51 protein-coding genes, 1 pseudogene and 1 riboswitch (1 of these 53 cut by a window edge) are annotated in these 57,671 nt (G+C 50.5%); of the genes and pseudogenes, 41 read left to right on the plus strand and 11 right to left on the minus strand.

All coding sequences use genetic code 11. The annotated features are described in order from the left end of the window. The 6 genes from ACX1DY_RS10435 to ACX1DY_RS10460 form a co-directional block, all read left to right on the plus strand. On the plus strand, window positions 1-151 hold the 3' portion of the coding sequence (locus ACX1DY_RS10435) for a DUF4227 family protein (protein ID WP_458964129.1). It extends 83 nt beyond the left edge of the window; only the last 151 of its 234 coding nucleotides appear in the window; its start codon lies off the left edge, out of view; it ends in the stop codon at window positions 149-151. Window positions 152-307: 156 nt separating this feature from the next. Next, the gene (gene xerD / locus ACX1DY_RS10440; RefSeq protein ID WP_458964130.1) at window positions 308-1,198 is read left to right on the plus strand and encodes a site-specific tyrosine recombinase XerD; all 891 of its coding nucleotides are present in this window, start codon (window positions 308-310) and stop codon (window positions 1,196-1,198) included. Between the two features lie 138 nt (window positions 1,199-1,336). Continuing rightward, window positions 1,337-2,515, plus strand: a complete 1,179-nt coding sequence (gene deoB, locus ACX1DY_RS10445; RefSeq protein WP_458964131.1) for a phosphopentomutase — start codon at window positions 1,337-1,339, stop codon at window positions 2,513-2,515. A gap of 26 nt (window positions 2,516-2,541) precedes the next feature. Beyond that, window positions 2,542-3,366 (plus strand): purine-nucleoside phosphorylase, encoded by an 825-nt coding sequence (locus ACX1DY_RS10450; protein WP_458964132.1) that lies wholly within the window; start codon window positions 2,542-2,544, stop codon window positions 3,364-3,366. Between the two features lie 159 nt (window positions 3,367-3,525). Next, a complete protein-coding gene (locus tag ACX1DY_RS10455; RefSeq protein ID WP_458964133.1) occupies window positions 3,526-4,389 on the plus strand; it encodes a purine-nucleoside phosphorylase in 864 nt (287 codons plus the stop codon). Next, the gene (locus ACX1DY_RS10460) at window positions 4,389-5,720 is read left to right on the plus strand and encodes a pyrimidine-nucleoside phosphorylase (RefSeq protein WP_458964134.1); all 1,332 of its coding nucleotides are present in this window, start codon (window positions 4,389-4,391) and stop codon (window positions 5,718-5,720) included. The genes ACX1DY_RS10455 and ACX1DY_RS10460 overlap by 1 nt, the downstream gene beginning before the upstream one ends. Before the next feature lie 465 nt (window positions 5,721-6,185). On the opposite strand, the gene ACX1DY_RS10465 is transcribed toward ACX1DY_RS10460, so the two are convergent. Further along, the gene (locus ACX1DY_RS10465) at window positions 6,186-7,214 is read right to left on the minus strand and encodes a serine hydrolase domain-containing protein (protein ID WP_458964135.1); all 1,029 of its coding nucleotides are present in this window, start codon (window positions 7,212-7,214) and stop codon (window positions 6,186-6,188) included. 286 nt (window positions 7,215-7,500) lie between these two features. Between ACX1DY_RS10465 and ACX1DY_RS10470 the strand changes: the two genes are divergently transcribed. The 15 genes from ACX1DY_RS10470 (at window position 7,501) to sigF (ending at window position 23,393) form a co-directional block, all read left to right on the plus strand. Then, complete coding sequence (locus ACX1DY_RS10470; protein ID WP_458964136.1) at window positions 7,501-8,451, plus strand: DUF1177 domain-containing protein; 951 nt, start codon at window positions 7,501-7,503, stop codon at window positions 8,449-8,451. 56 nt (window positions 8,452-8,507) lie between these two features. Next, window positions 8,508-9,212 (plus strand): AroM family protein, encoded by a 705-nt coding sequence (locus ACX1DY_RS10475; RefSeq protein WP_458964137.1) that lies wholly within the window; start codon window positions 8,508-8,510, stop codon window positions 9,210-9,212. A 15-nt stretch (window positions 9,213-9,227) separates the two neighbouring features. Then, window positions 9,228-10,172 (plus strand): aminopeptidase, encoded by a 945-nt coding sequence (locus tag ACX1DY_RS10480; protein WP_458964138.1) that lies wholly within the window; start codon window positions 9,228-9,230, stop codon window positions 10,170-10,172. Window positions 10,173-10,217: 45 nt separating this feature from the next. Then, window positions 10,218-10,874 carry an aspartate/glutamate racemase family protein gene (locus tag ACX1DY_RS10485; protein WP_458964139.1) on the plus strand — a complete coding sequence of 219 codons (657 nt, stop codon included), beginning with the start codon at window positions 10,218-10,220 and terminating at the stop codon, window positions 10,872-10,874. Window positions 10,875-11,159: 285 nt separating this feature from the next. Further along, window positions 11,160-12,686 carry a PucR family transcriptional regulator gene (locus ACX1DY_RS10490; protein ID WP_458964140.1) on the plus strand — a complete coding sequence of 509 codons (1,527 nt, stop codon included), beginning with the start codon at window positions 11,160-11,162 and terminating at the stop codon, window positions 12,684-12,686. A 244-nt stretch (window positions 12,687-12,930) separates the two neighbouring features. Beyond that, on the plus strand, window positions 12,931-13,941 hold the full coding sequence (locus tag ACX1DY_RS10495; RefSeq protein WP_458964141.1) for an ABC transporter permease: 1,011 nt from the start codon (window positions 12,931-12,933) through the stop codon (window positions 13,939-13,941). 10 nt (window positions 13,942-13,951) lie between these two features. After that, window positions 13,952-14,878, plus strand: coding sequence for an ABC transporter permease (locus ACX1DY_RS10500; RefSeq protein WP_458964142.1), 927 nt, complete (start codon window positions 13,952-13,954; stop codon window positions 14,876-14,878). 105 nt (window positions 14,879-14,983) lie between these two features. Continuing rightward, on the plus strand, window positions 14,984-16,585 hold the full coding sequence (locus ACX1DY_RS10505; RefSeq protein ID WP_458964143.1) for an ABC transporter substrate-binding protein: 1,602 nt from the start codon (window positions 14,984-14,986) through the stop codon (window positions 16,583-16,585). 87 nt (window positions 16,586-16,672) lie between these two features. Further along, complete coding sequence (locus ACX1DY_RS10510; RefSeq protein WP_458964144.1) at window positions 16,673-17,959, plus strand: M20 family metallopeptidase; 1,287 nt, start codon at window positions 16,673-16,675, stop codon at window positions 17,957-17,959. 370 nt (window positions 17,960-18,329) lie between these two features. Next, the gene (locus tag ACX1DY_RS10515; RefSeq protein ID WP_458964145.1) at window positions 18,330-19,307 is read left to right on the plus strand and encodes an ABC transporter ATP-binding protein; all 978 of its coding nucleotides are present in this window, start codon (window positions 18,330-18,332) and stop codon (window positions 19,305-19,307) included. Next, window positions 19,304-20,266: an ABC transporter ATP-binding protein gene (locus ACX1DY_RS10520; RefSeq protein ID WP_458964146.1), complete on the plus strand. Its 963-nt coding sequence runs from the start codon at window positions 19,304-19,306 to the stop codon at window positions 20,264-20,266. The genes ACX1DY_RS10515 and ACX1DY_RS10520 overlap by 4 nt, the downstream gene beginning before the upstream one ends. Window positions 20,267-20,456: 190 nt before the next feature. After that, window positions 20,457-21,647 carry a D-alanyl-D-alanine carboxypeptidase family protein gene (locus ACX1DY_RS10525; protein WP_458964309.1) on the plus strand — a complete coding sequence of 397 codons (1,191 nt, stop codon included), beginning with the start codon at window positions 20,457-20,459 and terminating at the stop codon, window positions 21,645-21,647. A gap of 173 nt (window positions 21,648-21,820) precedes the next feature. Further along, complete coding sequence (gene spoIIAA, locus ACX1DY_RS10530; RefSeq protein WP_458964147.1) at window positions 21,821-22,174, plus strand: anti-sigma F factor antagonist; 354 nt, start codon at window positions 21,821-21,823, stop codon at window positions 22,172-22,174. Further along, a complete protein-coding gene (spoIIAB, locus tag ACX1DY_RS10535) occupies window positions 22,171-22,626 on the plus strand; it encodes an anti-sigma F factor (protein ID WP_458964148.1) in 456 nt (151 codons plus the stop codon). The genes spoIIAA and spoIIAB overlap by 4 nt, the downstream gene beginning before the upstream one ends. Before the next feature lie 11 nt (window positions 22,627-22,637). Continuing rightward, on the plus strand, window positions 22,638-23,393 hold the full coding sequence (sigF, locus tag ACX1DY_RS10540) for an RNA polymerase sporulation sigma factor SigF (protein WP_019909754.1): 756 nt from the start codon (window positions 22,638-22,640) through the stop codon (window positions 23,391-23,393). A gap of 213 nt (window positions 23,394-23,606) precedes the next feature. On the opposite strand, the gene ACX1DY_RS10545 is transcribed toward sigF, so the two are convergent. From ACX1DY_RS10545 to ACX1DY_RS10555, 3 genes are read right to left on the minus strand one after another with little or no spacing between them, the layout of a single operon-like run. Beyond that, window positions 23,607-24,020: a DUF3788 domain-containing protein gene (locus ACX1DY_RS10545; protein ID WP_458964149.1), complete on the minus strand. Its 414-nt coding sequence runs from the start codon at window positions 24,018-24,020 to the stop codon at window positions 23,607-23,609. Window positions 24,021-24,039: 19 nt separating this feature from the next. Then, window positions 24,040-24,513, minus strand: a complete 474-nt coding sequence (locus tag ACX1DY_RS10550) for a GyrI-like domain-containing protein (protein WP_458964150.1) — start codon at window positions 24,511-24,513, stop codon at window positions 24,040-24,042. Between the two features lie 47 nt (window positions 24,514-24,560). After that, on the minus strand, window positions 24,561-27,203 hold the full coding sequence (locus tag ACX1DY_RS10555; RefSeq protein WP_458964151.1) for a MerR family transcriptional regulator: 2,643 nt from the start codon (window positions 27,201-27,203) through the stop codon (window positions 24,561-24,563). Between the two features lie 219 nt (window positions 27,204-27,422). Further along, a riboswitch (cyclic di-GMP riboswitch) is annotated at window positions 27,423-27,515 on the plus strand. A gap of 51 nt (window positions 27,516-27,566) precedes the next feature. Between ACX1DY_RS10555 and ACX1DY_RS10560 the strand changes: the two genes are divergently transcribed. From ACX1DY_RS10560 to ACX1DY_RS10610, 11 genes are all read left to right on the plus strand, one after another. Beyond that, window positions 27,567-29,642, plus strand: a complete 2,076-nt coding sequence (locus tag ACX1DY_RS10560) for an S-layer homology domain-containing protein (RefSeq protein WP_458964152.1) — start codon at window positions 27,567-27,569, stop codon at window positions 29,640-29,642. Between the two features lie 25 nt (window positions 29,643-29,667). Beyond that, entirely contained in the window at window positions 29,668-36,549 is a 6,882-nt protein-coding gene (locus tag ACX1DY_RS10565; RefSeq protein ID WP_458964153.1) for a DUF6531 domain-containing protein, read from the plus strand. Further along, a complete protein-coding gene (locus ACX1DY_RS10570; RefSeq protein WP_458964154.1) occupies window positions 36,546-36,848 on the plus strand; it encodes a hypothetical protein in 303 nt (100 codons plus the stop codon). The genes ACX1DY_RS10565 and ACX1DY_RS10570 overlap by 4 nt, the downstream gene beginning before the upstream one ends. Window positions 36,849-37,297: 449 nt before the next feature. Next, window positions 37,298-37,642, plus strand: coding sequence for a hypothetical protein (locus ACX1DY_RS10575; protein ID WP_458964155.1), 345 nt, complete (start codon window positions 37,298-37,300; stop codon window positions 37,640-37,642). 218 nt (window positions 37,643-37,860) lie between these two features. Continuing rightward, entirely contained in the window at window positions 37,861-39,108 is a 1,248-nt protein-coding gene (locus ACX1DY_RS10580; RefSeq protein WP_458964156.1) for a polymorphic toxin-type HINT domain-containing protein, read from the plus strand. After that, the gene (locus ACX1DY_RS10585) at window positions 39,098-39,469 is read left to right on the plus strand and encodes a hypothetical protein (RefSeq protein WP_458964157.1); all 372 of its coding nucleotides are present in this window, start codon (window positions 39,098-39,100) and stop codon (window positions 39,467-39,469) included. The genes ACX1DY_RS10580 and ACX1DY_RS10585 overlap by 11 nt, the downstream gene beginning before the upstream one ends. Window positions 39,470-39,543: 74 nt before the next feature. Then, the gene (locus ACX1DY_RS10590; protein ID WP_458964158.1) at window positions 39,544-39,960 is read left to right on the plus strand and encodes a hypothetical protein; all 417 of its coding nucleotides are present in this window, start codon (window positions 39,544-39,546) and stop codon (window positions 39,958-39,960) included. 14 nt (window positions 39,961-39,974) lie between these two features. Then, window positions 39,975-40,319, plus strand: a complete 345-nt coding sequence (locus ACX1DY_RS10595; RefSeq protein ID WP_458964159.1) for a hypothetical protein — start codon at window positions 39,975-39,977, stop codon at window positions 40,317-40,319. A 130-nt stretch (window positions 40,320-40,449) separates the two neighbouring features. Beyond that, window positions 40,450-40,830 carry a 1,4-dihydroxy-6-naphthoate synthase gene (locus ACX1DY_RS10600; RefSeq protein WP_458964160.1) on the plus strand — a complete coding sequence of 127 codons (381 nt, stop codon included), beginning with the start codon at window positions 40,450-40,452 and terminating at the stop codon, window positions 40,828-40,830. Between the two features lie 212 nt (window positions 40,831-41,042). Then, complete coding sequence (locus tag ACX1DY_RS10605; protein WP_458964161.1) at window positions 41,043-41,297, plus strand: hypothetical protein; 255 nt, start codon at window positions 41,043-41,045, stop codon at window positions 41,295-41,297. Between the two features lie 315 nt (window positions 41,298-41,612). After that, window positions 41,613-42,242, plus strand: coding sequence for a hypothetical protein (locus ACX1DY_RS10610; protein ID WP_458964162.1), 630 nt, complete (start codon window positions 41,613-41,615; stop codon window positions 42,240-42,242). A gap of 28 nt (window positions 42,243-42,270) precedes the next feature. Here ACX1DY_RS10610 and ACX1DY_RS10615 read toward each other — a convergent pair whose 3' ends face one another. The 6 genes from ACX1DY_RS10615 to ACX1DY_RS10640 form a co-directional block, all read right to left on the minus strand. Further along, entirely contained in the window at window positions 42,271-42,999 is a 729-nt protein-coding gene (locus ACX1DY_RS10615; protein WP_458964163.1) for a nucleotidyltransferase domain-containing protein, read from the minus strand. A 142-nt stretch (window positions 43,000-43,141) separates the two neighbouring features. After that, the gene (locus tag ACX1DY_RS10620; RefSeq protein WP_458964164.1) at window positions 43,142-43,885 is read right to left on the minus strand and encodes a hypothetical protein; all 744 of its coding nucleotides are present in this window, start codon (window positions 43,883-43,885) and stop codon (window positions 43,142-43,144) included. After that, window positions 43,878-46,094 carry a M1 aminopeptidase family protein gene (locus tag ACX1DY_RS10625; RefSeq protein WP_458964165.1) on the minus strand — a complete coding sequence of 739 codons (2,217 nt, stop codon included), beginning with the start codon at window positions 46,092-46,094 and terminating at the stop codon, window positions 43,878-43,880. Before ACX1DY_RS10625 ends, ACX1DY_RS10620 begins: the two co-directional genes overlap by 8 nt. After that, window positions 46,091-46,957: an ATP-binding cassette domain-containing protein gene (locus tag ACX1DY_RS10630; protein WP_458964166.1), complete on the minus strand. Its 867-nt coding sequence runs from the start codon at window positions 46,955-46,957 to the stop codon at window positions 46,091-46,093. The genes ACX1DY_RS10625 and ACX1DY_RS10630 overlap by 4 nt, the downstream gene beginning before the upstream one ends. A gap of 124 nt (window positions 46,958-47,081) precedes the next feature. After that, window positions 47,082-48,596, minus strand: a complete 1,515-nt coding sequence (locus ACX1DY_RS10635) for a sensor histidine kinase (RefSeq protein WP_458964167.1) — start codon at window positions 48,594-48,596, stop codon at window positions 47,082-47,084. Next, window positions 48,577-49,245 carry a response regulator transcription factor gene (locus ACX1DY_RS10640; protein ID WP_458964168.1) on the minus strand — a complete coding sequence of 223 codons (669 nt, stop codon included), beginning with the start codon at window positions 49,243-49,245 and terminating at the stop codon, window positions 48,577-48,579. The genes ACX1DY_RS10635 and ACX1DY_RS10640 overlap by 20 nt, the downstream gene beginning before the upstream one ends. A 154-nt stretch (window positions 49,246-49,399) precedes the next feature. Here ACX1DY_RS10640 and ACX1DY_RS10645 point away from each other — a divergent pair, with 154 nt between their 5' ends. Continuing rightward, window positions 49,400-50,980 (plus strand): sigma-70 family RNA polymerase sigma factor, encoded by a 1,581-nt coding sequence (locus tag ACX1DY_RS10645; RefSeq protein WP_458964169.1) that lies wholly within the window; start codon window positions 49,400-49,402, stop codon window positions 50,978-50,980. Window positions 50,981-51,279: 299 nt separating this feature from the next. Beyond that, window positions 51,280-51,489, plus strand: coding sequence for a zinc ribbon domain-containing protein (locus ACX1DY_RS10650; protein WP_458964170.1), 210 nt, complete (start codon window positions 51,280-51,282; stop codon window positions 51,487-51,489). A gap of 14 nt (window positions 51,490-51,503) precedes the next feature. On the opposite strand, the gene ACX1DY_RS10655 is transcribed toward ACX1DY_RS10650, so the two are convergent. Continuing rightward, the gene (locus tag ACX1DY_RS10655; RefSeq protein ID WP_458964171.1) at window positions 51,504-52,058 is read right to left on the minus strand and encodes a YdcF family protein; all 555 of its coding nucleotides are present in this window, start codon (window positions 52,056-52,058) and stop codon (window positions 51,504-51,506) included. A gap of 190 nt (window positions 52,059-52,248) precedes the next feature. On the opposite strand from ACX1DY_RS10655, the gene ACX1DY_RS10660 reads away from it, so the two are divergent. The 7 genes and pseudogenes from ACX1DY_RS10660 (at window position 52,249) to ACX1DY_RS10690 (ending at window position 57,572) form a co-directional block, all read left to right on the plus strand. Further along, window positions 52,249-52,827, plus strand: coding sequence for a TetR/AcrR family transcriptional regulator C-terminal domain-containing protein (locus ACX1DY_RS10660; RefSeq protein WP_458964172.1), 579 nt, complete (start codon window positions 52,249-52,251; stop codon window positions 52,825-52,827). Between the two features lie 131 nt (window positions 52,828-52,958). Continuing rightward, on the plus strand, window positions 52,959-54,653 hold the full coding sequence (locus ACX1DY_RS10665) for an oleate hydratase (protein WP_458964173.1): 1,695 nt from the start codon (window positions 52,959-52,961) through the stop codon (window positions 54,651-54,653). Between the two features lie 172 nt (window positions 54,654-54,825). Continuing rightward, entirely contained in the window at window positions 54,826-55,239 is a 414-nt protein-coding gene (locus ACX1DY_RS10670; protein ID WP_458964174.1) for a DUF4279 domain-containing protein, read from the plus strand. An 82-nt stretch (window positions 55,240-55,321) separates the two neighbouring features. Beyond that, window positions 55,322-55,543 carry a hypothetical protein gene (locus tag ACX1DY_RS10675; RefSeq protein ID WP_458964175.1) on the plus strand — a complete coding sequence of 74 codons (222 nt, stop codon included), beginning with the start codon at window positions 55,322-55,324 and terminating at the stop codon, window positions 55,541-55,543. A gap of 202 nt (window positions 55,544-55,745) precedes the next feature. Continuing rightward, window positions 55,746-56,091 (plus strand): annotated as a pseudogene (locus tag ACX1DY_RS10680) (iron chelate uptake ABC transporter family permease subunit); the annotation flags it as partial. Next, window positions 56,065-56,223 (plus strand): iron chelate uptake ABC transporter family permease subunit, encoded by a 159-nt coding sequence (locus tag ACX1DY_RS10685; protein ID WP_458964310.1) that lies wholly within the window; start codon window positions 56,065-56,067, stop codon window positions 56,221-56,223. The pseudogene ACX1DY_RS10680 and the gene ACX1DY_RS10685, both read left to right, overlap by 27 nt. A gap of 308 nt (window positions 56,224-56,531) precedes the next feature. Further along, entirely contained in the window at window positions 56,532-57,572 is a 1,041-nt protein-coding gene (locus ACX1DY_RS10690) for an NAD(P)/FAD-dependent oxidoreductase (protein ID WP_458964176.1), read from the plus strand. Window positions 57,573-57,671 lie beyond the last annotated feature (99 nt).

Below are 57,671 nucleotides of genomic sequence, written 5' to 3' on the forward strand. Positions count from 1 at the left end.
CATGAGCTGGATCAGCGGCTGGATTAGCCCAATTGAGAATTATGAAATACCGGAAGGAACTGCCGTTAAGGCCTTTCAGGAGGCTCCACGCAGCGGTGAGGGATTGAACACAGGCGAGAGACTGCGGTTCTATTACTGGTATGGGGAGTGAATACTCCTCCACAAGCAGGAAAAAGCTAAAAGTCTGTCGAATGAAGCTAAGGCGGGGCCAGGCCTGGCTTAATCATACGGAGCCTGCCGCCGGACCCCATGCCTAAATGTTGCAGAACCGTGAAGTGCAGCCTGAGTAAGACAGGAGCGTGGATTGATGAAGTCACATTTGCAGCCGTTTATGCAGTATCTGTCCGAAGATAAGGGCTTGTCGCCAAGCACCTTGGAATCCTATGGGCGGGATATTTCGCAGTTTCTGGATTTTGCCGAGGAGCGGGGGCTGGCGTCGCCGGAAGAGATCAGAAGGTCGCATATCATGCTGTATCTTGCGGCACAACGAGGGGCAGGGCGGGCAGCCGCAACAGTGAACCGGAATACGGTGTCACTCCGTGCCTTTTTTCATTATTTGCTGAAGGAACGTCTGACCATGCAAGACCCGACGCTGGATATGGACAAAATAAAACCAAGCAACAAGCCGCCAATGGTGCTGAGTGTCGGGGAGATCGAGCGGCTGCTGGGTGCTCCGGGCGGGGATACTCCCCAGGGTATGCGCGATAAAGCGATGCTGGAGCTGCTCTATGCAACCGGCATCCGTGTGTCGGAGCTGATCTCGCTGAATGTGGACGATGTGCACACCGAAATGAAGTATGTCCGCTGCACCGGAGCTTCCGGCAAGGAGCGGATTGTTCCGATTGGCACTATCGCTGCGGAGTGCGTTGCGGCGTACGCCGCCGGGCTGCGGGACAAGCTGCTGCGGGGCAATGCGGAGGAGCCGGCCCTGTTCCTGAACAGTCTGGGCGGACGGCTGACCCGGCAGGGCTTCTGGAAAATCATAAAGAAATACGCCCGGGAAGCGGGCATAGAACAGGATATTACACCGCATACGTTAAGGCATTCCTTTGCCGCGCATTTGCTTGAGGGTGGAGCCGACCTGCGTTCAGTGCAGCAGATGCTTGGCCATGCCGACATCTCGACCACCCAGATTTACAGCGGCATTGCCCGCAAGAATATGAAGGAAGTCTATGAGAGCCACCATCCACGGGCTTGATGACCCAAAGTATTCTGGATGCGCACCATAGCGTAGTGAAAGATGCCCGGTACCGGGCTCTAAAAGATGCTTTTTGTGAGTAAGACCGTTATGATGGAAATATATTGAGTGATGCATACAACGAAGGAGTGAGACAGCATGTCCTCATTTAAAAGAGTCGGATTTATTGTGCTGGATAGCGTAGGTATCGGTGAAGCGCCGGATGCCGAAGGTTTTGGAGATAAAGGGTCCCACACGCTGGGACATATTCTGGAGCGGGTTCCGGGGCTGAAGCTCCCTAATCTGCAGCAGCTTGGACTTGCGAATATTGCGCCATTGCCGCCGCTTGAGCCTGTAGCTGCCCCAACCGGATACTACGGTAAAATGCAGGAGGTTTCGGTAGGCAAGGATACGATGACCGGACACTGGGAGCTGATGGGACTGAAGATTGAGATCCCGTTCAACACCTACCCGGACGGCTTCCCGGCCGAGCTGATCGAGAAGTTCGAAGCGGCGACCGGCCGCAAGGTGATCGGCAACAAACCGGCCTCCGGTACGGAGATTCTGGTGGAGTACGGCGAAGAGCAAATGAAGACCGGCGCATGGATCGTGTATACGTCCGCAGACAGCGTATTTCAGCTTGCCGCACATGAAGATATTATTCCGCTGGACGAGCTGTACAGCGCCTGCAAAATCGCCCGCGAGCTGACGATGGCTCCTGAATTCTCGGTAGGCCGCGTTATCGCCCGCCCATATGTCGGCGAGCCGGGGCATTTCGTGCGCACACCTAACCGTCATGACTATGCGGTGAAGCCGCCGGAGCCAACAGTTATGAATGCGCTGAAGGATATCGGCAAGGACGTGATTGCCGTCGGCAAGATAAATGATATTTTCACCGGTGAAGGGGTTACGGCAGCCTACCCGACAAAAAGCAACGAGCACGGGATTGAGCTTACTATTGCAGAGCTGCGCAAGCCGTTTGACGGCTTCCTGTTCACCAACCTGGTAGATTTCGACTCCCTGTACGGCCACCGCCGTGATCCTGAAGGATATGGACGTGCGCTGGAGGTATTTGATCGGGCGCTTCCTGAGCTGCTGTCCACCTTAACCGAAGATGATCTGCTGATCATCTCGGCAGACCACGGGAATGACCCGATCCACAGCGGAACGGATCATACGCGTGAGTATGTGCCGCTGCTAATCTACAGCCCAAGATTCACGGCTCCGGCCAGCCTGGGCATCCGCCAGACCTTCTCGGATGTGGCGGCGACGATTGCCGACAACTTCGGGGCGAAGGCGCCAAAGTATGGGACAAGCTTTTTGGCAGAATTGAAGTAAGACATAACTTTCAGGAGGCAATAACCATGAGCGTAGTGACCCAGAGCAACATTCAAGAAGCAGCAGTTTATATTAAGGATAAATGTACGGTTGCCCCGGAAATCGGCCTTATTCTCGGCTCCGGCCTTGGCGTTCTGGCGGATCTGATCACGGATGAGGTAGTGATTCCGTATAACGAAATTCCACATTTCCCGGTGTCCACGGTGGAAGGACATGAAGGTGAGCTGCTGATCGGCATGATCGAAGGCCGCCGTGTGGTCATGATGAAAGGCCGCTTTCACATGTATGAGGGCTATGGACCGGAGACGACGGCTTTTCCGGTACGCGTAATGAAGGAGCTTGGTGTAACGAGCCTGCTGGTGACCAATGCTGCCGGCGGCGTCAACACGGATTTCACACCCGGCGATCTAATGCTGATTACCGATCATCTGAACCTGACCGGACGCAATCCGCTGATCGGACCCAACGACAATGCGCTGGGCGTGCGTTTCCCGGATATGTCCACCCCTTACAGCCCGCGCTTGATTGCAGCGGCTAAGGAGGCTGCGGCTGCACAGGGTTTTGAATTTAAGGAAGGCGTGTATGCCGGACTTCTTGGGCCTTGCTATGAAACGCCTGCCGAAATCGTGATGCTGCGCCGTCAGGGCGCAGACGCGGTGGGAATGTCTACGGTTTCGGAGACGATTGTTGCCCGCCATGCCGGTATTGAGGTGCTGGGCATCTCCTGCATCACCAACATGGCAGCCGGTATTCTGGATCAGCCGCTGAACCATGCGGAGGTTATGGAGACGGCAGAACGGGTGCGCGAGCACTTTTTGAAGCTGGTTCTGGCGTTTATTCCGAAGATGTAGGCCTGGACGCGCGCTGGTTTATTTTTGAAAATATAAGAATTTATATGTTTCACTCTATAAACTATCCTTATATTTCTCGCTGAAACGGATACCGTCCTTTTAAGGACGGCGTAGCCGTTTCGCTTGCATTTCACAATTAATATCCGGGAGGATCAACATATGACACAACAAGCTAACGCCCCTTATGGTGTGCAGGTCAAAGAAGCGGCTGAATATATCAAATCCAAATTGGGAGCCTACTCCCCAACCATCGGGCTTATTCTGGGTTCGGGCCTGGGCGATCTGGGCGACCAAATTGAGGATGCAGTGTACTTGCCGTACGAAGAAATTCCTCATTTTCCCCGCTCGACGGTTGAAGGCCATGCCGGACGGTTCGTGATCGGGAAGCTGGAAGGCAAGGACGTTATTATTATGCAGGGCCGTTTCCACTATTATGAAGGCTACGCTATGCGCAAGGTTGTGCTGCCGGTATATGTGCTGGCGAAGCTGGGCGTTGGCACACTGGTGATTACCAATGCGGGCGGCGGCATGAACCGTGCATTCAAAGCCGGTGATCTCATGCTGATTACAGACCATTTGAACATGACCGGCGACAACCCGCTGATCGGACCGAATGATCCGGAGCTGGGTGTGCGTTTCCCGGATATGTCCCGTGCGTACGATCCTGAATATATTGCTTTGGCTAAAAAGCTCGCAGGTGAGGTAAAAGGTGTGGACGGCGAAACGCTTGTGCTGCAGGAAGGCGTCTATGCCGGAATCAGCGGCCCGACCTACGAAACCCCTGCGGAGTTGAAAATGCTCGCCTACCTCGGCGGGGATGCCGTCGGCATGTCCACTGTGCCTGAAGTGATCGTTGCCAGCCACAGCAGACTGCGTGTGCTCGGCATTACCTGCATCACCGATATGGCGATTGGCGATGAGCTTGAGCCGCTGACGCATGAGCAGGTGGTGAAGGTGGCGAACCTGACGAAGCCGAAATTTATCGGCCTGGTGCGCGCTTTTGTCCGTGAGGTGCAGGCATAATGCGGGCTGTTGACCTGATTCAGAAGAAGAAGGACGGCGGCGAGCTGAGCCGCGAGGAAATCGCCTATCTGATCCAAGGCTACAGCAAAGGTGAAATTCCCGATTACCAGATTTCGGCCTGGGCGATGGCGGTGTATTTCCAAGGGATGAACGCGCGGGAAACCGGCGATCTGACTCTGGAGATGGCCATGTCCGGCGATCAGGTTGATCTTAGTCCAATTGCCGGCATCAAGGTGGACAAGCATTCCACTGGCGGGGTGGGCGATAAAACAACGGTCGTGCTTGCACCGCTGGTCGCATCCGCCGGAGTGCCGGTCGCCAAAATGTCCGGCCGCGGGCTGGGACATACCGGGGGCACGCTCGACAAGCTGGAATCCATCAGCGGGTTCTCTGTGGAGATGGAACGCGAGCGCTTCTTCACGCAGGTTGGCGAGATCGGCGCGGCCGTCATCGGCCAGTCCGGCAACATTACGCCAGCGGACAAGAAGCTGTATGCGCTGCGTGATGTGACCGCAACCGTGGAATCCATTCCGCTGATCGCCAGCTCCGTCATGAGCAAGAAGATTGCCGCCGGCGCAGATGCCATCGTGCTCGATGTCAAAACCGGCAGCGGCGCGTTCATGAAGACGCTGGACGATTCCATCGCCCTGGCCCAGGCCATGGTCGATATCGGCACGCATCTTGGCCGCAACACAGTTGCGGTCATCAGCGACATGGACCAGCCGCTCGGATACGGCATCGGCAACGCCCTGGAAATCAAGGAAGGCATCGAAACCTTGAAGGGCCACGGGCCGAAGGATCTGGAGGAGGTCTGCCTGATTCTCGGCAGCCAAATGCTGGTGCTCGGCGGCAAAGCGAAGGACGAGGCGGAAGCGCGTTCGATTCTGAAGTCCCATATCGAGGACGGCAGCGCATTCGCCAAGTTCAAGCAGATCGTTGCAGCGCAGGGTGGAGATGTTACGCAGGTCGAATCACCTGAGACACTGCCGTCTGCGCGGACCTTCATCGAAGTGAAGGCAGTGACGGCAGGGTATGTGGAGAGCATTCAGGCCGAGGAGATCGGCATCGCTGCCATGCTGCTTGGAGCCGGACGTGAAACGAAGGAATCGGAGATTGATCTGGCGGTCGGCATCCAGTTGTCCAAGAAGGTCGGCGATGCGGTAGCCGCAGGCGAAACTCTTGCCGTGCTGCATGTGAACGACGCCGGAGCGAACAAGGTGCAGGAAGCGGAAGCCAAGGTGCTGGAAGCTTACCTCATCTCCTCCGAACCCGTTCCGCCGCAGCCGCTTGTGTTCGCATTGGTTACCAAGGATGGGGTAACGCGGTACTAGAATTGGCGGGGCTGCAAGGCCCAACATATACAAGCCGTACAGAGCGATTTTTGTTCTGTACGGCTTTTTGTCGTAGCAATCTTTCGCTGGCTATTGCTTAAGGACAATCGCTTACGGATTTTTTTTGGATCACTTCATTGGAGTTTCATAAATAATTACTCCCGCTTGAACAACGGCAATTCTGCCGTTACTTCAGATCGAATCCTCCGAGACCGCTTGAACAACGGCAATTCTGCCGTTACTACAGATCGAATCCTTCGAGACTGCTTCAACAACGGCAATTCTGCCGTTACTACAGAGCGAATCCCTCGAGACCGCTTGAACAACGGCAATTCTGCCGTTACTGCAGATCGAATCCCCCGAGACCACTTGAACAACGGCAATTCTGCCGTTATTTCAGATCGCCCACCCAAACTCACGGTTCTCCTATTTTTATTTTAAATTTCGTAGGCGATTGCCCTGTGGCTAACCCAAACAATCCTCGACAGTCCTGAGCATCTGGTAAGCGCCGCGGCTTTGATTGCAGAGCACGGCTGCTGTTGCTCCACTGGCGGGATAGTAGGCGGAGTGGAAGGATACCCCGGGATCGTAGCCCATTACATGGTATTTGTACACCTCGCCATTCCGCTTGGTGATCCACACCCCGTATCCATAATACTCATCTTTTTCCTCATGAATATGTGCGGTAAGCATCAGGTTGGTCAGCTCTGGACCCAGCAGCTTATGCTCGAGCAAGCCCTCCCACAGCAGCAGCATATCGGGAGCAGTGACGAATGCGCTGCCGTCCGCGCCTCCTTTTACGGGAATAGAGTAGATATTGGTGGTCCAGGTTCCGTCGTCCTCCACTATGTATCCAAGGGCCGTATTGCCCGGGAGAGCATCCAGCGAGAAATACCCTGAGTTTGCCATCCCGCAAGGCGTAAAAATATGCCGCTCCACATAATTCGTAAACGCTACCTCGCTAAGCTTCTCGACGAGCAGACCGAGCAGGATATAACCGGCATTATTGTAATGGAATCTGGCTCCCGGGGCAAACTTCATTGGCAATTCGCGGAACATCGGTAGGAAATCCTCAAGCTGCCTAAGCAGATACATCGGGCGGGTTGTCCAGAGTCCGGCGAAATCTTCCATCGTCATCGTCTCTTCATCAAAATAATCCGAAATTCCCGAGCTATGGGTCAGCAGATGATGAACGGTGATGTCACGGCTGTAGTGGGGGAACTCCGCCTGCTCCAGAATATCCATGATTTTGCTGTCCAGCGCAAGCTTGCCCTGCTCCACCAATTGGCAGACGGCTATCGCTGTAAACAGCTTAGAGCCGGAAGCATTGCCAAAACGCGTATCTGGACGATTCGGCCATTGTTCCGCTTTATTGGCGTACCCGTATGCGCCGGAGGCTATAGTATGGGCGTTTTTTTTAACCAGTAAGGCTCCCGAAAAGCCCGCTCTTTCCGCCTCTGCATCAATTCTCCTGCTCAACTGTTCATGCTGCATGATGTGTCCTCCTTGAATAGCTCTGATTTTTCAAACCTACGATAGCATGGGTTCACCTGAAAGGGTATGTAAACTTCATGTATGTACCGTTTATGGAACAATTGGCTCTACCTGGAATTGCGAAATGCAGAGTGAACGCTGCGCGTAAGGTTTATCTGCTAAGGACAAGAAAAGCAGTTTAGTTTTGGCAGGGCGGTACATTGTGGACCATTTGGAATTTGAGATAGTATAACTCTAACATTAGAAACTCTTAAATTAGAGACAGTACATCCGGGGAGGAATTATAATGGCACTTCATCAGACGATAACGGTTTTGAATACTTTGGACAGTGCTTATGCTAACGGTGAGCAGGTGAGGCAGCTTTTCGCGGCTTATCCGGGAGTTAAGGTCGAGGTTGAAAAGGTGCAAGGCGATAAAGGGAGCACTGAATTTGTAAAAATCACCATTCCGGGCAGCAACGGCAAAGCCGGGGGCGGATCTGCACCTACGTTTGGCATTGTGGGCAGACTGGGCGGCATCGGTGCCCGTCCCGGGCGGATCGGGATTGTCTCCGATGCCGACGGTGCGGTAGCAGCCGTTGCTTCAGCACTGAAGCTGGCAGACATGCAGTCTAAGGGAGATGTGCTCAAAGGCGACGTGCTGATCACCACGCATATTTGCCCGGATGCGCCGACGCTGCCGCATGAGCCGGTTGATTTCATGGATTCTCCTGTCGATATTCTGCAAATGAATGAGCATGAGGTGCTTCCTGAGATGGAGGCGATTCTATCCATAGATACCACTAAAGGCAACCGGGTAATTAATCACAAAGGCATCGCGATCTCCCCTACCGTCAAGGAGGGCTACATCCTGCGGGTGAGCGAGGATCTTTTGCGGATTCTGGAAATGACGACAGGCCAGCTTCCGGTTACGTTTCCGGTTACGACTCAGGACATCACTCCATACGGCAACGACCTTTACCATATTAATTCGATTCTGCAGCCGGCAGTAGCGACGGATGCTCCAGTTGTCGGTCTGGCGATTACAGCCCAATCCATGGTGCCAGGCTGCGGAACCGGTGCAAGCCACGAGGTCGATATTGCTTCAGCGGTACGGTTTGCTATTGAGACGGCAAAGGAATTCAGCCAAGGTCAGTGCTCGTTCTATAACCAAGCCGAATTCGCACGCATTACGGAGCTGTATGGCTCCATGAAGGTGCTGCAGACTCCGGGCAAACCGGCAGTACCTACGGCCTGAGTCGGCTGGCGGAGATGTGGCGTTAGCTGCGGTATAGATGTAGAGGAGGGAACAGGTTGAAGACCATAGGACTGATCACCATTGGACAAGCCCCAAGGACCGATGTGGCTCCAATTCTTGAGAAGTACCTGAAGGGCCGTGCAGCGCTGCTGCAGTCCGGGGTGCTGGATGGCTTCACGCAAGCACAGGTCAGTGCGAACTATGGACCGGAAGAAGGAGAATATGTGCTGACTTCCCGGATGGCAGACGGATCTGCTGCTGTAGTCTCCAGAGAGCGGATAAAGTCGGTGCTGCAGGGGAAAATTGATGCCATGGAAGCCGCTGGAATCACTACGATTCTGCTGCTGTGCACCGGTGAATTTCCCGGCCTGCGCACAGCACGCGCCCACTTGATCGAGCCGGACCGGATTATCCCTCCGGTAGTCCTGGCGCTGGCCGGAAAGCGCCGTCTGGGGCTGATTGGCCCTTTGCCTGAGCAGGAGAAGCATATGAATGAGAAGTTTGCAGGGGCTGCTGGTGGTTGTGGTTCAGTTTCTGGTTCCGGTTCCGGTTCCGGGTTGCCCTTTGCCTCCGTCTCACCTTATACCGGAAGCGAAGCCGAATTCCGGGCTGCTGCGGAGAAGCTGAAAGGCCGCGCCGATCTGATTGTACTTGACTGTATGGGCTATGTGGAGCAGCATAGAGCATGGGCGTCTTCAGTTGGAATCCCTGTCGTGCTGTCGAGTGCGCTGATGGGGAAGCTGATCGCTGAAATGGTGTAATCAGGAGGAAACGAAATGAGTGAAGAACGGATTAATATCAGTATGAATGTCCTGAAGGACTGCCTGGGACTTGGCAGCCATGAGCAACTAGCCGTAGTGGCAGACGATGACAAGCGGGAGCTTGCCGAATCGGTCTATGAGGCCGGCAAACGCCTCGGCGCCGAGGCTGTGCTGCTGATTATGAGCAACCGGACCCGGTCCGGCGAAGAACCGCCTGCCGCCATCGCCTCGGCGATGGCCAAATCGGATGTGGCCGTGTGTATTACCACCCATTCCATGACGCATACTGCGGCCCGCAAGCAGGCGGCTGCGGCGGGAACCCGCGTAGCCACCATGCCTGGCATGACGGACGATATGTTCAGCCAAGGGGCGATTACAGCGGATTACGGACAGGTGAAGGCAATGACCGAGCAGGTTGCCTCGCTGCTGTCCGGCAGCAGCAGCGTCCGGATCGAGAAGGAAGGATTAAGCTTGTCCTTTTCGACCCAAGGGCGGGAGGGCATTCTTAGCACGGGGCTGTATCTGAATCCGGGTGAGTCGGGCAATCTGCCTTCAGGCGAAGCCTACATTGCACCGCTGGAGGGTACTGCCACAGGAAAGATTAAAGTGGACGGCTCCGTTGCCGGAATCGGCGCGCTGAGCAGCCCGATGATCCTTACAGTAGAGCAAGGGCGGCTGACTGCTGCCGAAGGCGAAGGCGGCGACAAGCTGCTGGAGATGCTCGGTACAGGTGATGGCCGGCTTCTGGGCGAATTCGGCATCGGGACCAATAACAAGGCGAGAATTACCGGTGTGGTACTGGAGGACGAGAAGGTCTATGGCACAATTCATGTGGCCTTCGGCAGCAACAATACCTTTGGCGGAGTCGTGGCGGCAGGCGTCCACATTGATGCTGTAGTGATGAAGCCGGACGTTTATTTGGATGACAAGCTCATTATGCGCGCAGGAGAGCTGCTATAGATTATATTGGGGTCTTGCGAAGGCTGACCGACAGGAGGGATACAGTTGCTGGGAATCATACGTGTCATCACACTGGAGGAGGAGGCTTCCATTCATCTGCATGGGAAGCTGATTGAACGCCGCTTCGGCCTGCCTGTCATGAGCCGGTGTATTCAGGACCAGCCACAGGGCGTATTCAATGACACAACGGAAGCGGAATCCGTTCCCAAGATCATTGCGCTGGCCCGCGAGCTGGAGAACAGCGGCTGCACCGCCATCGGAATCAGTTGCGCGGCTGATCCCGCCCTGCTGGAAGCCAGAGCTGCTGTACGGGTGCCCGTTCTTGGTGCAGGCTCCTGTGCTGCGCATTTGGCGATGGCGTATTCGGACCGGGTGGGCGTCCTGACGATTCTCACGGAGGTTCCGCCGTTTATACGCAGCATTCTTGGAGCGGCGTATGTGGGCATGGACCGTCCGGACGGAGTCACGACGACCCTTGATCTGAACACGCCGGAGGGACGCGCCGGGGCATTGGCCGCAGCGGCCAGGCTGGTGGAGCGCGGAGCGGAAGCCATTGTGCTCGCATGTACGGGCTTTGCGACCATCGGGCTGGCTGCTGAGCTGGAGGAGAAGCTCGGTGTCCGCGCGCTGGACCCGATTTTGTCGCTGGGAGCCGCAGTGGCGGCGGCAGCCTCGTCGCCGGACAGGTCCGGCAGTAAATAAACGATTTATCCTTATATTTTCGCTGAAACGGATACTGCCCTTTTTAAGGTCAGCGCAGCCGTTTCACCTCGTACGACTCCAGAAACGGGTGACGCCTTGTCCAAAGGGCGGTGCTCGTTTCTTTTTGTGAGGCCGTTTTGTATGTCGGAAAGCAGCAGTTACATGAACTTCATAACTTTTTCTTTTGGTTATTCGACAAATTCTGATAAACTATCGAGAAATCAAGATTGGCATAGTTCAGGAAAAAACAAGAAATACTGTAGACAGTAGAAGGGGGAAGGATTGTTGAATACTAGGGGCATTACGTTAAGAGAGCTGATGCAGCTCAAGGTTCTGTCCAAAGCGACCGTTATCAGCGGCGTTCAGGGGCTGGACCGGGTGGTGCGCTTTGTGGATATTATGGAGGTCCCTGATCTGAAGGGCTGGATCAGCGAAGGCGTGATGCTGTTGACCACAGCCTATTCGATCCGCCACGATCCTTCGCTGCTGACCGAGCTGGTCTACACCTTGGATCAACTGGGTGCAGCTGCGCTGGCAATCAAGCCGGCCCGCTTCCTCAAAGAGATCCCCCAGGGGGCCATCGAGGCCAGCAATATCTGCGGTCTGCCCATTGTGGAGATACCGCCGGAAATTCCCTATACGGATATTACCCAGCCGGTGATGGAGCTGCTGCTCGGCCGTCAGGCGATGCTGCTGCGCCGTGCGGAGGAGGTATACCGGACCTTGACGATGATGGTGCTGGAGAACAGCGGGATTCAGGCCGTGAGCGACAACGTGGCTGAATTCTTAAAAGCGCCTGTCGCCCTGGTCGATACAGAGCGGAATATTATTGTCTCTTCACCGTCCCAGTTTGACTGGTCGATTCCTGAGGAGCCGCTAAGCTGGAATATCCATGTGGACCGGCGGACGGTTGCCAGGCTGCTGGTGGACAAGAAGAAGCTGGATGATATGGAGGAGGTCGGGATTGAGCAGGCGCGTCTGGTGTTTGCCCTGGAGCTGATGCGGGAAAAGGTGGCCGAGGATACAGAGTTCCGGCTGCGGGGCAATTTTATTGATGAGCTGCTGACGCCTCCCTTGCCATCCAGGCATGAGGTGGAGCGGCGGGCCCGCCAGCTTGGGATGAACCCTGAACACAAGTGGGAGGTTGCCGTAATTGAGGGGGAGACTGCGCCGAATGAAGAGACGGTGAACCGGCTGCTGGACCGGGAAGCCCGGAAACGCGGGGTAACCCCCCATGCGGAATTCCGCTCGAACCGCGCAGTGCTGTTCCTGCCGACCCCCGAAGGCCGTAAGTTCAATACTGCTGGTGATGGAGAGGAGACATGGGCGGTGACGCTTGAAGGCTGGCTTCAGGACAAAGCCGAAGGGCTGGGAGGCTACCGCACGGGGGTAGGGACTCAGGAGTACCTCTGGGATATTCAGACCAGCTACAATGAAGCGCGCAAGGCGCTGTCCGTGGCAAGGCGTCTGGGTCAAGGGGCGGGCGGAGTGACCCGCTACGAAGAGATTGAGGTATATCATCTGCTGGAGGGTCTTAGCGGAGAAGGCTTCGCCGCCCTGTTCGAGCGCAAGCTGGGCAAGCTGCGGCAATATGACCAGGAGCATGACAGCAACATGCTGCTGACGTTCTATCATTATCTGGAGTGCCGGGGAAGCCTGATCGAGACAGCGAACAGCCTGTACATCCATCGCAATTCCGTCAAATACCGGCTGGAGCGCATCCGTGACATCACAGGTTTTGATCTGAATGATCCACGTGAGCAGTTTGTATGCCATTTGTGCCTGATCTACTATTATTTGCAGGGAAAATAAGCAGAATGGCAATTTTATGGAGTGATGTGTTAGAAAAAGTAACATTTAAACGCAGTAATAGTGCACAATCGACAAACGGTTGTGCTTTTTTTTAGCTGAACGGGACGTAGAGTGGAGCTTGAAATCTATGTAGAATTAGCACAACTACTAAAGGGGACCAAGAAACCGCAAGGTACCTGACATGGAACCTTCGGTTGCAGGCAGGATGTGCCGCTGGCTACAGAAGCGTAAGGGGGTTGATTCATTGTTTGCTTACACATTAAAAAGACTGGCGCAGATGATTCCGGCCTTGCTCGGCATTATCGTGATCACGTTCATCCTCTCCAGAGTCTTGCCGGGTGATCCCGCGATCATGCTGGCCGGGGAACAGGCCCCGGAGGAGACGGTTAACAAAATCCGCCAGGACATGGGGCTGGACAAGCCGCTGTACATTCAATTCTTCAGTTATATCGGACAGTTGTTCCGGGGGAATATCGGCTATGCCTATCATACGGGGCATTCGGTAGCGAGCGATCTGGCGACGCGTTTTCCGGCTACTCTGGAGCTGACGATTGCCAGCATTCTGATAGCGATTCTGGTGGCGATTCCCGTAGGGATTATTGCGGCAACCCGCAAGGAGTCGATCCTCGACCACATCTCACGTGTCTTCTCACTGATTGGTGCATGTGTGCCGATCTTCTGGCTGGGTCTGATTTTCATTTATGTCTTTTATTCAATTCTTGGCTGGGCACCCGCGCCGATGGGACGGATCAGCGGTGACCTGAATCCTCCGGTCCACATCACCGGGATGTATGTGCTGGACAGTATTTTATCCGGAGATATCCTTGCTTTGAAAAGCAGCATCGCCCACCTGGTGCTCCCGGCGATTTGCCTCAGTACAGGGACGATGGCCATCGTGGCCCGCATGACCCGCTCCAGCATGCTGGAGGTGGTCGACCAGGATTTCGTCAGAACGGCCCGGGCCAAGGGGCTGCGCGAATCGGCCGTGGTCTACAAGCATGCGCTTGTGAACGCGCTGATTCCTACGCTTACTGTACTCGGATTGCAGTTCGGCTATCTGATGGGCGGCGCGGTCATTACGGAGACAATCTTTACCTGGCCGGGCATCGGCGGCTATGTTACGGATTCGATTCTGGCTGCGGATTACGCGCCGATTCAAGCTTTTACACTGGTCAGCGCCATCCTCTACTGCGGGATCAACCTGGCAGTCGATCTGATCTACGGCCTGATTGATCCGCGTATCCGTTATGAATAAGAATTCACGTATGTTTCGGAAAAGGAGGAGATTTCCATTGAGCACGGCAGCACAGTCAGCGCAGGGCAATCCTTCGAAACCCGCTGCTGCACATAAACCCAAAACCTTACTCACCCTGCTCCTGCATAACCGGCTTGCCGCAATCGGACTTGTATGTATTCTGGTCTGGACCGTGACCGCCCTGATTGCACCCTGGATTGCACCGCATGATCCATACCTTACGGATATGGCGAATAAGCTCCAGGCGCCGTCGGGTAGCCACTGGTTCGGCACGGATAACTTTGGCCGGGATATCTTTAGCCGTGTGCTATATGGAGCGAGAATCAGTATTTGGACCGGCCTTATCGCGGTCGCTATTTCATTCCTGATCGGTGTGCCGCTTGGCGGCATTGCCGCCTACTACGGCGGACGGACAGGGAGCATAATTATGCGGCTGATGGACGTTCTGCTGTCCTTCCCGTCGCTGGTGCTGTCTATGGCTATTGCCGCTTCCATCGGAGCGGGCCTGACCACTGCGATGATCGCAGTCGGCATCGTGGGCATTCCGGAATTTGCGCGGCTGATGTTCGGCCAGACGGTATCGCTCCGCGAGAAGGAGTATGTGGAAGCCAGCCGGGCCATCGGCGTGAAGGACTCGGTTATTCTCTACCGGCATATTCTGCCGAACGCGCTTGCTCCCCTGATGGTTCAGGCGACGCTGGGCATGGGCTTCGCCATCCTGACGGCTTCCAGTCTCAGCTTCCTCGGTCTTGGGGTCAAGCCTCCGATTGCCGAGTGGGGGGCGATGATCTCTGAGGGCAGAGAGTATATCATCTCCGGGCAGTGGTGGCTGGTAACCTTCCCGGGCCTTGGGATTGCCACAGCCATTCTCGGTTTTAACCTGCTCGGAGACGGTTTCCGGGATGTACTTGATCCACGGTTGCGGTCGGGCAAATAGATAGGAGCAGAGACGGTCTGATCCACCTCGGCTCTAAAATATTTCCCGGTAAATATAAATCAGCAGCACTATGTTAGGAGCCAGTAGAAAAGGGAGGAATTATTGATGAAAAGAGTAAAACTGCTGTCCACGCTCGTCGCTTTTTCAATCATGCTGGCCGGCTGCGCAAGCAGCGCCAATCCGCAGACGCCTGCTGCCACTTCGGCGGCTGAAGGAACCGCAGCGCCGACTGCTGCAGCCAAGCCTTTCCTGACCGTCGCTTATTCTGAAGGCGGCACTACACTCGATCCGGCGGAGGCCAATGATTTGACCTCGGATACCCTGGTGCTTGCGGCGTATGACCAGCTCGTAACCTATGGCGTCAAAACGGAAAACGGGGCAAATATCGCGAACACTGAGGATATCAAGCCGATGCTTGCCGAGAGCTGGGAGGTATCCGGCGATAATACCGTCTATACCTTTAAGCTGAAGTCCGGCGTGAAGTTCCAGAGCGGCAATCCGGTGGATGCGGCGTCGGTCGTGTATTCCTTTGACCGTGTTGCGAAGTCCAGCTCCGGCAGCTTCCTCTACGGCATGGCTGCGATCAAGTCGGTTACGGCCAAGGATGATTCCACCGTGGAAATCGCCCTGACGAATGCCAATCATAATTTCCTGCAAATTATGGCGATGTACACCTTCTCCATCGTGGACAAGAAGGCGGTTGAAGCGCAAGGCGCTGACTACCTCAATACGAATGCTGCAGGCTCCGGCCCCTTCAAGCTTGAGAAATGGGACCCTGCCACCGAAGCGGTCTTTACCCCGAACGAAGACTACTGGCAGGGCGCGCCGAAGCTTGGCAAGGTAACCCTGAAGTTCACCAAGGAAGCCTCTAACCGCGTACTGCTGCTGAATAAAGGCGACGTGGACATGGCGATTGAAATTCCGCCGAAGGATGTTGATTCCCTGAAAAGCAACAGCAACCTGACTGTAGCCTCGAACGCGAGCAACCGGATTCTCTATTTTGCAATGAACAACAAGGTGAAGCCTTTTGACAATGAAAAGGTCCGCCAGGCCATCAACTATGCGATTCCTTATGACGAACTGCTGACTGGCGTAATGTACGGACAGGCCAAGCAGATGAAGAGCTCGGTTGCCAGCAATACCCCGGGCTTCACCGATGCAGGCTACGTCTATGAGCATAATCTGGACAAAGCGAAGGAATTGCTGAAGGAAGCAGGCTATGAGAAAGGATTTACTTTTGACTTCACGCTTGGCTCCGGCTTTGACGACTGGGAAGATGATGCGGTGCTGATCCAGGCAGAGCTGGCCAAAATCGGTGTAACGATGAACATCAACAAGCTGGCCCGCGCCCAGTTCCTGGAGCAGCAGAAAACGAAGAAGCTGACATCTTATATCTCCAAATGGACTTCCTTTGTCAACGATCCCGGCTATCATCTTGGCTTCCTGATGTATGGCAAAGGCTCCTCCAACTATCACAACTATCAGAATGCGGAAGTAGACAAGCTGTGGGAGCAGGCCAACACAGAGACGGATGCAGCGAAACGCGCAGAGCTGTACAAGAAAGCACAGGAAATCATTACAACCGAAGCACCTTGGGCGTATCTGTATGAATACAACCGGATTGTCGGCATGAGCAACAAAATCAGCGGTTATGCGTTCTACCCGGATGAGGTCATCCGCTTCTACCCGCTGTCGGTACAGGAATAGAAGATTATTTTGAACAAAGAGCGGACGGGCCAACGCGGCTGCGGTCCCTCTTTTTCCAAATTACAGCGTATGAAAAGGAGACAGGACATGGTGACAGATTGGAAGAGCAAGGTGCTGAGCGCGATAGATGAAGAGCAGGAGCAATTGCTGGAGCTGTGCTCGCAGCTGATCCGTTTTCCTTCCGAGAACCCTCCGGGCGACTCGCGTGATATAAGTGCTTTTATTATGGATTATTTGAAGCAGGCTGGAATTGATACAGAGGTGCATCCGGCAACTGAAACGATGCTGAACCTCGTCTCCACATTGAAAACTGAGGCCAAAGCGCCTTCCGATAAAAAATTGATCTTCTGCGGACACACGGACGTGGTGCCTGCCGGGGATCTGTCCCGTTGGGATTTCGATCCGTTCTGCGGCGATATCGTGGACGGCTACCTGCTGGGAAGAGGTGCTTCCGATATGAAGGCCGGCCTTGCCGGACTGATCTTCGCCATGGGGCTGCTGTCGAGACTTGGTGTTCCACTGCGCGGCGATCTGGCACTGCTGGTTGTGCCGGATGAGGAGACAGGCGGCCATCTCGGTGTGCCGTGGGTGCTTGAACGTGGGTTGGTAACAGGAACGGCTGCGGTCATTGCCGAGCCATCCGGTCCGCTGAATCCGACGATTGGGCAGAAGGGAAGCTGCTGGTTCGAGTTCACGGTGGAAGGCACGCCGGGACACGGCAGTCTTGCGCCTGTGGTCGGGGAGAGTGCAATTGTCAAAGCAGCCAAGGGGATTGAAGCGCTGCAGCGGTTATGGGACATCAAGCCGGACATTCCTGAGGAGGTCAAGGAGATCATCCGCATTTCCCAGGATTATGTGAAGGAGCGTGAACAGGACGGCTCCATCGCTTATCAGGTGTTCGATCACGTGACGGTCAACATTGGAACGATTCAGGGCGGAACCAAGGTGAACGTGGTAGCCGACCGCTGTACGGTGCAGGTGGATTCCCGGGTCCCTTTTGGCGTCGATTACCGGGATGTGCTGGACCGGGCGCGTTCGCTGCTGCTTGAAGCAGGAATTGAGTCCGAGGTCAAAGGCTTCGGCTTCCAGGGCAACGCCAACTGGACATCTACGGAGGAGCCGATTGTCAGCGATCTGGTGGAGAGCATCTGCGAGGTGAGCGGCGAGGAAGCCTACGGTGTGCTGCAATGGGCCTCCAGCGATGCGCGTCATTTCCGCACCCACCAGATTCCGGTGCTGCAATACGGACCTGCCGAGCTGTCGACCATCCACAATTTTAATGAAAAAGCGCCGGTCTGGCAGATTATCCAGTGCGCCAAAGTCTATGCGCTGACTGCGCTGAAGTACCTTGGTGTAGAAGAAAGCGGAGAGTAAGGATCACTGACAAATTTTACGTTAAACCGATGAGTAATATTGATGTTACGATTAGTTGAGACATAAACTATTGCATTTTTACAGCAGAAGAACGGGCTTTCTATATAAGTTGAACTTAAAAAAATCATAAAAATGGCAGGAGTACGGAGGGGAAGTTTGGAACTGGAGGAGCGTCAGCGTCCGCCTTTATGTTTGGATTTCTACCGTGAACAACGGTATTAAATCAGGAAATCCAAACATAACAGCGGCCGGAAGTCCAAACATTCCCCGCAGTTACGACCAGTACTCTAATATGAGAATCTAAAGTTCGATTTATATAGTTTACAAAGTACAATCAGAGAACATATATCTACCGCGGGGAGGGATAAAGATGACAGAACTGCTTGAAGTATCCGGGCTGGCTACCGAATTCGTAACGGCTGCGGGTACCATCCGTGCGGTTGACGGAATCAGCCTGTCCGTGCGCAAGGGGGAGACGCTGGGCATCGTCGGCGAGTCGGGCTGCGGCAAAAGCATTACCTCGCTGTCCATCATGCAGCTCCTGCCGAAGCGGATCAGCCGTATTGCTGCCGGACAAATCCGTTTCGAAGGCAAGGATATGCTGCAGATGCCGGCAAAGGAAGTGCGGAATATCCGGGGCAACCGGATTGCGATGATCTTTCAGGAGCCGATGACCTCGCTGAATCCGGTATTCAAAATCGGCCGGCAGATTTCGGAATCCGCGCGTTTTCATCTCAAGCTGGGCAAGAAGGAAGCGGACGAACGGGCGGTTGAGATGCTGCGCAAGGTCGGGATTCCCCGTCCGGAAAAAATAGCCCAGCAGTATGCCCATCAATTATCCGGCGGGATGCGCCAGCGCGTGATGATTGCGATGGCGATGGTCTGCAATCCGCAGCTATTGATTGCGGATGAGCCGACTACAGCCCTGGACGTGACGATCCAGGCGCAGATTCTGGATCTGATGCGCGAGCTGCAGCAGACGGAGGGCATGTCCATCCTGATGATCACCCATGATCTCGGGGTCGTTGCGGAGATGTGCGACCGGGTCGTCATTATGTACGCGGGCCAGATTGTGGAGGAGGCGGATGTCGCCACTCTATTTGGCAAACCGCTGCATCCCTACACCCGGGGGCTGCTGGCTTCACTGCCCCAGCTTGCCGGGGATAATGACAGACTGCCCTCGATTCCGGGCCAGGTGCCGAACCCGGCCAATCTGCCGTCCGGCTGCCGCTTCGCTCCGCGTTGTCCGGTGGCTGTAGAACGCTGCTGGACAGAACGACCGGAGCTGCTTGAAACCCGGCCGGGACATAGCTGCCGTTGTCTGCTGCAGGAGGAGGAAGTATCATGAGCGCGATTCTTGAAGTACGCAACCTGAAGAAGCATTATCCGATCCGCAAAGGCTTCTTTGCCAAGCAGGTCGGGGCTGTCAAAGCGGTGGACGGCATCACGCTGTCTGTAGAGAAGGGGGAAACCCTTGCTGTTGTAGGTGAATCCGGCTGCGGCAAGTCGACCACAGGCCGGGCAATCCTGCGCCTGATTGAGCCGACGGACGGCGAAATCCTCTTTGACGGCACGGATGTGCGCAGTCTGAACACTGAACAGTTGCGGCGTTTCCGCACCGATATGCAGATGGTGTTCCAGGACCCGTATGCTTCGCTGGACCCGCGCTGGACCGTCCAGCGCATTCTGGAGGAGCCGCTGCGGACGCATGAAGCGGCGAAGAACAGCGAGCTGAAGAGCCGCGTCGAGCAACTGATGGAGGTCGTCGGCCTCTCGCCTTACCAGGCGCACCGTTTCCCGCATGAATTCTCGGGCGGCCAGCGGCAGCGCATCGGTATTGCCCGGGCGCTCGCGCTGAATCCGAAGTTCATCGTCTGCGATGAGCCGGTCTCCGCCCTGGACGTTTCCATTCAGGCGCAGGTGCTCAATCTGATGCAGGATTTGCAGGAGCAGTACGGTCTGACCTATATGTTCATCTCCCATGACCTGTCTGTCGTGAAATTCATCAGCGACCGGGTCGCAGTTATGTATCTGGGACGGATCGTTGAGCTTGCTCCCACAAAGGAGCTGTTCGCGAAGCCGCTGCATCCGTACACTCAGGCGCTTATGTCTGCGGTGCCGGTGCCGAATCCGGGACTCAAAAAGTCACGGATTGTGCTGACCGGAGATGTCCCGAACCCGGAGACGCCGCCATCCGGCTGTGCCTTCCATCCGCGTTGCCCGTTTGCGATGGACAAATGCCGTAAGGATGAGCCGGTGCTGCGCGAGTTGGACTCGGGGCACCAGGTTTCCTGCCATTTATATTAAGAAAGAGTATTGAGGCCATCCGGGATCGGGTGGTCTTCGCATTATTAGGTCAGCCGGATATTTCTGGTTGGCCTATTTTTATAAGCCAAAAAGTACACAAATGGAATAATTTTCACCTTTTCTGACCAGACTGGAACACAGTACCTGTGAAATGAAGGTTAATGTTCAGGAGGGGACCATTGTGAGAAAAATGCGTTATGTACTGCTTGCGCTCTGTGTTGCTGCCTCGGTTCTGGGGGCGGCATCCGGCGCGCACGCAGAGGAGAAAGCCAAGGCTAAAGGCACCGGCAATGCCGCTGCCGTAGATCTCGCTCCGGGAGCACGTTCCGCCATTCTTATGGATGCGAACACCGGCACCATCATCTATGAGAAGAACAGCCACGACAAGCTGCCGCCGGCGAGCATTACGAAGATCATGACGATGCTGCTGACCGTCGAAGCGCTGGACGAAGGCAGGCTGCAGTTGACCGACAAGGTGCGGACAAGTGAATATGCCGCTTCGATGGGCGGGTCGCAGATTTTTCTGGAGCCTGGCGAAGAGATGACTGTGGACGAAATGCTCAAGGGCATTGCGATGGCCTCGGGCAATGACGCTTCTGTGGCGATGGCGGAGAAGCTGGCCGGCTCGGAGAGCGCTTTTGTCGATCAGATGAACAAGAAGGCCGAGGAGCTTGGCCTGAAGGACACGCATTTTGCCAACTGTAACGGGCTGCCGGCAGAGAATCACTATTCCTCCGCGCACGATATTGCCATCATCAGCAAGGAGCTGCTGAAGCATGAGCGGATTATTAAGTATACAGGCGCCTACCAGGATTATCTGCGCAAGGATTCGGCGAAGCCGTTCTGGCTGGTGAATACGAACAAATTGGTGCGCTTTTATACGGGAGCAGACGGTCTGAAAACGGGTTATACGTCCGAAGCTAAGTTCTGTCTCTCCGCGACTGCGGCCAGAGATGGACTGCGTGCTGTCGCTGTCGTGCTGGGCGAACCTAACACCAAGACGCGTAACAGCGAAGTGTCGGGGATGTTCGATTATCTCTTTTCCCAGTATAAGGTGCATACCATCCACAAGGCAGGGGATACCATCGGCAAGCTGAAGATTGAAAAGGGTGTGAAGACGGAGCTGCCGCTGACCGCCAAGGAAACATACAGTGTGCTCCTGCGTAAAGGAATCACCCAGGAAGGCATTCGTCACGAGGTGGTACTGCCAAAAAGCATTAAAGCCCCGGTGACCGCAGGCCAGACGGTGGGCAAGCTGGTAGTCTATCAGGGCACTAGTGTGCTTAAAGAATATGAGCTGAAGGCGGACGCGAATGTCGCCAAGGCGGGCTGGTGGAAGCTGTTCAAACGGTCAACGGGCTCCCTGTTCAAGTTTGATTAATTTCTTGTTTTTTGTAGATTGGTCCTCTGCCTTCTGTAGATTCGTAGGGGTTTTCTTCTAGTTTTGTCGTGAGGCAGGATTCCTGAATTGCTGCGTAGAAAACCTTGTCCTTGTAGGGGAAAGAACTGATGTACAGGCGGTTTTTGAAAGCAACGAAGAGGAGAGTGGCAAGCATGAATTCTCATGTGGAGATGGAGCATCACCGGGGTGTGCTGATTGTCCGGCTGTCTGGAGAGCTGGATCATCATGCAGCCGAATATGTACGTATGGATATGGATGAAGCGATTATGCGGGGCCAGGTGGAGCATCTGATTCTCAGCCTGAAGGATCTCCAGTTTATGGACAGCTCCGGGCTTGGCGTGATTCTCGGCAGGTACAAGCTGATCCGCAGCAAAGGCGGCAAAATGGTCGTCTGCGATGCCACCGCACCTGTGAAAAGGCTGCTGGAAATGTCGGGCTTGTTCAAAATCATGCCCCTATATGACGACGAGAGCGCTGCACTCTCGGATTTGGAGGTTGCGTTATGACAAAAAGCGAAGCGGGTAACTTCATGAGCGTCCAGTTTGCCGCACTGTCGGAGAACGAATCATTCGCGCGCGTGGTGGTGGCGGCTTTTGTCTCCCGGCTTGATCCTACGATGGATGAGCTGAATGACCTGAAGACGGTCGTGTCCGAGGCGGTCACCAACTGCATTATCCACGGGTATGACAGTGATCCCGAAGGAATTGTCAATATCTCCGCCTCCATCGAGGATGAAACCGTGCATCTCGTTATTGAGGATAAAGGCAAGGGCATTGAGGACCTGGAGCTGGCCCAGCAGCCGCTCTATACCTCCAAGCCGGAGCTGGAGCGGTCGGGTATGGGTTTTACGATTATGGAAAATTTCATGGATGAATTCGAAGTCACAAGTGAACCGGGGCGCGGTACCTCTATTTCAATGAAGAAAACCATCGTCTCGAAAAAAGCTTTATACAATTAGGGGTTGGAGCCATGGATGCAGAGTCAAAAAAAGCTCCGCCGACCTATTTGGACGATGCGGAGGTCAAACGTCTGATTGCGCTCAGTCAAGCCGGAGATACTCTGGCCCGCGACACGCTGGTCAACTGCAATATCCGTCTCGTCTGGTCGGTGGTGCAGCGGTTTATGAACCGCGGGTATGAGCCTGACGATTTGTTCCAGATCGGCTGTATCGGACTGCTGAAGTCCGTAGATAAATTCGACCTCAGCTATGAGGTCAAATTCTCCACCTATGCGGTCCCGATGATTATCGGCGAGATCCAGCGTTTCCTGCGTGATGACGGCACACTTAAGGTCAGCCGCTCGCTCAAGGAAATGGCCAACAAAGTCCGCAAGATGAAGGATGAAATGTCCAAAACGCTGGACCGCCTGCCGACCATCGGGGAAGTCGCGGAAGCGCTGGGCGTGACACCTGAAGAAATCGTCTTCGCCCAGGAGGCCAACAAACCGCCGACGTCGATCCACGAGACCGTCTTCGAGAACGACGGCGATCCGATCACCTTGATCGACCAGATCGCCGACGAATCACAGGAGCGCTGGTTCGACAAGCTCGCCCTGAACGAAGCCATCGGGGCCTTAACCGAACGCGAGCGCCTGATCGTCTACCTGCGCTACTACCGCGACCAGACCCAATCCGAAGTCGCCAGCCGCCTCGGCATCTCGCAGGTCCAGGTGTCGAGGCTGGAAAAGAAAATCCTCGCGAGTATCCGCGAGCAGATCGCGCAGTAGGGGAGTTGTTAGAGTAGGGCAAGTCAGAAAGCAGGGCAACGGTCAGGGAGCAAGAGGGAATAAGAGTTAAGTGTAAGGGATGAGTAATGAATGTGACGGGTGAAAGTTGGTGCAGGAGCCGCCTCGGGAGGGGCGGTTTTTTGGCGTGCGAGGTCAAAGAAGGTAAAGGAGGTAAAGGAGGCAATCAAAGAAATATATCTCGCTGTCATATTTTTATTTTTTGTTTGGTTTCTTTTTGAGCCGTATCATTTTTTGTATATCTTCAATGAGATGGTCGTCATAAATATCCAACATAACCCACTTACCATCGTGATAAACGTGCGCGGCATCATAAATACGCTGAACTTCATCAGAAAAAAGCACACGATCTTTTTCAAACTTTTCTCGCTCAGCCTTTCCGAATATCACCCAGCAACCAAACTGATTGTCCCTGACATATAGGGTACATAATGTTTTACCTGATTTCTTAAATCGCAACACATATTTTCCATATTTCCCACCATTACTCCAGAGTGAATCCATCTCATAATTTTGATCAATGAAATCAGCAATCGCATCCCATGCTATCATGGCACTGCTTCCTAAATGTTCTTGCAGAGTAGTTTGTGATGGAATTGGTGTTAGCATATGAATTCCCTCCGTTATCTTAGCTTTTCAACCTTACAGGAATAAATACCTCCATCTGCGCCCAACCCTGTACGTCTATAACGGATTTTGGCGTGATGATATGGCCCATGCAATAGTGATTCGGACGGATATCAAGCTCTAGAACTGGAGAGTCATTGATGTAACCAAATGTTTCTTGGTGCAACTTATCGTGAGTCTCGCTATCACCGTCCCGGTAGGAGAAAGTGATATATAGCCCACCCTCGAAATCTATCGTTTCAAAGCCACCGGTTTCTCCACTCTCTGTCAATGCCCAAATCCAGACCATACCCTGCTTCTCTTCGTCATAATATAGAAAATCCCTCGGCATAAAGCTTTCATGAGGTTTCGGCGTTATGCTTGAAAAAAATTTGTCAAAGCTTCTCAAAACCCCGTTATCTGCAAAATCGCCAGCCTTGTCCACGCCTGATATTACTGCCTTAAATGACGGCAAAGAAATGATTCTGAAATTCATAATCTCCCTCCCGATATCATCGTTGATCCCGATTCATTGTGTCATTTTTATTTTGTGTTAAACCTCTCAATGACAGCTGCCACCTCATCTATGCAATCCGCAAAATCTCTCAGCTTATCGGCAATCTTTTTACGCTTGTTCTTATCCTGCAAAGTTTGTAGCGTAACGTTAAATCCGCCACCTATGGCTTCCAAATCTGAGCCGTTGTAATCATTCCAATAGTGACCTGTTTGTTTGTACAATTCAATAATCGTGCTGATAAAAGTCATATCCGGATTCAATTCAAGCGACTTTTCCAAAAAGCCTTTACAGCCGCCACTGTTGGTGGCAAGGCAACATACATAAACTGTATACATATTCCAGTTATCAAATTCCTTCGGCTCAATTTGCTCAAACAAGCCGTTTTCAATATTGTTTGCCCATGTGCGGAACGCTTTTGCCCCAAAACAATAGTTATTGTTCTCATAATCAAGCATTTGTGGCAATGATAAAATTCGCTCCCGATAAATTCCAGCTAAAGATTTGCTTTCCTGCTTTTCGCCAATAAATAGCCAACCATGGCAATGCTGACCTTGCTCTACATATCCTTTTGGTAATAAGTCCTCTACAGATATGGAATCCGGTTCTGTTCCATTACCACCCATATAGAGTAGAGTCTTGCCGTAATCCGCATAGCCCACAAGCACTCCCCAGCTAAAACGGTGGTGCGGATTGTTACCGTAATCATTGATGATCACAGGCAAGCCTTTATCAATATAGTCCATCAGCATTTGCACATACATGTTCCGGTCGGATAAAATTTGCTTCAATGGAACAAAAGTGCTTGTATAGCCACATTGTTGAAAAATTTCCTCGATAAAATGGTGGTTGCCTTGTTCACTAAGGCGATAATCCAACCCTCCGTTTCCCCTGAAATCACTTTTGGAATAAATTTGCGTAAAATTCTCACCCGTCAGACCAGCAAAAAACCAATAGTCAAAATCCTCTTCACCCAAACATTCCATCACATATCCCGCACAGCCGTTGAACCAATAATTTTGGCCATATTCGGGATGAACGATTTGTCTTACATTCGGCAATATGTTGTTGCTTGGCGTGACATTTATTTTCATTGCTCCTTGTTTACTATGTGTTTTTGGCGAGCTTTTTAGCTGTGAAATGTTAATGGAACGGAACCGTTTTTTACCTTGACCATTTGTTCCGATAATAATCGTCTGTGGTTCTTGCAAATGCAAGTCCATTTCCATATAAGGAAAGTTCACACCGCAAAAGCGGACTTCGCCGTTTAGAAAGACCGCAAAGTGTTTTTCGCCTACAATCCACGTCAGCTTGTTATACTGATCATGAGGAATATACCCGATTTGCGGATAGAAAAATGTGTTTCCCAGCACAGGCTGTTGAAAAGTAACGGCGTGTTTCTTCAGCGCTTTGTCCGCAAAATTTTCAGCGTTCATCGTATAGGTACAGCTTCCGTGGGAAAACCAAATACTGCCTTCAGTTGTTCCCCAAAGGTATTCCTCGCTGCTTTCTTCCGACAAAAATTCAATGTCAACTCGAAACGGGAGCTTTACCGCAATATTGGTATCTAGCTTTCTTTCAGAAATCCATGCGATAAATTCTGCTTCGCCATTCTCTAAAATCTGATAATGAGGATAGTAAATCGGCGTAACTTTGTGGAAATCAACCTTATATTTACGCAAGAGAGGGTTTGCTTTTTCAATTTCCTCTGGAAATACATTGTCGGATATTTCAAACTCGGGATAATCCACAACATTAGGCTTTCTCTGTCGTACAGGAAGATAAATATTGACCCTTTCACGATTGCTCTCTGGAGAAAATACAGACTCTATCAGCGTCTCATGACGCAAACTCCCATGATGTAAAAAATCCACCTCAAAGCCTGGATTATCGTCAAAGCCTTGCAGCATTCGATACTGTAAAGCTCCTAAATCCTCATCTGCATAAGCGGACGAAACAGCAAACAAGCCCCCCTCAAATTCCTTGCACACAAACGGACAGTCCTCTGTTCGGGCAGTAAGCTGTTGCATGAAAACAATGTCCCCTCCATACTGATATTCGAACAGCGTTCGGCTGCCGGGCTTGCCAAATGGGATTTGATTTGCGGAAATCCACTCCCAAAACAAATCAATCTCGGACTGTTCGTTGTCAGTTTTTATGGATGTAATCGCAAGCATCGGAGACAATGCCACAATATCCATATCCAGCGGCTTTGCTAGCTTGTCTGAGATCGTGTTCAGCGTTTCCATGGATAAATCATGTTTTGGTCGGGAGAACAGTTCATCCTCTACCTTTTCATAAAGCAGGGGCAGTGCGGATATCTGCGTGATACCGTGAGTGTTCATAGCATCTAAGAAGTCTGTAACATAAGATTTCAGTTGGGAGAGTGTGCTGATTTCGTCGTCAATTTCCTCAATTCGCTTAACAAAGCTTTGTACCAGCGTTTCCATATCTTGATTCTCATAAATTCGCAAAATATCCTTTATCGGAATCTGCATTTTCCGAAGCACCAAAATCTGCTGTAGCCGGTTAATATTTATGTTGTCATAAAAACGATACTTTTCAAGTGGTGGACGTTCACTCCGCAGCAAGCCTACTTGCTCGTAATATCGAAGTGTCCTTGAAGATATGCCAAATTTTTCGGTAACTTCGGTAATTTTCATTAACTTCATAACAGCCCTCCATACTTGTTCTCTTACTGCGATTATACCGATTGACCCAACGTCAAAGTCAATCCTTTTTGACCATCAATCCGATCCTCTGTTTTCATCCCCCTAAAAAAGGAAGAAATAGAACATCTTAATTTCACAGGAATAAATTCCGATAATAGAGGAAGTCCTCTACATCAAAAGTCATACTTACATAAGCATAAAGGGACAGAAAAACCGAGTTTTAAACAAAGGCAAATCCGTACGAAAGTCGGAGACGCAAAGCCACGGGCCTACTTCATCCAGGAGGGATGTTAGGGCAGCCGGGCCGCTCGAGGCACTTGGTTTTTTGGCGTGCCTAAAAATATCGCTGGGGGAGAGAAGTGAATGAGGTTCGGTAGGAAAAGGAAGTTTTCGCAGACGGTTGTGGCCGTAGTTGCGGTGGTGAGTATGCTTGGAGGGCTGCTGCCTAGTATAGGTGGTACGATGCAGGCCTCAGCCGCCGCAGCAGATCTGGGCCGGACGGACTATAGCGTGTCGGGAGAACGGCTGGTATGGCTCGAAGCAGACAGTGGCGGAGTGAAGCAGGTGCACGCGCTGAATCAGACCAGTGGTGCAAGTATGGTTCTTACGTCGGGTTCATCTGCTAAGGATGCGCCTTATGTGGATGGCACGGTTGCCGTATGGGCGGACAAAGGAAGCGAAGCGGAATCTTCACTCAATTGGGACATTTATAGTGCCGATCTTGTGACAGGCAAGAAGACTAAGCTCAACAAGCAATCCGGCCAATACGGTAATCCGACGACTGACGGTGTAGGTGTGGTCTGGTATGAACGCAAAAATTACGGCAGCATGATCTACCACGACCTGGCTACCGGCGTTGAGGCGGATCTCGGCGAAGGACGGTTCCCGGTGCTGGCGGATGGAAATGTGGTATACAAAAATGCCCGTGACGGAGGGCTTAGTCTGCTGAATTTGAGCAGCGGGGTTACGCGCGCACTTGTTAGTCTGGGCGGAGCCAATTTTGTGGACTGGTTTGTTTTTAATGGCAGTCATGTGCTGATCAAGCAAAAAAACGGTGCCTCCGAAAGCAAATATGTGCTTCTGAACATCAAGGACCTGACAGCTCAGCCAGTGGATCTTACCGAAATGAAGGCCGGAGGAACACAATATGCCTTTATGTCCATATCTAAGGGGCATGCGGTGTTTCAAGACGAAGTGGACGGTAAAACAACGCTGCAGCAAGTAAACCTTTCTACATATGCAGTACAATCGCTTCCGGCGATAGAAGCAGGAGCGAAGCTGATCGGAATTAGCGGAGATAAGCTGCTATACAGCAAGAAGGATGACTACATAGAATCGTTAGACTTGAAAAAAGACACCAATCCAACGCCAACGCCAACTCCAAGTCCAGGCACGACGCCATCCCCAGGTACAGTCCCGAATCCAGGTTCAACTCCTGAAGTGGCGGTTCCTGTGGTAACGGGAGCCAAAGACAGTCAGAGCATCGGAAGCGCGGGCGGAACCCTGTCTGTAATGGACGGATGGGCAAGATTAGAAATTTCGGCAGGGACATTCCCGGAGAATACCAAAGTGAGCCTGGCCCAAGCTGAGCTGGAGACGGCCCTATTGCTGGACCAGAGCGGCAAAAAACTGCAGAAAGCAGGCTCCGCTTGGCAGATTCAAGCAAGTGCGCCTTTCCAGATCCCCGCGAAGCTGGCGGTCAGATACCCGAAGGACGAGCCTTGGACATCGGGGCGTGAAAAGCTTGGAATCTACTCCTACGATCCGGCAAAATCCGCATGGACCTATATTGGCGGGGTGACTGCGGCGGAAGACGGCTATGTTCAAGCTAAGATTACAGCCTCCGGGCTGTATGCGGTTATGCTGCGGCAAGCCGATTTTAAAGACATGTCAGGCCACTGGGCACAGCAGGCAGTAGAGGTATTGGCGGCAAGGGGAATTGTGGATGGAATGAATGGAACTACTTATGCGCCAAAAGGCATCCTGACCCGGGCCGAATTCACCAAGCTGCTGGCGGCAGCTCTTCAATTGAAGCCGATTCAGCCAGAAACGCCTACCTTCCGTGATGTCACGACTGCGAACTGGTCTTACGCTTATGTGGAAGCTGCGGCGGCGGCTGGAATTGTTACCGGGGAAGCTGGGCTTTTCCGGGGGAATGATCCGCTGACCCGGGAGCAAATGATGGTAATGCTGATGCGGGCGATCCGAAGCACAGCGGGTAACCCGGATTCTGCGAATAGCGTTAAGCTTGCAGCCGGACTCTCTGCATTCAAGGATGGCGGCAGCGTCAGCAGCTGGGCACGGGAATCCGTCGCTGCGGCGGCCCAGCGGAAGCTGGTGCAGGGTAACGGACAGCTTTTGAAACCTAAAGATTCATCGACAAGAGCCGAAGCGGCAATGATTATGTACAAGCTGCTGGCTGAATTGAAATACCTCTAATTTAGATGAGACAGGAGATAAAACGATGAAATTTCGAGCTTCCATAAGGAAATGGCGTCGTGGCAGCATGAAATGGCAAGTCAATCTCGCACTTGTCCTGCTGCTGGTGATTTCTTATATTCCCGTTATTCCAAGTCTGGATAGGTTCACATCTTCAGCTTATGCGGCTACGAACATGCGGATTGAGCCAAGTGAACTGAACCCGGAATCGGGTGACAAGGTCAAAATTTCGTTCAGCTTCAACGCAGCGGATGACGGTCAGGAGAACCATGATACGAAGATCAACTTATGTATTCCGCAAAAAGACGGATCTGCCCCGCTACTCAAGGAGCTGATCACGAGCGGTGTATATCCAACAAAAGCAAACGGCAGCTACATTGTGCATCAATACGAATGGGACGGTAAAATCGGGGGCGTACCGCTGGATGAAGGGCGTTACAATATCTGCATTTCCCCTGCTGAGTATAACGGGGTAGGCGTGTATTACGGCCAAATTGCCAGCTTTGAAATTCTGGGCGGCGCTGAGACGCCTCCTCCGGCAGCATTGCAGATCCGCCCGGCAGCTTCGGGACAATCTGTGATCAGCGGAACAGCAAAACCGGGAGCAACACTGGAAGTAGAGCTTTATGATCAATCCAGCGGCGAAGAGAAGCTGTACAAGAATATTGCAGTCAACAGCGCTGGACAATGGAGTACGCAGATCGGTATTCCGCTCGGTGAGACCACGCACATCACAGCGAGAGCGGCAATAGACGGCCGGCTGTCCGGGTATTCGGAGCCGCTGGCGGTGCTTCGTGCGCCTATGCCTGCTTTTTCCGTGACCTGGGGAGATTTGGCAGCTTATTATTATAAGCTCGATTCTGTGCAGGCCATGAAGGAAAAAGCTCAGGAGCTCGCGGTACTGAATCAGTCGGCGACTTCATCGGGAACAGTTAGCGGCTTAACCTCCATTCTGGTCAGCAATCCCCAGACCAGTGCGAGTATAACCAGCGGGGATCTGGCACAGTTCACGGAGTCCGCACTGAAGGATCGTCTGCGGATCGTGAATCCGTCTGGACAGTCGCCGGTTGATCCAGCCCGGGGGGATTTTGTCTATTCTACTGATTCGATCACCCTACAGGCTTTGATGCCGCTGCAATTCGGGCTGAACTATTTAAGCCGTGATCCCTATAAGGGAGCGAATGGACTGGGCTGGCATCACAGCTATGAATGGAAGCTGACTCCGGTAGCTGACGGCAAGGTAGAGGTGATGAGCCCGAACGGCTCGCGTTTTGAATATGTGCCTTTGTCTGGAGGGCGTTATCTGACTCCCCGCGGAACAGACTGGACACTGAATGCGCCATCTGCTGGCGTCTATAACCTTTCGTCACCGCAAGGAGACTTGTACAAGTTCAATGCGGAGGGGCTGCTGCAATCCATTGCGGATCTGAACGGAAATTCGATTGCTTTTTCGTATGAGGGAACCAAATTGAAGTCGGTGATTACTGCTGGCGCTTCACTAAGCTTAAGCTATGATGGAGCAGGCAAGCTGACCTCTGTAAGTGATCCAGCAAGCCGCACAATGTCGTTCCATTACGACCCGGCGACCGGAGACATGACCTCTTACACTGATGTGAATGGGGCTACAATTTCGCTTACTTACGATGATAGCCATCATGTGCTTAGCGTAACCGATGCCAAAGGGACCGCAAAGATGAGTGTCACCTATGATGAGCATCAGCGTGTGACCGGTTTTACCGATTTTTATGGAGAGACGAGCTCGTCCAGCTATCAAGGCCGTGTAGCTCCTGTTGTTCGGGAGGAGGAGCCTGAGAACGGAGAGACGAAGATTGATCCTGAGAGCGGCCGGGACATTCCGGAAGCGGCTGAAGTGATTTTGTCAGGTACGATGAACAATTTGGCTCACGCTCCAGCTTACCGGAAGGTAGATGGACTGAAGCCGCTGATTGCCGACTATCTTGCGGGCAGCATTGGGACGATTGAAGGCCAGCGGGATGCTTTTATGGCTTCTGCAGTTTACATAGGAAGCGGCGATATTCCGGCAATTCAACAAGCGATTGCTGCCAGTAATGCATCTCCGGCTGTCATTAGTGCAGGTCATTTGAATGTGGAAGAGAGTGTGACCTTCGGATCGCCAAGCAAGCCGGTTGCCCTGATCGTGGATGGGATGAATACGAACCGCGATATAACCGTGCGTGTATACGGGACACTGATTCTGAAGCAGGGTTTGAATGCCAATACCAAGCTGGCGCTGGACGTGCAGAAGGTGCAAGGCTTATACGGCAATCTGTGGTCCGGCGGAACGATTCATCTCAACAATGACTCCTCCGTTACTGTAGCGGATACGCTGCAAACTGGCAGTCTGACCTACAACAGCGGCGGACTCACCGTTGATGCACAGCGGATTCTGATCGCCGGAGATTTGTCGATCAACACCCGCGTAGAGATGAACATTGCCCAGGAAATGGTGGTTGGCGGCATTGTCTCCAATAACCAGACAGCGAATCTGACTGTGACAGGCGGAGATTTGTTCGTTCGTGATAATGTCAGTGTCAACAATAATCTGAATGTGCAGACAGGCGGTCTGTTCGCCATTGGCGGAGATATGACCCCGAACCAGACACCCATCGTTCGTACGGGCGTTGGGTTGGGTAAAACCATTCTGACCTATTCGGAGAGCGGTACAAGCGGTGGAAGTTCCGGGAATGCAAAATCGGCTAGTGCTGCCGGACTTGCAACATCTATCGCCACTTCTGTCAACAAAACCACCTGGACCAATGCGCTCCAGCAGGATACAACATATGTGTGGAACAACAACTTTCAGGTTGCCCAGCGTCAAGCGGCAAATGGAGCCATTGTCAAATACAGCTATGATACCAGCGACCGTGTAACCGGGATAACCGATGCGAGCGGCAACAAAAAGAAATTAGCGTATGACGAGCGCGGGAATATGACGCAGACGACGGACGAGAATGGTTATTCAACCCTCACACGTTATAACGCTCTGAACCGCCCGGTTGAAGAGATAGATGCACTCGGCAAACGTTCCGCCTATGAATACGATGCAGTAGGCAACCTTGTCAAAAGCACAGATGCGCTCGGCAACGCAGTAACCATTGCCAGAGACAGCAAAGGAGTACCTGTATCCGTAACAGATGCCGAAGGGCATACAACGGCGTATACCAACGATGCTGACGGTTTTGCGAAGGAAATCAAGGACCCGAGCGGGTACAGCACAATAATTGAACGTGACAGCCTGCACCGCACGATTGGACTAACCGATGCGGAAGGTAAGCTGCAAAGTGTTGAATATGATAAAAAAGACCGTGCAATTGCCGTCACCAACGCGCTTGACCAGAAGAGCAGCGTCACCTACGATGCCAACGGCAACCCGGAGGAACACACAGATGAAGCCGGGGCCAAGACGATTAGCTCCTATCAGGTGTACCGCTTAAGCGGCACGGAGGATGCGCTTCAGAACAGCACCAGCAAAACTTATGACGCGCTTGGGCGGGTCACTGAAGAACGGGATGAGGCTGGAGCCGCAACAGCTTACAGCTATGATAGTGTTGGTCAACTAAAAGAGGTTACCGATGCTGAAGGCCAGACCAACACTTTTACCTACGATGACAACGGAAATATGCTCACCAAGAAGGACGGGAAAGGCAATACCACCACCTACACTTACAGCAAACGCAATGAGCTTTTAAGTGTAACTGATCCGCTTGGGGCCAAGATCAGGTATCGCTATGATGCAGCAGGCAACAAGATTAAAGAAACAGATGCGCTGGGCAACAGCACATATTATGACTACGATGCGCTTGGACAACTGGTAAAAGTAACCGATGCGCTGGGTGCCGTGACTGAATATCAATATGATAAGAACGGCAACCAGACCGCTGTCATTGACCCTAATCATTCCATCTGGACAACAAAATATGACAGCCGGGGGTTGGATGCAGGAACGATCAATCCGCTGAATGAGGAGACTACAGTAGCCCGCAATGCGCGGGGGCTGATGACCGAATTCACAGATGCAGCAGGCCAGAAGACCGCCTACGAATACGATGCGCTGGGACGGAATACGCTGGTGCGCAATGCTCTGGGGTATGAAACCTCCTATATCTACGACGCACAAGGCAATGTAGAGAAGATTACTGACGCGAATCATCACGAAACTGCTTTTACGTATGATCCGCTTGGCCGGTTAACAGATGTGAAGAATGCAGAGGGCAACAGCACCCATTACTCCTATGACGCTTCCGGTAATTTGCTGGACAAGACCAATGCACTCGGAGCTAAGACTTCCTACCGTTACGATGCTTTGAACCGTGTGCTTGAATCGGTGAACCCGCTGCTGGAAAAGACTTCGCTGGCCTATGATGAGAACGGCAACCTGCTGAAGGTTACTGAACCGGACAACAACACAACTGTGTATGCCTATAATGCAGGCAATCAACTGGAGCAGGTTAAGCACGGTAATGATCTCACAGTTAAATATGAATATGATCTAGCGGGACGCCGCTCCAAAATGACAGACAGCACCGGGGATACGCGGTATACGTATGACGCGCTTAACCGGCCAACGTCGGTTATTGATCCGCGCGGCAACAACGTACGGTATGAATGGACCGCAACCGGACAGCGCAGCAGAGTGATCTACCCGGATAACACCGTAGTCAGCTATGACTACGACAAGCTTGACCGGATCAAGCAGGTGACAGATGCACAGAACGGAATCACCAGCTATCAATATGATGCCGCCGGCCGTCTGACCGAGAAGCTGCTTCCGAACAGTGGCCGGAGCACATACAGCTATGATGGCTTGGGACAATTGCTGGAGATGAAGCATGAGGCACCAGGCGGAGCGCTTTTGGAGCAATTAACCTATGTCTACGATCCCGTAGGGAACAAAACACATATTGAACGCCAGGAAGGGGGCAGTGATGAGGATAATCCGACCGGCGCACAGCTTCCGGCAGAGATTTCGGATTATGCCTACGATGCGCTGAACCAACTGGTTCAGGTGCAGAAGCAGAACGGCTCCAAAGTCGTCTACTCCTACGACACCGTGGGTAACCGCCTGAGTAAAGAAACAACAGAAGCCGGAGTTACCGCTACAGAGCAGTACACTTATGATGCAGCGAACAAACTGACCCATTTTGAAAAAGGCAGTGATTATAAGGATTATGCCTATGACAAGCGCGGCAATCTGTTGGAAGTGACCGGTGTCGATAGCGAAGCGGCTCTGAGTGTAGTCAAGGCTCAGGTAGGCGCGAAAAAGATGACGGTACCGGCTAACGTATATACGGATTCGGGTGCAAGCGGACTGAAATCGGGCAAAGGTATAGCAGATACCAATGCAGATGCAGGTCTGCCGGATGCGAAGCTGAAAGCAGGGGTAACAGAAGAGGTCTACGGGGCAGACGAAGTGCTGAATCCCGAAGCGCTGCTGAAGGCTGCGCTGGCCGCAGGCCCGCAGGTACTGGAAAGCAACCGCTGGGATGCATCGAACCGCTTGATCGGCAACACCAACGTATCCGGCGACATTACCACCTATAAGTATGACGGTGACGGCAACCGGGTAAGCATGCGGACCACCATCGGAGACGGTGCGATTCAGGATGCGTACCCGTCCGGCAATCCTGCGGGCAACCGGGATGGCTGGGAGCCGCAGTTCAAGAAGCGGCAACTGGACATTTATTTCACCAATGACATCACCATGAGCATTCCACAGCCTTTGACCGCAACCGGAGCAGATGGACAGAACTGGAAACAGTCCTATGTCTACGGAGCCGGTGAAGAGCGGATCAGCATGAGTTATTTGGTCAGCGGAGACGAGAGCAACGATTGGGAGAAGACTGCCGGAGCCAGCGGAGCGGGTGCGGCGGCAGGTGCGCCTAAGACCCTCTTTTATCTCAGTGATGCTCAAGGCAGTGTCATTGGGCTGGAAGGCCAGGACGGCAGCATCTCGGCACGGTACCGCTATGACGAATTCGGCGTCGCCGAGAACCCGGAGAAATTCGACCTGAACTGGTCCGGCCCGGACAACTTGTTCGGCTACACCAGCCTGGGCTATGATTACTACAGCGGCTACTCCCATGCACAGGCGCGGGATTTTGACTCCAGCATTGGACGGTTTATCAGCGAGGATACGTACGAAGGAGATATTAATAATCCGCAGACGTTGAATTTGTATACGTATGTGCAGAATAATCCGCTAAGATATGTTGACCCAAGTGGACATGAGGCATTGCCAAAATCAGTTGAAGAAATTATCAGAGATTTTAAAGTTATTACTGGCGGAGCAGAGAAAGGAATTAAAAAAAGTTCTAGAACTGGATTGTTGGGTACAGTTATTGCAACCTTTATGAGTGCGCTTTTTGCTGCAACACCTGTAGGTGAAGATCAAGAATATATTAATACGAAGGTTGCCGAGAGTTTAAACATCCCTATCCTAAGTTTAGAAGAAGCAGAGGAAATTAAAAAAAATACATCAAAAAATATAGTGTATAGATCGCTTAGTCCCTATGATGTTGGTAACCTAGTAGCTGGGAGGGGTATCCTTTCCAAACACACCCCTCCCCATCGAGAATGGTCTTTACTTGAGCACATACTAGATGGAAATAAGAGAGAAAATGGAAAAGATATATCCATGGGATTTGATCCTTGGATAGCTACAACTAGAGATTTGCGAATAGCTAATGGGCGATTTAAAGGAGAAAGGGGAATAGTTGTGATTGATTTAAATAGAGTCCCATCAATCAAAAAATCAGCACAATATGAATTTATGGGAGTGTATGAACCATTTGGTGCGGAATATGCGGCTGAAATGGCAGAGAATGATAGTGAAGTATCAGTTTATAAATACATTCCAATAAGTGCGATAGTGGGGTGGATTCCATGACAAATGAAGCTGAATTAAGGAAGGAAATATCATCAATTGTTCATAAAATTCTTATTTTGATTAGGAAAGAGAGAATTATACCAAATGGAGAAATATCAATATTGATTGATTATTTGGATCATTTAAAAATATTCACTAAAGGAAGAGATGATATATCTAAAAAACTGGTGTATGAATTATTTTATCTATATACAACTGTTACTAGCCAAATATCTTCCAATAAAGATGAGGATATCAGCATTGTTACAGAATTATATATGAGGATTACTTCAGTTTTTAATGATGGCCTTTATCAATAAAAGACCACAGGAGGGGAAACGACTGCTCCCTGTTTGTGAGACCGAGATTAAAACACCTACCAAGTTTAAGCAGCCAATCGTCGGAATTCTATCATACACAAGACATTGAGTTTTTTAACCTGAATTATCTTTAATTTTTGAGGGCCTTGAGGATATTAACTCCTAAGGCCTTTCCTTTTACCACCCAGTGCTAAATGGACGGAGGGGTAAAGTTCAAACTTGACCTTCATCATTCCTTTATGATATACGTAAAATTCTCTGTACGTACAACAAGATCCGCTGACAATGGAGATAAGTCCGTATTCTATCATCCAGGTGGAGGGGGGCATCGGGTCTTATTATGGATTTTCAAGTGGACAAACTGGTAAAGTCAAAGTAGTAGGATCTGATTATAAACCGTTACCTGGCGATGGAGCTACGATTATTCATTATTAAGGGTGATTTGTTAAATGGAGAAAATCTCAATAAAGAAACTTATGGAGCTATATGAAGATACGATTAATAAGTGCGGAACTTACTTGTTACAAGAGGATGATGTGATAATCGGTTATAACATTTTTGAAGAATTTGATATAGGGGTTACATCATTTTTACACACTGAGACCTTGGAAAGATTGAATGATGCTGAGCTTATTAGTGATGAAGTGATGTACAAAAGTTCTATATTGAGAAACTTAGTTTTAGAGTTACAGAAGAGTGATGCATGGAATGTTAATTCTGTTAGAACTGAACCTGAATGGAGAAAAGTACTTGAATTAGCTGATGAAATCAAGAGTAACTTGGCGGCTGATTAAAAATCTACCCATGCCGTATTCCATCCTACAACTAACAAACAACACATCTGACCCATGGAATACCTATGTAATTTAATGGTATTGAATCAACCGCATGTAGGTCATAACTACGTGTGGTTTTTCTTTTGCCGATAGTAATCTGTACAGAACTCGTTCTGTGCCTGACATAGCCCGAGAATCCGGAGAAATTCAACCTGAACTGGCTCGGCCCGGACAACTTGTTCGGTTACACGAGCCTGGGCTATTATTACTACAGTGGCTACTCCCATGCACAGGCGCGGGATTTTGACACCAGCATTGGACGTTTTATCAGTGAGGATACGTATGAGGGGCAGATTAATGATCCGCAGACGTTGAATTTGTATACGTATGTGCAGAATAATCCGCTAAGATATACGGATCCGAGTGGAAACAAGGCATGGGAACCTTATGATGTAAACGAACTAAGGTACTTACTGAATGATGCAATAGCGCATAAACTGAATAAAGGAAGCGACCTGTATAAAGCATATTATAATAAAATACGGGACCGATACGGCTTTGCATCCTTTATGGACACCAACCGGTACAACTACTTGTATGGATTCTTAACGGGGACCAGTGCCTACAAGAACAGCGCCGGCAATGCAGATTGGGCGAGAGAAGAGTTAATAAAGGCTTTTTTTAAAGAAAATGAGGCAAAGTATATTGCGGATATTGCTCTGGGAGCTGCTGCAGGAGTCAGTATGCGTAACCCCACTGTAGGCAAACAGAGTAAGCCGAGTGGCAAGTCTTCTTTTGGGTGTAATTGCTTTGTATCTGGCACTAAGGTTCAAACAGACGAAGGGGAGAAGAATATCGAGGACATTAAAGTCGGAGATAAAGTTCTTTCCAAGAATGAAGAGACTGGTGAGGTAGCATATAAAGAAGTAACGGATACGTTCAATCATGAGACGGATGAGATTTACAAGATTCAAGTAGGTGGTCAGACGATTGAATCGACCTTCAATCATCCGTTCTATGTGAAGGACAAAGGATGGACGTTTGTTAAAGACCTCAAAGTTGGAGACTTGCTAGTTCAGAGTGACGGGAATAAACTCAAGATAGACAGCATTGAACTGGAACATAAGCTCGTCACAGTTTACAATATGACGGTTGATGAGTTCCATACGTACTTTGTTAGTGATCTTGGGATTTGGGTGCATAATACCGAGTGTAGTTTAACAATCTCAAAGGCGGCGGCTAGGGTAGCAAAGAAACTATCCCCTGAAGCAAAAAAAGGTTATGAGGCCGCAATTAAGGGTCTTGAAACCGGAGATTTGAGAGGGTTAAATGCGCATCCACTCTCAGGCAATAGAAAAGGCCAATGGGCAGTAGATATTAAAGGGTCAGGAAGTGGCCGTGGAGATGCAAGAGTAATTTACACAAAAGATTCTGATGGAAATATTAACGTAGTAGAAGTTATAACGACCCACAATGATTATTAAATTTAAATTTGAGGTGTTTCAAATGAAACTTAGGCATGTTCTTTTAGAAGTTTATTGTGAAAATAATACTTCTCGGCCTCCTTTATGTTGTAAAGATGGAATAGGTAACCCTGGATATCATTGTTTATCTGAGAATTGTCCGAACGTCAGTTATACGTATGCTCCGCATGAACTTGCTTACGCAGGAGAATTTGGGGTAGTACCCGACTCAAAAGCATGGATTGGATTTGGGGGCGACATGTTCCCTGTTGACAAAAATGAAAATAAGGAAGCTGAGTTAAAAGAATTATGGGAACGTATATGTAAGCATAAAATTCAAGAAGCCTACGAGGAGTACATGAAACAAATGAAGGAAATTTAATACTTTTTCCTAGACCTTGAGGAGATTCTCAAGGTCTTTCTTTTTGCACCTACATTAAGATAAAAAGCCCTACGGTGAAGGATAGTGAGGCGGTTGTTCCTGGGGAGAAGGGGAATTCTGCACAGATACCTCGCACAGGTGCTGAATGGAATGAGTACTACAAGAGTAAATATGGAAACGGAAATGTAAGATGGGTAACAGAATTAAAGTCTTACAATGATATTTTAAGTAATCCCAAAGCTTTATGGGGAAAATCAACTAATGAAATTGGAAGGGCTCTTGGAGACGGTTGGACGAGAGGTACGTATGGCTCTGCAGGTACTGGATGGAAATTTACAGATGGAGATAAGTCCGTGTTCTATCATCCAGGTGGAGGGGTGCATGGCGGATCTTATTATGGATTCTCAAGTGGACAAACTGGTAAAGTCAAAGTGGTAGGATCTGATTATAAACCGTTACCTGGCGATGGAGCTACGATTATTCATTATTAAGGGTGATTTGTTAAATGGAGAAAATTTCAATAAAGAAACTTATGGAGCTATATGAAGATACGATTAATAAGTGCGGAACTTACTTGTTACAAGAGGATGATGTGATAATCGGTTATAACATTTTTGAAGAATTTGATACAGGGGTTACATCATTTTTACACGTTGAGACCTTGGAAAGATTGAATGATGCTGAGTTTATTAGTGATGAAGTGATGTACAAAAGTTCTATACTGAGAAACTTAGTTTTAGAGTTGCAGAAGAGTGATGCATGGAATGTTAATTCTGTTAGAACTGCACCTGAATGGAGAAAAGTGCTTGAATTAGCTGATGAAATCAAGGGTAACTTGGCGGCTGATTAATAATCTACCCTTGCCGTATTTCATCCTTCAACCAACAAATAACTCATGACCCATGTATGGAGAAAGGGGAATAGTTGTGACGATTCCTCAATAGAACTCAAATACCATTACCAAGACAGAGGTGAAAAATATGTTAAATGATGATTTTGACCCTTATTGTAAAATATTTTTGGACACCGATTTTGATAGAAATATCGTTCTAGCATCTATTAAAGAAAATATTGGTGGAGTGTTGGAACAATCAAACATCACAAATGATATCTGTAATTTTGATGTATTAAGAAATGATGATTTTCATGAGCATAGACGAAATGAATCATCAGACGGATTTTTGTTTTCAAGATATTTAATTGAAATTGAACCCAATGAAGATGTTGGTACAGAAACATATATAACTTCAGTGTCACTTTTAATCGAAGGTTTATGGAGAGTGGGTTATAAGGCAGTAGCATCGTGTGATTTTGAAGAAATGTTACCGAATAAGGGCGGTTACAACAGCGATAATAGATAGAACTACATATAACCCAGTGTCGATTGAATCGGGCGGCACGTCCTGAAGGGAATTAACCTTCATCACCCTCGTATGATATTTCTCTAGTATGTCTGTACATACATGCACAGTGTTGACAAATCAGTATTCATAACCAAAGCTTAGCTAATGAAATAGTTAAGGGGTATATTGGTTCGAGATATTACATCAAATAATTGTGGAGTGAAAAAATAATGTTAAAGAACCAAATTCTTATTCCAACTTGTTTAAGTTCAGAAATTTACTGTTTAGTTATTGTGCAACAACTAATGGACTTATTCGGTATTTCAGAGGAAGAGGCTTTTCTTAGAATCAATTCTTTTTGGAAGGGCAATGACTTCACATCAGAAGATGATATGATTTTTCATGAATCTCCTGATTTTTGGACAAAAACAATATACTATGAGCAATCAAATTGGTGGAGACTAAAAGAAGAGGAACTCATATGAATTCAGATTTTTTAAGTTGCTTTTTATACAGCCCCGTCTTTATCTTGACATGTACTGCTTAGTCGAAAAAGACCTGAACTGATTTGACTCCGAAAACTACGGGGCTGGAAGGGGGAATGACTAATCCACTGAGATCCTGTTGAAATTATGGTCGATAGAATAAGTATAGAATTTCCTCTTTCCAACTTGAACTCTGAATAGGAGTGAGCTTTTGTTGAAAATGAGCTAAAGAGCTGAATAGAATTGCAAAACGTGAACGGCAATCTGAGCCTATTTTAAAATTGAAAGGAAAAGCGGGGGAAAGGTTATTATTATATGAATATTTGGTTTAAAATTTTATGTATTATTTCTGCTTTCCTAGGTTTATCCGCTATTATATGGTCAATATTGGGTACGACGGCAAATTTCCAGAGAGGACTAGACTTAGTGGGCACAGCAAACTTAGTCTTTATCGGAGGTCCCGTTTCAGTAATCATTTTGGTGTTTGTTGTATTGTTAATTAAAGGGTGGAATCCATCTAGTTTAGTGGCTAATGCACTTATTGTTTCTGGTATTGTTATACTTTTTTCTTTTTCGATTAGTTTATTTCAGAACACCAATACTGAGGGGTGGTTAACGGAAAAAATTACAAGTGATGATATAAAAATGACTACCGATCAGAAATACGAATATAGATTAGACCTAATTAATATGTTTCAAAAAAATAGCCATGCAAGGTTATATGTTAGGGATGTTGTATCAGATGAAGTAAAGGATATTGATGTCGAAATTAGCACAAGGACCATTGTAGTTTATACAACTAAAAGCTCTGGAACTCATTGGGGGTTCCTTAAGCCGACTAATGAACCAGACCGTTATATTCTAAATACAACAGAAGATCTAGGTATACCAGAAGAAAAATTTGAGGTGGATATTGCGAAAGGAGTCTCAAAAAGACTGGAGTGAAATGTTGTGGAATCTGAAGTGCCCAATTTCATTTGTTCAACCAACCGTTCGAATCATCAAACACACGATTAGCTTCTAGGTGAATATAACGAAGTAAAGCCACTAGGTCAGTCAATCGCTTTTCATTTGAACAATAATAACGCTCAGGACGAAGCCTCTTTATATTTATTGCTTCGTAGATTAGCCTATGCCATTGTTGAGGAACAGTTGTAATTCCGTAATATCCAGCTTCGACTTTACTCTTTATTTTGTGCTCTTTTATTGTGTATAGTTGCCGTAACATACCAAGTGTGCACCATTCAACTGATTCATCAAGCTGCTTAGTAACACTATCTTGGTCGGATAAGCTCTTTAATGTCAATTGCTTCTCTAATCGTTCTATCCAAGTAACCCAGTAATAATTTAGGTTATCAATTACATACCCGAGTAAAGATTTAATTTCTATCTCGTAATTGAAGGATTGTTCCGACCCATAGACCTTAATACCATGATTTTTTAAGATCCACCACGTGATTGGATTAATATCAGCCTGTGGAAATTCATTTTCAACCTCTTTGTGAGCCGCGGAAATTGCCTGGATATCGGACATGTTAAGCGGCTCGCAAAGAATTGCAATAAAATCTATATCGCTAGAACCTTCAATATAGTCTCCTAATGCAACTGAACCATATATGTAAACTGATATAATATTCGAATTATTTACACTTAAAGAATCACATAATGTATTCATAGTTCGTTCAACTACTTGTGGCAACATAACTAGCTCCCTTCAAATTCTGCTCTCATGTTAATTCCACATCGTTATCCGAACATCCTTTTAACCCCGACCTTGAGGCAAAAACACCTCAAGGTCTTTCTTGTACCCCTCTGGAATAGCCCAATTTACTTCACAAACTCTTCTACTTCATCAATCTTGATCCCATCCGTCTGCCTTTTTTATATAGAACGGTATACAGCAGCAAAACTCCACCCAGCAGCGTATATGAAAGCTTGCCCATAACAACGGAACCCGGAACAGAAAAGCCGGGGTCAAGGGTGCTAAGCGATAGCGGATAGGCAGTGAAGAAATCTGCGCCGAGCAAGTCAACCGCTGCCGGAAGCGGCAGCAGATAGAGCAGAAGGAACAGAGGGATCAGCACAAACAGCAGCAATGACGGGCGGGTGGAGCCCACCAGCAGGCCGAGTCCCAACAGAAATATGAGCACCGGCAGCAGAACCATCAAAGTTGGGGCAAGCAGGGCGGATACAGGTACAGATGCTCCAAATATAACAAGTAAAAAAACGATGCCCAGCAAGACGGTGCAAAAAGCGAGCGCAAGCCATGCGGTAGCTGCTGCTGCGCATTTAATCGCGAGATGCCGTGCGGGTGGAGTTGGCGTTGCGGCTGTCAGCGTCTCCACACGGCGAGCCTTGGCGGAGAAAAAGCTCCACAAAAAGAAGAAAAGCGCGACGGACAAAAGGGGCAGCATCTCCGCCAGATAACTGCCAAAGCTCCAGGGAGAGAAGGGGGCGGTATGCGCCACGCCTTGGACCGTTCTGGTGCTGAGAATCTGCCAGCCAAAACAGAGCGAGATTGCCACAAAGCCCCAATAAAATTTGCTGCATACAATCATGCGAAGTTCATAAAAAAATAGCTTATTCAAGCTTCAGCTCCTCCTTTGTTAAGCCACAGGCGTCCAAAAATTGCTGATAGGTCAAATACGGAGAGTTAGGGTCGACTTCCCGGTTAAAAAGTCCGCTCAAAATGTCATCCATCTTTTTCTCTCCGCCAACAAGCTGCTCTGCTTTCAAAATTTTCAGTGGCATTTCGGAGTACTGCCTCATCTGAGACAAGCTGTTGGCCAGCTCCGTCCGATAGGATTTCGGCAGTCTCTCCATATACTCCGGATTGCGGATATAGAAATTCTGGTAGTAGTCGTTCACTTCGGCCTGCCAGTGATCCACATAGTTTTGTTTGGCGTAAGCTTCCCCGTATATCTCCTTCATCAGGCGATAGGTGGTGTAGACTGTGAGCCCTTCTGAACTCCAGGTGGCTTCGGGGTCTTCCTGGGAGAACATATTGCCGAGGCCCCACCACTGATGGATAATTTCGTGCGCCAGCACTTCATTGCCGCCTGCGCCTTTGCGGGAATCCTTAAGTCCCCGCTCGCTAAAGCTGTCCTCTCCCATTACACTGGCCCCGTTACCGGCATAACCTCCGCCCGACGATCCGATTTCAACAATTCTCATCTTGTTGTCCTTGTAAAATTGCAGCGGCCCGTAATGTGTGGTGCAGTACTCAAATACTTGCCTGATAACGTCATCTACACTAAATTGCTTCATAATGGCCGCATGCTTGGCGCTGTACCAAAAATCCACGTCAATGCCGGCGGCTTTGATGCTGTGCGAAGCGTAGTCACCCGCGTACAGGATAGCGCTTGTTCTGCTCGTTTTAACTCTCCATTGCACAGTGCCGTCCAAATGTTCACCGGTTTGCACTGCGGTTTCCGTGCCGAAGAAAACCGGCGTCATGCCGGAGGGCAGTGACAGGTCAATGATATAGTCAGGAACGCCATCCGGTTGCCAGTCAAAGTCCAAAGGAATGGGAGCAAAGCTTTGATTGGCCAAATAAACATAATCTCTGCTGATTTGCTCGGTTCCTCCTTGAGTAAGCTCAAGAATATTCCATTCCTGCGGAAATCCTCCGTATTCAAGGGAAAGCTCGATCTTCTTGTCGGCGGGAATATCCACCTCCATTGTTTTTGCGTTCAGCTCGTCATTAGCCAAATCCCGGAAGGCAACGGCCTTGCCGTTGGCGGTAGCCGAAGTGAAGGTGTAACCCGGAACGACTGAGAAGGAAATGGTCTGGGTCTTGCCGCTGGCGTTCAGCAGTTTGAATACGGCTTCGCCCCGCTGGCGTCCGGCGGCAAGCTCGGGGTTCGCTGTTACATGAATTGATGAGAGGGTTACTTGTTCATTGAATTGGATATTGTCATTCGCAGCGAAATTGATCTCCTTCTTGCTATGGTCCACAAAGGGCTGTGAGGTGTAGGTCAGGCATCCGCCAACCGCCAGTACTGCCGCCAGCAGAGGCACATAGAGCTTACGGATGTTCAAGGCCAATGAACCAAACAGACCTTTGTTATATCGCCGTACACCGAGAAAGGAGGCGATCCAGGCGGCGCTGAGAAGCAGCAGCCAGAACAGGCGGTTCCACAGAACCGACCTCAGCAGCCGGGAGGTTCCAAACACATCGGACAAATAGCTCATTGAGGGATTGATCCAGCGGAGCAGCCAATGCTCATCCCAGACAAGTAAGCTCAGCAGTACAAATGCGGCAAAAAGAGCCAGAGTCAGATCCAGCCGCCGGGTGATGTGATAAGCCGCTGCGGTAAACAAAACGGCAAAGATCATGGCTGGCAGCATAACGGCCAGATATACCGTTACATAAAGGTCTAAACGGAACACAGCACCGATCTGCGCGTGTGTAAAAGGAAACCAGACCAGCAGAGTCAATACTTGAGCAGCAGCAGCAACTAGAATTAATGCCAATGTTCGGACTACTGCCGCACTGAAGGGCGAAACGATGGTATCAGTCAGTACGTCCGTGCGTGTCCGCTGCACCCGGTTCAGTTCAAGGGCCGTCAGCAGGGCAAACAAAATGGCTCCTGCCAGTGCCCCCACCATTGCGGGATTGCCCAGGTAGGTTCCGTTAACAGAGGTGAGGTAACCACTGCTCGAGTAAGAAGGCAACGGGCGATAGACCCACACCCCCAGAGCCGGTGCCAGGCCGGCGAATGCTGTAAGCAGCCAGGTAAGCCGGTCTCGAACAAGCCGCCGGGTTTCCACTCGCAGCAGGGAATAAAAAGTCATTGCCAGGCTCCTCCTTTTTCAACAAGAAACAGATAGGCATCCTCCAGCGTCGGCTCTACCGGCTGGGCATAGCTGGGCAGCCTGTCTGCCACGCCCCGGCAGGACACGCCCTCCATGGTGTTGATCCGGGAAGTAATGAGAATCGTCTCGCCAGCGTCATTTGCTTCGTTTTCCATAAAGACTCCCACATGCCCTTGTGCCAGCAGGATAAGCTCGTCCGGGCGTCCAGTGAACAGGACTTTTCCGTGGTTAATGACGATAAGCAGGTTGCACACGGACTGCACATCCTCAATAATGTGAGTGGAGAGTAATACAATCTTGTTCTGGGCCATCCGGGAGAAGAAATTTCGGAAGCGGATGCGCTCCTCAGGGTCAAGTCCTACAGTGGGCTCATCAAAAATAAGAAATTCCGGCTCCCCAAGCATCGCCTGCGCAATGCCTACGCGTTGCCGCTGTCCGCCGGAGAGTGTACGGATACGGGCTTTGCGCTTGTCTTCCAGACTGGTGTCGGAAATAGCCTTATTGATCGCTTCCTTGCTGTTCGGGATGCCTTTGAGCGCAGCCATATAGTCCAGAAACTGCCATACGGTAAGCTCGTCAAACAGGCCGAAGGTCTGGGGCAAATACCCCAATTTGGACTTTAGTTCCTTTTCGCAGGCGGAGAGGGGTTTGCCATCCATCATAATGGAGCCTTCTGTAGGCAGAAGGCCTGCCACCAGCAGCTTCATAAGTGTGGATTTGCCGGCTCCGTTTGGGCCAAGCAAACCAATCAGATTAGGGGTTTCGAGCTGCAGGCTTACATCCCGCAAGGCTTGTTTGCCGGCAGGATAAGTCATGCTCAAGTGGTCAACGGTTATTTGCATGTTGTTAGTGATCCTTTCTGTTGTGAGTTTCATAGAGTGCAGGGAGGCTTGCACCCTGTTGTTGACAATAATAGTTTCTTATTTTGAATCAGAGTTGGATTTAACTTGTAGATTGTATGGAGCTTTAATTGAAGGTTACTGTCACCACTACACTATTGTCAGAATTTATGATCTGGCACCTCGCGCCGTGGCGGTCCAGAATGATTTTGGTAATGTGCAGCCCCAGGCCGTTGCCGCCGCTCTCGCGATTGCGTGAAGACTCGACCCGATAAAAGGCTTCAAATATATGCGGCAAGTCGTTCTCCGGGATAGAGGCACTGCTGTTTTTGATGATCAGAACGGGAATGCTGTCTTCTGCAGACAGGGACACAGATATGGAAGCACCCTTGGGGGAGTAAAAAATGGCGTTGGTGATTAGATTGGCCACTGACCGGCCGAGCAGCGCCGTATCGCCGCACACTGTCAATCCCGGAGCAGCTTGCACTTCCAGCGTCTGCTCCTTCTGTTCAGCCAATTCTGCTGCTTGTTCAGCTTGGGTTAGGACGAGGGAGGACAAATCGACGGCTTCCCGCTTCAGGGTGAAGCCGGCATTCTCCAATCTGGATATCTCCAGCATTTCGCCAACCAATCCCTCCATGCGGTTGGTCACAGCAAGAGAACGGAGCAGATATTTGTCACGGTTCCGGTATATGTCCACGCCTGCAAGCATCCCGGATATTTGTCCCTTCAGGATGGTGATCGGTGTTTTTAATTCATGGGAAGCTGCGGAAAAAAACGTCATCCGCTGCCTCTCCAGCCTCATCTTCCTGTCCAGCTCCTGGTGCAGGGCGGCGTTGGCCGTCTGCAATTCGGCAAGAGCGGAGGACAGTCGGTTTGACAGCTCGTCCAGATTTCGGCCCAGCACCCCGATTTCATCCGTACGTTTTTCCTGGCATCTCCATGTAAAGTTTAAATCGGCCATTTTTTGCGAAATCGCGCTGAGCCGGACAATGGGTTTTGTAATGTACCGGGAATACAACATCGCGCCAAGCAGTGAGGTTGCCAGCACGACCAGCGCCAAATAGGGCCAGACCTGCGTCAGCGCCTGTTTTGTACGGTTTACGACTGTCAATCCGGAAAAAACCGTCAGAGTGTAGGGTTTAGCGGAATCCCGAAAGGTGAATGTATACGAAGAGGAGTCACGTGTTATATAAATGGCGCTATTGCTTTCTGGACTCATGACCTCTACGCTGTTTGCCTGTGTGGTGGCTGTATCAAGCTTGTCTCCCGGGCTATGCGTGATGGAAGTTGTCACAGAAACATTCGAGTTATCGCTGCGGACTCCGCTAATTTCTTCGGAAACCGGCAGGTCCATTTTGCGGCCCTCGGCATTCAGAAGCGTGACTTCGGCCCCTGTCTCAATCATGAAACGGTCTATAATTGGCCCGCTGTCCTTAAGTGCAGTTTGCTGCAAATCATTCAACAGCCTAACAGAGCGGTTCTCCAGATCGTTCTTGACGATGGAAGTAAAGGTAATCGGAGTGGTCCAAACGATAAAAGCATAGGTTATGCCGCAGGCCGCCGCCAGAATCAGCGCCGTAATTATAAATACGCGTGCTGTCAAGCTGCTCCGCAGCGCCTTAATTTGTTTTTGCAACACGATATCCAACCCCCCGGACCGTTTCAATATAGTCCCTGTCCAGCTTTTTTCTCAGATTCTTAATGTGGCTGTCCACAATCCGCTCATCGCCATAAAAATCGTAATTCCACAAGCGGCCGAGTAAAACCGTACGGGTCAATACCCGCCCTTGATTTTGCAGCAGTTCCCTCAGCAATTCGAATTCCCGGCTGGTCAAATCCAGCGGAAGATCGTCCACAGTGAGCTGATAGGCGTCCAGGTCTAATACGAGATCCTTGTAGACCAGCAGGTGGTTATCCGCTTCATCGCTGCCCATCCGGCGCAGAACTGCGGCGATTTTCCTCAATAGAACCGGCATGGAGAAGGGTTTGGTTACATAATCGTCAATGTTTAAATCGAAACCTCTGAGCTGGTTTTCTTCCGCATCCAGAGCGGTAAGCATAATGATGGGAATGCCTGATTCACGGCGAATCAGCTCGCAGACCCCGTAACCGTCAATTTTGGGCAGCATGACATCCAGCAGAATCAGGTCCCACTTTTCGTTATGAAATAGATCCAGGGCCATAATTCCGTCGTCCGCAGCTCCCGTCTGGTAGCCTGAGTCTCTCAAATAGGCGATGAGCATTTCCTGTATATCCGGTTCATCCTCAATCACTAGAATTCGTTTCATATGTATCACTCCTACCCTGAAGTATAGCGTATAAATTTGGAAATTGGATGGATTTTGGTCATTCGGGGATTGTTGACTTTATAATGAAATGTAACCTTTCCCCGCGAACGTGGCACTTAGATTATGAATACGGAAGAAAAGAGGTGCGGGAAGCATGCGGCAGTGGGTAGAGGATGCGAGGCAGGGGGACGCGGAGGCGTTCGGACAGCTGATGCTGCATTGTCGCGGGATGGCTTATGCGGTGGCTTATGATCTGTTGAAGGATGTCCATCTGGCGGAGGATGCTGTACAGGAAGCGTCCGTGGAGGCCTTAGTGAATCTGGACAAATTGAGCGAGCCGTCTGCGTTTCCGGGCTGGTTCAAGACCATTGTTGTAAGGCAGTGCCAGCGGACTCTGCGGCGTAAGCGCCATGCCATGCTTCCTTTGGAGGAAGCTATGTTTTGCTCCCAGGACTCGCAGGGGGTAGCGGAAATCGCGGAACGAAAGGCGGAGGAGCAGGTACTGCAGCGCACAGTGGCGGCGTTGTCCGCCAAGCTGCGTGTGCCGGTACAGCTATTTTATTTCTATGGGTACTCCCTTCAGGAGATTTCCGATTATCTGGGCACTCCGGTCCCGACACTCAAGAAACGGCTATATGATGCCCGGCAAAAGCTGAGAGGCGCGCTGCCTGTAGCCGACCTGGCTTCCGTATTTAATCATTTGTATGAAGGAGGCGGGCACATGCTGCATATTGTCAACGGTGATGTTGTAGGCGACATGCTGAAGATGGGGATCGTCCAGGGCGATGTACTGGTATGGAGAGAAATTTACTCTTCCGGTCCCATATTTGAAGAACTTTCCGGGCCAAAAGAGCGGGTCCAACGTGCCCAATACTTGGAGCAAAGACTCGGCATCCCATCCGCTGAATACATAGCGAGCTGTGAGGAACAAGAGAAGAAGCTTCATGGCTTAACCCGGTACGACGAAGTTGTATTATGGTTTGAGCATGACCTGTTCGATCAGAGCATGCTTTCTTACCTGCTGCATTGGTTCAAAAGGCATAAGCTTGGCCGCACGAAGCTAAGTCTGCTCTGCATCGGAGAGTTTCCGGGAATTGAGCGGTTCCACGGTCTTGGCCAGCTGTCTCCGGCCCAGCTCAAGACCTTATCCGGGACCTGGCGGACGATAGGGCGGCAAGAAATGGAGCTTGGAAGCGAGCTGTGGCAGGCATACGCATCTCCAGACCCCGTTCGAATGGCTGATTTGCTGGAAAAGAAGAGAGCAGACCTGGAGGTATCCGCCCTACCTTTTGCCTACGAAGCTTTCAGAGCTCATTTATCGCGGTTGCCTTCAGTGAACTCCGGTCTTGGGATCGTGGAACAGACAACACTTGAGGCCGTCCGGGCTGGAGTCAATACGCCGCTGGAGTTATTCCGACTAGTTACGGACGCGCTGCATGTTCTCGGTATGGGGGATCTTGAATATTGGAAATTTCTCCGCGCTTTGGCAGTGGGCAGCCATCCTTTAATTAGTATCGACGGCGTGGCAGCGGTGGCAGATTTCAGAGAAATTCCGGACTTTCTGAACCGCCAAGTGGTCCTGACCGGGCTGGGAGAACAAATATTGGACGGAGCGGCAGACCGCGTCGCGGTGCAAGGGATTGACGAGTGGTATGGAGGCCTGCATTTGCAGGGATATGACGTGCCGTGGCGGTGGGACAGCTCAGCCGGGAGACTGGCAGTGAGGCCATTTTAACCGTTACAACTGACGAAGGATTTTGAAGAATACACTTGAGGGATCTCCTTGTTATAAGGGGGTCTTTCATTGTTTTTACCAATTAACTGGATTGGAAAAATTTTGGGTGGTATGATTGGATTATAAATTCGCCAGCTGCCAATGAAATACGGCCTAATCATCAAGTGAAAAAAAATACAGCTTTGTGCCTTTGGAATCATTGTAAGGAAATGAGATTATATTCTAAACTGATTAAGCCGATGTAATAACTGTTGGACGAAACAGAAACTAAACAGAGAAACCTTTTGGAGGAGAGTACCATGGCTAGAAAACATTTTATTTGCAGTAAATGCGGCTGTAAAGATTACGCTGTGGATCAATTCCAGGCAACCGGCGGCAACTTTGCGAAGCTTTTTGATGTCCAGAATAAGAAATTCATTACGATCAGCTGCCAGGAGTGCGGCTACACCGAGCTGTATAAGGCGAGCACGTCCACCGGATTGAATGTGCTTGATTTTTTGATGAGCTGACCTTGCGGCAAATGCTACTTAACCCAATTGGGAATGTGATGCCCAAAATATCTCGCAACCTTCTCCAGTTCGGACATGACTTTATTTATTTTGCTTACTTCCAGGAACCAGTTTTCTTTCGATATTCCAGTTTTATCAATGACCGGGCTAACCAGAAAAGCCGTTTCCCTGGGAAAGTCGATTTGGTAGGTCAATAAGGCTCTGCGGGCATGATAGTTCTTACACACCAAGATTATTTTTTTAGGATAGATATCTGCTTGTGTTAAGACCTCCAGGGACAGACTGGAATTCTGAAAGGTATTTGCCGCTTGATCCTCTTGTAGTATTGCATCCTTGGGTATCCCTAATCGGACGCCTTCATCCCGTAAAAATGCCCATTCCGTTGTCTCCACATTAGGGGTTGCACCTCCTGAAGGAAGTACAAAAGGCGCCAATCCCTGATGGTATAACTCTGCTGCCCTCGCCATTAACTGAGGTTGACTGCTGCCCGGGATCAAGATAACATCCGCTGGCTCTATTTGCGTCTCAAAGAACATAAAATTTGTGATGCAATCAAAAGGAAATGACATTTCTCTTCCCCCAATCCTCCATAAAGCTACTCCCTCTCCTATCGGTAAAATCCAGATTTTAGCTTAATACTTTGCTCCTATTGCATTTAAGATGGAAGGAGAAGTAAGCTTTTACATAGAATGATAATTAGTGATGGCAGATAGAGCACTCATTAGCTGTTATTTTCAAAAAAGGGGGCAGAAGGCAGACATGACCTATTCACAAGTCACCAAAAATGCATTGGCCCGCTCACTCAAAAAGCTGATGCTCACAAAGCCGCTCCATAAAATCACCATTCAGCAGCTTACCGCCGATTGCGGCGTGACCCGGCATACCTTTTACAATCATTTTCAGGATATCTATGAGCTGCTGGGCTGGGTCTATCAGACCGAAATTATTGAAGGGCTTGAGCAGTACCGCAATGCCGCCGGCTGGAAGCAAGGATTTCTGAGCGTGCTGTACTATACCCAGAGCAACAAAACCATTTGCCTGAATACCTTCCATTCCCTGGGGCGCGAGCATCTGGAGAAGTTTCTGTACGGTGTGATTTATGGCGTCATGATCAAGGTTGTGGATGAGCTGGATGCGCTGGAGGAGCCGCGGGCAAGCGTCCAGGCCAAGGAGGAAATCGCCGATTTCTATACGCTGGCTATTCTGGAGCAGGTGATCCATTGGCTAAAAGCTGGAGCGAACTCCGACCCGGCCCAGATCGTGGGCAAGGTCGCCCGGATTATGGACGGCAGCATCTCCCGTGGTCTGGCGAAATACCAAACGGCTGCGATAAAATGACACAATCCCCGCCATATGTGTAAACCCTGTACAGATGCGAATAGCTGTCCATAGAATTCTTTTTTCCCGCTGGGTATAGTGAAGTCATTCAAAGGCACTTATCCTGGCGATCGAGGAAGGGACGGAGACAAATGGGCACTTATCAAAGAATTCACCCGCTGGTACAGGAAGGCATCGCATCAAGAAAAGCTTATCTGATTGGTGGAGGCATCGGTTCACTGTCGGCAGCCGCTTTTCTGATCCGTGACGGGCATATGCCCGGCCGGAATATTCACATTCTGGAGCAATCGGCCGTGTACGGCGGTTCGATGGACGGAGCAGGCAATGCCAAGGATGGTTATAGCGCCCGGGGCGGACGCGAGATTGAGGAGCATTTTGAATGCTTCATGGAGCTGTTCGGCTTCATTCCGTCGCTGACCAATCCCGACCGGACGGTGCTGGACGAATTCCGTGAGCTGAACCTTGCCGAGCCGATTGAATCTCACTGCCGTCTGGTGGAAGATGCGGGGCAGAAGGCTGATTTCTCCTCGCTTGGACTGTCTACGGCGCATGCGCTGCAGCTGGGCAAGCTGGCAATGGTGACCGAAGAGAAGCTGGGCGCGGTGACGATTGAGCAGTTTTTTGACACAAGCTTTCTGGAAACGAACTTCTGGTATTTCTGGCGCTCGATGTTCGCGTTTGAGAACTGGCACAGTGTGGTTGAGGTCAAGCGCTACATGGAACGGTTCATGCACCTGATCTCGGGAATGAATCAACTGAAGGGCATTTTGCATACGGAATACAATCAGTTCGACTCGCTGATTCTTCCGCTGATGAAATGGCTGGAGAGCAAGGGCGTTCATTTTGACAAAGGGCATCAGGTTGCCGATCTGGATGTAGATTTCAGCGGCGGCGAGAAGACCGTTACGGCGATTCATGTCCTGGTGAATGGAGCTCCGAAGACGATTTCAACCTCGCGCAGCGATCTGGTGATGGTAACGAACGGCTCAATGACAGAGAATTCCACCCTTGGCGACCTGGAACATCCGGCGATCCTCAACCGTTCAGTCACAGAACGCGGCTGCTGGAGTCTATGGGAAAAGCTTGCCGCCAAATCCCCGGATTTCGGCCGTCCAGAAGTTTTCTGCGGGGATATTGACAAGAGTAAATGGCTGTCCTTTACGATGACTTTTACAGATGATGAGATCGTATTCCCTTATCTATTGGAGCTAACTGGCGATCTGCCGGGCATGGGCGGCGTGGTAACGATTAAGGATTCCAACTGGATGATGTCGTGGACCGCGCCGAAGCAGCCGCATTTCATCAACCAGCCGGACAATGTGAAGGTGCTGTGGGCGTATGGCCTCTTCCCGGATGCCGAAGGCAACTATATCAAAAAGAAAATGAGCGACTGCACCGGACGCGAGCTGCTGGAGGAACTGTGCTACCACATGGGGCTGAAGGACCGTATCCCGGAAATTCTGGCCCATACCACCAACGTCATTCCTTGTATGATGCCTTATATCACCTCACAGTTCATGCCGCGCGTTGCCGGCGACCGTCCGCAGGTTGTACCGCAGGGCAGCACGAACCTGGCATTCCTCGGCCAATTCGCCGAAGTGCCGGATGACTGTGTGTTTACCGTGGAATATTCGGTGAGATCGGCGATGATGGCCGTATACAGCCTGCTGGCGCTGGAAAAAGAAGTGATCCCCGTGCACCCGAGCAAATTCGATGTGCGTGTGCTGCTGACCGCCGTGCGAACCTGCCTCGGCAACAAACCGCTGCCCCTTGACCAGACGCTGGGCCAAATATTATCGGGAACGGTCATTTCGAAGCTGCTGTAAGCAGTTCAAGGCGGGTTTATAAAGGAGATTATAAATTGGGAGTTCCAGTAGCCACAGCGTTGGCAAAGGGACTCCTTTTTTGCGCATCTGCTCAAGACAATCGGAAGCGATTATGGTATGAATAGAAGGAGAACAGAAAAATCTCTTAAGAGAATTGAAATGAGGTTTAAATATGCGAGGGGAGTTTTCCTTCAGTATATACGCTGACAGCTTGGATTTTGAGGAGATTAGTGCAATGTTGAGTTCGGCTCCAAGCCGTATCATTAAAAAGGGACAGATCGTAGCGCAAGCAAGCCAAAGGAAAGTTCCGTTCGACAGTTGGCATTTAAAAGAGAAGTTTCTTGAGGATACGGCACCGGAAGCCGCGCTTACCCGTTTACTGGATAAGCTGCTTCCGTACCGGGAGGAGATCAGCAAGCTGCAGCAAAAATATGAGAGAGTAAATCTTAATGCTTATCTGAGGTCTGAATACGGACAGATGGGTATTGATCTCCCCCTGGAAACAGTTAGGGCGCTTGGTGAGCTCGGGCTGGGACTCAGTGTGCATATTCTTTCTTTTGGCGGGGTGGAGCTAGAGGGAAAATGATTTTGATCGCTGACACCATTCGACATTATATTCCAGAAAATAATGATACTATGATGTAAAACTTCCTCTGGAGGAACCTGCTATGAAAAAGATACTCGGTAGAATAGCATTGGCGCTGCTGCTGCTGACGTTTGTGGCTATTGTGCTGTGCTTTTATTTTAACAAGTTTATGTATGCATACTCCTTAATCCTGGTCCTGTTCTTCATCTTTGCCGGGATGGGCCAGCTCTACAAGCTGAAAAATGACGAATACATGTACCACAAAGTGAACCAGCGCGATCCGTATGAGGATTACACTAGATAGGGGACAAGTAATCCCCATAAACGTTAGAACCAAAACCCCGGGCAAAAAGTCGCTATCATAGGATGCTTGCCGGGGTTTTTTGCTGTGAACACAGGCGGATGCCGCTCAGAGTTTGCATTTACCCATTGCCAAAATACGGCTCTTTCCTTTACAATACTATAATGATAATGATTATCAATTTCATAGGTAAAAGGTGGAAGATATGAGTCTGCAGGCAACGGCTGGTACAAAGGCAGGCCAGCGACAGAATGAGGTGAAGCTTCTTTCACGCCCTTGGGCAGCGGCTGATCCTGATCGGTGGCCTGATTGCTCTTGTGCTGGGCATTGCAGTATCGTTCTCGTTCGGGGCTGCGGATATTAAGCTGTCCGTGGTATGGAGCGCTATTTTTCAGTTCAACCCGGATATCACGGATCATCAGATCATTCGGGAGCTTCGGCTGCCGCGCGTGCTTGGCGGTGCTATGATCGGCGCCAGCTTTGCAGTAGCGGGAGCGATTATGCAGGGAATGACCCGCAATCCGATGCTTCCGGCATCGGCGCTGCTTGGATCGCTGCTGGTCATTACGGCGGATACGATTGGCCGCTGTATTTTGCAGCCGTCTGAAATTCCGACCGGGATTGTCGTAGCCGTTATCGGCGCGCCTTATTTTCTCTATTTGCTGGCCCGGACCAAGGCATAACTATATCAGTTGAACAAAAGAACTACCAAAAGGCAGAAGTGGCGGAGGGGAAGTTTGGAACTTTAGGAGCGATAGCGTCCGCCTGAGAGCTTTCCGAAGGAAAGCTGGCATCGTAAGCACAGGCTATGTTTGGATTTCTACCGTAGGCAGCGGTTCAAATCAGGAAATCCAAACATAACAGCGGCCGGAAGTCCAAACATTCCCCGCAGTTACGACCAGACCTTAATATGTAAATCTAAAGTTCAACTTATTTAGAAGCTGAGATTTGTACAACAGAAGATTACCATTATACCTGCGGAGGGGAAATCATGAAGAGTCAACTGGAGTTATACGATGTGACCATTATTGGCGGAGGTCCCGCCGGGATGTATACAGCCTTCTATAGCGGTATGAGAGATTTGAAGACAAAACTGATTGAAGCGAAGGAAGAGCTGGGCGGAAGAATGCTCATCTATCCGGAGAAGATGATCTGGGATGTGGGAGGCGTCACCCCGATTCTTTGCCGGAAGCTGATTGACCAGCTGGCAGAGCAGGCCCGGACCTTTGATCCAACCATAGTTTTGGGGCAGCAGATCATTGCCCAGGAGCGGCAGGAGGACGGCACATATATTCTGACCTCGGCTACCGGCGAGCAGCACTGGACACGTACGATTATTCTGACGATCGGCTACGGTATTCTGCAGATGGCGAAGCTGGAGATTGAGGGGGCCGACCGTTATGAGGTAACGAATCTCCATTATACTGTGCAGGAGCTGGAGCCGTTCCGCGGCAAGCGTGTGCTGATCTCCGGCGGTGGAGATTCGGCGGTGGATTGGGCCAACGAGCTGGAGTCCATTGCTGCCAGTGTGACGATTGTACACCGGCGCGATCAGTTCGGCGGCCATGAGAAGAACATTACGCGCATGAAGGCATCCTCCGTTGATGTGCGTGTTCTCCATGCGGTAAGCCAGCTGCACAGCAGCAATGGGGAGGAAATTGACAGGGTTACGATCAGCCATGTTGAATCCGGCGCAAGTGAGCAGCTTGAGGTGGACGCAGTGATTGTGAACCACGGCCTGAAAAGTGATTTTGGCCCGCTGAGAGAATGGGGACTGGATATGGGCGAATGGTGCGTGAGCGTCAGCGGAAGGCTTGAGACGAACCTTCCGGGTGTATTTGCCGCAGGGGATTTTGTAGACTACAGCAGCAAGGTCCGGCTGATTGCCGGAACCTTCACCGATGCGGTACTGGCTCTGAACAGTGCGAAGCTGTATATAGATCCTGAGGCTCCGAAGGTAGCCTATGTCTCCTCGCATAATGACCGGTTCAAGGAGAAGAACAAAGCGCTTGGCGTAAGCGACGAACACTAGCAGGCATACTATTAACGGAATTGCAGCGCTCTATGAGTCCGCCCGTGTGTAGAGAATTCTACATGCAGGCGGTCTCTTGCTGCTCTGTGCTTGAGCGTA

This window comes from Paenibacillus sp. BAC0078 (assembly GCF_054483875.1).

Excerpts from the sequence above, each read along its gene's own strand:
- xerD (WP_458964130.1), top strand. The coding sequence starts at position 308 with ATGAAGTCACATTTGCAGCCGTTTATGCAGTATCTGTCCGAAGATAAG.
- deoB (WP_458964131.1), top strand. The coding sequence starts at position 1,337 with ATGTCCTCATTTAAAAGAGTCGGATTTATTGTGCTGGATAGCGTAGGT.
- ACX1DY_RS10450 (WP_458964132.1), top strand. The coding sequence starts at position 2,542 with ATGAGCGTAGTGACCCAGAGCAACATTCAAGAAGCAGCAGTTTATATT.
- ACX1DY_RS10455 (WP_458964133.1), top strand. The coding sequence starts at position 3,526 with ATGACACAACAAGCTAACGCCCCTTATGGTGTGCAGGTCAAAGAAGCG.
- ACX1DY_RS10460 (WP_458964134.1), top strand. The coding sequence starts at position 4,389 with ATGCGGGCTGTTGACCTGATTCAGAAGAAGAAGGACGGCGGCGAGCTG.
- ACX1DY_RS10465 (WP_458964135.1), bottom strand. The coding sequence starts at position 7,214 with ATGCAGCATGAACAGTTGAGCAGGAGAATTGATGCAGAGGCGGAAAGA.
- ACX1DY_RS10470 (WP_458964136.1), top strand. The coding sequence starts at position 7,501 with ATGGCACTTCATCAGACGATAACGGTTTTGAATACTTTGGACAGTGCT.
- ACX1DY_RS10480 (WP_458964138.1), top strand. The coding sequence starts at position 9,228 with ATGAGTGAAGAACGGATTAATATCAGTATGAATGTCCTGAAGGACTGC.
- ACX1DY_RS10500 (WP_458964142.1), top strand. The coding sequence starts at position 13,952 with ATGTTTCGGAAAAGGAGGAGATTTCCATTGAGCACGGCAGCACAGTCA.
- ACX1DY_RS10505 (WP_458964143.1), top strand. The coding sequence starts at position 14,984 with ATGAAAAGAGTAAAACTGCTGTCCACGCTCGTCGCTTTTTCAATCATG.
- ACX1DY_RS10510 (WP_458964144.1), top strand. The coding sequence starts at position 16,673 with ATGGTGACAGATTGGAAGAGCAAGGTGCTGAGCGCGATAGATGAAGAG.
- ACX1DY_RS10515 (WP_458964145.1), top strand. The coding sequence starts at position 18,330 with ATGACAGAACTGCTTGAAGTATCCGGGCTGGCTACCGAATTCGTAACG.
- ACX1DY_RS10520 (WP_458964146.1), top strand. The coding sequence starts at position 19,304 with ATGAGCGCGATTCTTGAAGTACGCAACCTGAAGAAGCATTATCCGATC.
- ACX1DY_RS10525 (WP_458964309.1), top strand. The coding sequence starts at position 20,457 with ATGCGTTATGTACTGCTTGCGCTCTGTGTTGCTGCCTCGGTTCTGGGG.
- spoIIAA (WP_458964147.1), top strand. The coding sequence starts at position 21,821 with ATGAATTCTCATGTGGAGATGGAGCATCACCGGGGTGTGCTGATTGTC.
- spoIIAB (WP_458964148.1), top strand. The coding sequence starts at position 22,171 with ATGACAAAAAGCGAAGCGGGTAACTTCATGAGCGTCCAGTTTGCCGCA.
- sigF (WP_019909754.1), top strand. The coding sequence starts at position 22,638 with ATGGATGCAGAGTCAAAAAAAGCTCCGCCGACCTATTTGGACGATGCG.
- ACX1DY_RS10545 (WP_458964149.1), bottom strand. The coding sequence starts at position 24,020 with ATGCTAACACCAATTCCATCACAAACTACTCTGCAAGAACATTTAGGA.
- ACX1DY_RS10550 (WP_458964150.1), bottom strand. The coding sequence starts at position 24,513 with ATGAATTTCAGAATCATTTCTTTGCCGTCATTTAAGGCAGTAATATCA.
- ACX1DY_RS10555 (WP_458964151.1), bottom strand. The coding sequence starts at position 27,203 with ATGAAGTTAATGAAAATTACCGAAGTTACCGAAAAATTTGGCATATCT.
- ACX1DY_RS10560 (WP_458964152.1), top strand. The coding sequence starts at position 27,567 with ATGAGGTTCGGTAGGAAAAGGAAGTTTTCGCAGACGGTTGTGGCCGTA.
- ACX1DY_RS10565 (WP_458964153.1), top strand. The coding sequence starts at position 29,668 with ATGAAATTTCGAGCTTCCATAAGGAAATGGCGTCGTGGCAGCATGAAA.
- ACX1DY_RS10570 (WP_458964154.1), top strand. The coding sequence starts at position 36,546 with ATGACAAATGAAGCTGAATTAAGGAAGGAAATATCATCAATTGTTCAT.
- ACX1DY_RS10575 (WP_458964155.1), top strand. The coding sequence starts at position 37,298 with ATGGAGAAAATCTCAATAAAGAAACTTATGGAGCTATATGAAGATACG.
- ACX1DY_RS10585 (WP_458964157.1), top strand. The coding sequence starts at position 39,098 with ATGATTATTAAATTTAAATTTGAGGTGTTTCAAATGAAACTTAGGCAT.
- ACX1DY_RS10595 (WP_458964159.1), top strand. The coding sequence starts at position 39,975 with ATGGAGAAAATTTCAATAAAGAAACTTATGGAGCTATATGAAGATACG.
- ACX1DY_RS10600 (WP_458964160.1), top strand. The coding sequence starts at position 40,450 with ATGTTAAATGATGATTTTGACCCTTATTGTAAAATATTTTTGGACACC.
- ACX1DY_RS10605 (WP_458964161.1), top strand. The coding sequence starts at position 41,043 with ATGTTAAAGAACCAAATTCTTATTCCAACTTGTTTAAGTTCAGAAATT.
- ACX1DY_RS10610 (WP_458964162.1), top strand. The coding sequence starts at position 41,613 with ATGAATATTTGGTTTAAAATTTTATGTATTATTTCTGCTTTCCTAGGT.
- ACX1DY_RS10615 (WP_458964163.1), bottom strand. The coding sequence starts at position 42,999 with ATGTTGCCACAAGTAGTTGAACGAACTATGAATACATTATGTGATTCT.
- ACX1DY_RS10625 (WP_458964165.1), bottom strand. The coding sequence starts at position 46,094 with ATGACTTTTTATTCCCTGCTGCGAGTGGAAACCCGGCGGCTTGTTCGA.
- ACX1DY_RS10630 (WP_458964166.1), bottom strand. The coding sequence starts at position 46,957 with ATGCAAATAACCGTTGACCACTTGAGCATGACTTATCCTGCCGGCAAA.
- ACX1DY_RS10640 (WP_458964168.1), bottom strand. The coding sequence starts at position 49,245 with ATGAAACGAATTCTAGTGATTGAGGATGAACCGGATATACAGGAAATG.
- ACX1DY_RS10645 (WP_458964169.1), top strand. The coding sequence starts at position 49,400 with ATGCGGCAGTGGGTAGAGGATGCGAGGCAGGGGGACGCGGAGGCGTTC.
- ACX1DY_RS10650 (WP_458964170.1), top strand. The coding sequence starts at position 51,280 with ATGGCTAGAAAACATTTTATTTGCAGTAAATGCGGCTGTAAAGATTAC.
- ACX1DY_RS10655 (WP_458964171.1), bottom strand. The coding sequence starts at position 52,058 with ATGTCATTTCCTTTTGATTGCATCACAAATTTTATGTTCTTTGAGACG.
- ACX1DY_RS10660 (WP_458964172.1), top strand. The coding sequence starts at position 52,249 with ATGACCTATTCACAAGTCACCAAAAATGCATTGGCCCGCTCACTCAAA.
- ACX1DY_RS10665 (WP_458964173.1), top strand. The coding sequence starts at position 52,959 with ATGGGCACTTATCAAAGAATTCACCCGCTGGTACAGGAAGGCATCGCA.
- ACX1DY_RS10670 (WP_458964174.1), top strand. The coding sequence starts at position 54,826 with ATGCGAGGGGAGTTTTCCTTCAGTATATACGCTGACAGCTTGGATTTT.
- ACX1DY_RS10675 (WP_458964175.1), top strand. The coding sequence starts at position 55,322 with ATGAAAAAGATACTCGGTAGAATAGCATTGGCGCTGCTGCTGCTGACG.
- ACX1DY_RS10685 (WP_458964310.1), top strand. The coding sequence starts at position 56,065 with ATGCTTCCGGCATCGGCGCTGCTTGGATCGCTGCTGGTCATTACGGCG.
- ACX1DY_RS10690 (WP_458964176.1), top strand. The coding sequence starts at position 56,532 with ATGAAGAGTCAACTGGAGTTATACGATGTGACCATTATTGGCGGAGGT.